This window comes from Saccharothrix luteola (assembly GCF_020859565.1).
GTDB classification, from domain to species: domain Bacteria; phylum Actinomycetota; class Actinomycetes; order Mycobacteriales; family Pseudonocardiaceae; genus Actinosynnema; species Actinosynnema luteola.
Genome location: NZ_JAJHUO010000008.1, coordinates 117,409 through 174,503, shown reverse-complemented (window position 1 = coordinate 174,503; position 57,095 = coordinate 117,409). Strand labels below are relative to the sequence as shown.

General features: G+C 71.4%; 56 protein-coding genes and 1 pseudogene (1 of these 57 running past the window's edge). 35 read left to right on the top strand and 22 right to left on the bottom strand.

Annotated elements, in window-relative coordinates:
- The 9 genes from LNK82_RS13595 to LNK82_RS13555 all read left to right on the top strand — a co-directional run.
- Positions 1-1,368: the 3' portion of an ABC transporter family substrate-binding protein gene (locus LNK82_RS13595; protein ID WP_230567457.1), read on the top strand. The gene continues 309 nt to the left of window position 1, outside the view; the window shows 1,368 of its 1,677 coding nt (coding positions 310-1,677); the start codon falls outside the window, past its left edge; it ends in the stop codon at positions 1,366-1,368.
- Positions 1,369-1,659: 291 nt separating this feature from the next.
- The gene (locus LNK82_RS13590) at positions 1,660-3,480 is read left to right on the top strand and encodes an ABC transporter family substrate-binding protein (protein ID WP_230567318.1); all 1,821 of its coding nucleotides are present in this window, start codon (positions 1,660-1,662) and stop codon (positions 3,478-3,480) included.
- A 154-nt stretch (positions 3,481-3,634) separates the two neighbouring features.
- A complete protein-coding gene (locus tag LNK82_RS13585) occupies positions 3,635-4,633 on the top strand; it encodes an ABC transporter permease (RefSeq protein WP_230567456.1) in 999 nt (332 codons plus the stop codon).
- Positions 4,626-5,579, top strand: a complete 954-nt coding sequence (locus LNK82_RS13580; RefSeq protein ID WP_230567317.1) for an ABC transporter permease — start codon at positions 4,626-4,628, stop codon at positions 5,577-5,579. The genes LNK82_RS13585 and LNK82_RS13580 overlap by 8 nt, the downstream gene beginning before the upstream one ends.
- Positions 5,576-6,763, top strand: a complete 1,188-nt coding sequence (locus LNK82_RS13575; protein ID WP_230567316.1) for an ABC transporter ATP-binding protein — start codon at positions 5,576-5,578, stop codon at positions 6,761-6,763. Before LNK82_RS13580 ends, LNK82_RS13575 begins: the two co-directional genes overlap by 4 nt.
- Positions 6,760-7,827 (top strand): ABC transporter ATP-binding protein, encoded by a 1,068-nt coding sequence (locus tag LNK82_RS13570; protein ID WP_230567315.1) that lies wholly within the window; start codon positions 6,760-6,762, stop codon positions 7,825-7,827. Before LNK82_RS13575 ends, LNK82_RS13570 begins: the two co-directional genes overlap by 4 nt.
- A gap of 72 nt (positions 7,828-7,899) precedes the next feature.
- A complete protein-coding gene (mshB, locus tag LNK82_RS13565) occupies positions 7,900-8,739 on the top strand; it encodes an N-acetyl-1-D-myo-inositol-2-amino-2-deoxy-alpha-D-glucopyranoside deacetylase (RefSeq protein ID WP_230567314.1) in 840 nt (279 codons plus the stop codon).
- Positions 8,736-9,128: a hypothetical protein gene (locus tag LNK82_RS13560; protein ID WP_230567313.1), complete on the top strand. Its 393-nt coding sequence runs from the start codon at positions 8,736-8,738 to the stop codon at positions 9,126-9,128. The genes mshB and LNK82_RS13560 overlap by 4 nt, the downstream gene beginning before the upstream one ends.
- Positions 9,109-9,837, top strand: a complete 729-nt coding sequence (locus LNK82_RS13555) for a hypothetical protein (protein WP_230567312.1) — start codon at positions 9,109-9,111, stop codon at positions 9,835-9,837. Before LNK82_RS13560 ends, LNK82_RS13555 begins: the two co-directional genes overlap by 20 nt.
- On the opposite strand, the gene LNK82_RS13550 is transcribed toward LNK82_RS13555, so the two are convergent.
- The gene (locus LNK82_RS13550) at positions 9,813-10,550 is read right to left on the bottom strand and encodes a GNAT family N-acetyltransferase (RefSeq protein ID WP_230567311.1); all 738 of its coding nucleotides are present in this window, start codon (positions 10,548-10,550) and stop codon (positions 9,813-9,815) included. The two genes, LNK82_RS13555 and LNK82_RS13550, sit on opposite strands and share 25 nt — an antisense overlap.
- 145 nt (positions 10,551-10,695) lie before the next feature.
- On the opposite strand from LNK82_RS13550, the gene fdxA reads away from it, so the two are divergent.
- On the top strand, positions 10,696-11,022 hold the full coding sequence (fdxA, locus tag LNK82_RS13545) for a ferredoxin (RefSeq protein WP_053716290.1): 327 nt from the start codon (positions 10,696-10,698) through the stop codon (positions 11,020-11,022).
- On the top strand, positions 11,019-12,113 hold the full coding sequence (gene dapC / locus LNK82_RS13540) for a succinyldiaminopimelate transaminase (RefSeq protein WP_230567310.1): 1,095 nt from the start codon (positions 11,019-11,021) through the stop codon (positions 12,111-12,113). Before fdxA ends, dapC begins: the two co-directional genes overlap by 4 nt.
- Before the next feature lie 149 nt (positions 12,114-12,262).
- Here dapC and dapD read toward each other — a convergent pair whose 3' ends face one another.
- Positions 12,263-13,234: a 2,3,4,5-tetrahydropyridine-2,6-dicarboxylate N-succinyltransferase gene (gene dapD, locus LNK82_RS13535; protein WP_230567309.1), complete on the bottom strand. Its 972-nt coding sequence runs from the start codon at positions 13,232-13,234 to the stop codon at positions 12,263-12,265.
- Between the two features lie 25 nt (positions 13,235-13,259).
- On the opposite strand from dapD, the gene dapE reads away from it, so the two are divergent.
- The gene (dapE, locus tag LNK82_RS13530) at positions 13,260-14,348 is read left to right on the top strand and encodes a succinyl-diaminopimelate desuccinylase (RefSeq protein WP_230567308.1); all 1,089 of its coding nucleotides are present in this window, start codon (positions 13,260-13,262) and stop codon (positions 14,346-14,348) included.
- The gene (locus tag LNK82_RS13525) at positions 14,345-15,109 is read left to right on the top strand and encodes an LOG family protein (protein WP_230567307.1); all 765 of its coding nucleotides are present in this window, start codon (positions 14,345-14,347) and stop codon (positions 15,107-15,109) included. The genes dapE and LNK82_RS13525 overlap by 4 nt, the downstream gene beginning before the upstream one ends.
- 49 nt (positions 15,110-15,158) lie before the next feature.
- On the opposite strand, the gene LNK82_RS13520 is transcribed toward LNK82_RS13525, so the two are convergent.
- From LNK82_RS13520 to LNK82_RS46715, 3 genes are all read right to left on the bottom strand, one after another.
- Entirely contained in the window at positions 15,159-16,202 is a 1,044-nt protein-coding gene (locus LNK82_RS13520) for a DNA glycosylase AlkZ-like family protein (protein ID WP_230567306.1), read from the bottom strand.
- Complete coding sequence (locus tag LNK82_RS13515; protein WP_230567305.1) at positions 16,195-16,566, bottom strand: DUF3224 domain-containing protein; 372 nt, start codon at positions 16,564-16,566, stop codon at positions 16,195-16,197. The genes LNK82_RS13520 and LNK82_RS13515 overlap by 8 nt, the downstream gene beginning before the upstream one ends.
- Positions 16,567-16,668: 102 nt before the next feature.
- On the bottom strand, positions 16,669-18,198 hold the full coding sequence (locus LNK82_RS46715) for a CocE/NonD family hydrolase (protein WP_308257205.1): 1,530 nt from the start codon (positions 18,196-18,198) through the stop codon (positions 16,669-16,671).
- A gap of 154 nt (positions 18,199-18,352) precedes the next feature.
- Between LNK82_RS46715 and folP the strand changes: the two genes are divergently transcribed.
- Complete coding sequence (folP, locus tag LNK82_RS13505) at positions 18,353-19,222, top strand: dihydropteroate synthase (protein ID WP_230567455.1); 870 nt, start codon at positions 18,353-18,355, stop codon at positions 19,220-19,222.
- Positions 19,222-20,124, top strand: coding sequence for a glucosyl-3-phosphoglycerate synthase (locus LNK82_RS13500; RefSeq protein WP_230567304.1), 903 nt, complete (start codon positions 19,222-19,224; stop codon positions 20,122-20,124). Before folP ends, LNK82_RS13500 begins: the two co-directional genes overlap by 1 nt.
- Before the next feature lie 194 nt (positions 20,125-20,318).
- Here LNK82_RS13500 and LNK82_RS13495 read toward each other — a convergent pair.
- From LNK82_RS13495 to LNK82_RS13480, 4 genes and pseudogenes are all read right to left on the bottom strand, one after another.
- A pseudogene (locus tag LNK82_RS13495) lies at positions 20,319-21,419 on the bottom strand (ATP-binding cassette domain-containing protein); the annotation flags it as partial.
- Between the two features lie 83 nt (positions 21,420-21,502).
- Positions 21,503-23,182, bottom strand: a complete 1,680-nt coding sequence (gene cydD / locus LNK82_RS13490) for a thiol reductant ABC exporter subunit CydD (protein WP_230567303.1) — start codon at positions 23,180-23,182, stop codon at positions 21,503-21,505.
- The gene (locus LNK82_RS13485; RefSeq protein WP_230567302.1) at positions 23,169-24,014 is read right to left on the bottom strand and encodes a cytochrome d ubiquinol oxidase subunit II; all 846 of its coding nucleotides are present in this window, start codon (positions 24,012-24,014) and stop codon (positions 23,169-23,171) included. Before LNK82_RS13485 ends, cydD begins: the two co-directional genes overlap by 14 nt.
- A 10-nt stretch (positions 24,015-24,024) precedes the next feature.
- Entirely contained in the window at positions 24,025-25,191 is a 1,167-nt protein-coding gene (locus tag LNK82_RS13480; RefSeq protein WP_230567301.1) for a cytochrome ubiquinol oxidase subunit I, read from the bottom strand.
- Positions 25,192-25,280: 89 nt separating this feature from the next.
- Between LNK82_RS13480 and LNK82_RS13475 the strand changes: the two genes are divergently transcribed.
- The 5 genes from LNK82_RS13475 to LNK82_RS13455 are packed head-to-tail and all read left to right on the top strand — an operon-like array spanning position 25,281 to position 27,620.
- A complete protein-coding gene (locus tag LNK82_RS13475) occupies positions 25,281-25,619 on the top strand; it encodes a PadR family transcriptional regulator (protein WP_230567300.1) in 339 nt (112 codons plus the stop codon).
- Positions 25,601-26,278: a permease prefix domain 1-containing protein gene (locus tag LNK82_RS13470; RefSeq protein WP_230567299.1), complete on the top strand. Its 678-nt coding sequence runs from the start codon at positions 25,601-25,603 to the stop codon at positions 26,276-26,278. Before LNK82_RS13475 ends, LNK82_RS13470 begins: the two co-directional genes overlap by 19 nt.
- 28 nt (positions 26,279-26,306) lie before the next feature.
- A complete protein-coding gene (locus LNK82_RS13465) occupies positions 26,307-26,675 on the top strand; it encodes a DivIVA domain-containing protein (protein WP_230567298.1) in 369 nt (122 codons plus the stop codon).
- Complete coding sequence (locus LNK82_RS13460) at positions 26,662-27,075, top strand: SRPBCC family protein (protein ID WP_230567297.1); 414 nt, start codon at positions 26,662-26,664, stop codon at positions 27,073-27,075. Before LNK82_RS13465 ends, LNK82_RS13460 begins: the two co-directional genes overlap by 14 nt.
- Positions 27,072-27,620 (top strand): DNA-3-methyladenine glycosylase I, encoded by a 549-nt coding sequence (locus LNK82_RS13455; RefSeq protein WP_230567296.1) that lies wholly within the window; start codon positions 27,072-27,074, stop codon positions 27,618-27,620. The genes LNK82_RS13460 and LNK82_RS13455 overlap by 4 nt, the downstream gene beginning before the upstream one ends.
- 51 nt (positions 27,621-27,671) lie before the next feature.
- Here LNK82_RS13455 and LNK82_RS13450 read toward each other — a convergent pair whose 3' ends face one another.
- Both LNK82_RS13450 and LNK82_RS13445 read right to left on the bottom strand, forming a co-directional pair.
- Positions 27,672-28,451 carry an enoyl-CoA hydratase-related protein gene (locus LNK82_RS13450; protein WP_230567295.1) on the bottom strand — a complete coding sequence of 260 codons (780 nt, stop codon included), beginning with the start codon at positions 28,449-28,451 and terminating at the stop codon, positions 27,672-27,674.
- Between the two features lie 14 nt (positions 28,452-28,465).
- Positions 28,466-29,245 carry a PaaX family transcriptional regulator gene (locus LNK82_RS13445; protein ID WP_230567294.1) on the bottom strand — a complete coding sequence of 260 codons (780 nt, stop codon included), beginning with the start codon at positions 29,243-29,245 and terminating at the stop codon, positions 28,466-28,468.
- A gap of 262 nt (positions 29,246-29,507) precedes the next feature.
- Between LNK82_RS13445 and LNK82_RS13440 the strand changes: the two genes are divergently transcribed.
- Both LNK82_RS13440 and LNK82_RS13435 read left to right on the top strand, forming a co-directional pair.
- A complete protein-coding gene (locus tag LNK82_RS13440) occupies positions 29,508-29,675 on the top strand; it encodes a DUF3117 domain-containing protein (protein ID WP_012783412.1) in 168 nt (55 codons plus the stop codon).
- A gap of 155 nt (positions 29,676-29,830) precedes the next feature.
- Positions 29,831-31,282: a leucyl aminopeptidase family protein gene (locus LNK82_RS13435; RefSeq protein ID WP_230567293.1), complete on the top strand. Its 1,452-nt coding sequence runs from the start codon at positions 29,831-29,833 to the stop codon at positions 31,280-31,282.
- 336 nt (positions 31,283-31,618) lie between these two features.
- Here the strand turns inward: LNK82_RS13435 and LNK82_RS13430 are convergent, their stop codons facing one another.
- Positions 31,619-32,485 (bottom strand): LysR family transcriptional regulator, encoded by an 867-nt coding sequence (locus LNK82_RS13430; protein ID WP_230567292.1) that lies wholly within the window; start codon positions 32,483-32,485, stop codon positions 31,619-31,621.
- Between the two features lie 56 nt (positions 32,486-32,541).
- Here LNK82_RS13430 and LNK82_RS13425 point away from each other — a divergent pair, with 56 nt between their 5' ends.
- Complete coding sequence (locus LNK82_RS13425; protein ID WP_230567291.1) at positions 32,542-33,852, top strand: MFS transporter; 1,311 nt, start codon at positions 32,542-32,544, stop codon at positions 33,850-33,852.
- Between the two features lie 1,292 nt (positions 33,853-35,144).
- On the opposite strand, the gene glgA is transcribed toward LNK82_RS13425, so the two are convergent.
- On the bottom strand, positions 35,145-36,308 hold the full coding sequence (glgA, locus tag LNK82_RS13420; RefSeq protein ID WP_230567290.1) for a glycogen synthase: 1,164 nt from the start codon (positions 36,306-36,308) through the stop codon (positions 35,145-35,147).
- Between the two features lie 104 nt (positions 36,309-36,412).
- Between glgA and glgC the strand changes: the two genes are divergently transcribed.
- On the top strand, positions 36,413-37,627 hold the full coding sequence (gene glgC / locus LNK82_RS13415; RefSeq protein WP_230567289.1) for a glucose-1-phosphate adenylyltransferase: 1,215 nt from the start codon (positions 36,413-36,415) through the stop codon (positions 37,625-37,627).
- Here the strand turns inward: glgC and LNK82_RS13410 are convergent.
- On the bottom strand, positions 37,614-37,994 hold the full coding sequence (locus LNK82_RS13410; RefSeq protein ID WP_230567288.1) for a cupin domain-containing protein: 381 nt from the start codon (positions 37,992-37,994) through the stop codon (positions 37,614-37,616). The two genes, glgC and LNK82_RS13410, sit on opposite strands and share 14 nt — an antisense overlap.
- Before the next feature lie 53 nt (positions 37,995-38,047).
- Between LNK82_RS13410 and LNK82_RS13405 the strand changes: the two genes are divergently transcribed.
- On the top strand, positions 38,048-39,040 hold the full coding sequence (locus LNK82_RS13405) for a helix-turn-helix domain-containing protein (protein WP_230567287.1): 993 nt from the start codon (positions 38,048-38,050) through the stop codon (positions 39,038-39,040).
- A gap of 172 nt (positions 39,041-39,212) precedes the next feature.
- Here the strand turns inward: LNK82_RS13405 and LNK82_RS13400 are convergent, their stop codons facing one another.
- Positions 39,213-39,839 carry an O-methyltransferase gene (locus tag LNK82_RS13400; protein ID WP_230567286.1) on the bottom strand — a complete coding sequence of 209 codons (627 nt, stop codon included), beginning with the start codon at positions 39,837-39,839 and terminating at the stop codon, positions 39,213-39,215.
- Between the two features lie 217 nt (positions 39,840-40,056).
- On the opposite strand from LNK82_RS13400, the gene sigE reads away from it, so the two are divergent.
- The 4 genes from sigE to tatB all read left to right on the top strand — a co-directional run bounded on the left by sigE (position 40,057) and on the right by tatB (position 43,290).
- The gene (gene sigE / locus LNK82_RS13395; RefSeq protein ID WP_230567285.1) at positions 40,057-40,632 is read left to right on the top strand and encodes an RNA polymerase sigma factor SigE; all 576 of its coding nucleotides are present in this window, start codon (positions 40,057-40,059) and stop codon (positions 40,630-40,632) included.
- Positions 40,629-41,252, top strand: a complete 624-nt coding sequence (locus LNK82_RS13390; protein WP_230567284.1) for an anti-sigma factor family protein — start codon at positions 40,629-40,631, stop codon at positions 41,250-41,252. Before sigE ends, LNK82_RS13390 begins: the two co-directional genes overlap by 4 nt.
- Positions 41,253-41,333: 81 nt before the next feature.
- The gene (locus LNK82_RS13385) at positions 41,334-42,860 is read left to right on the top strand and encodes a S1C family serine protease (RefSeq protein ID WP_230567283.1); all 1,527 of its coding nucleotides are present in this window, start codon (positions 41,334-41,336) and stop codon (positions 42,858-42,860) included.
- 49 nt (positions 42,861-42,909) lie between these two features.
- Entirely contained in the window at positions 42,910-43,290 is a 381-nt protein-coding gene (tatB, locus tag LNK82_RS13380) for a Sec-independent protein translocase protein TatB (RefSeq protein ID WP_230567282.1), read from the top strand.
- A 148-nt stretch (positions 43,291-43,438) separates the two neighbouring features.
- Here tatB and LNK82_RS13375 read toward each other — a convergent pair whose 3' ends face one another.
- Positions 43,439-47,116: a CARDB domain-containing protein gene (locus LNK82_RS13375; protein WP_230567281.1), complete on the bottom strand. Its 3,678-nt coding sequence runs from the start codon at positions 47,114-47,116 to the stop codon at positions 43,439-43,441.
- 220 nt (positions 47,117-47,336) lie between these two features.
- Entirely contained in the window at positions 47,337-48,506 is a 1,170-nt protein-coding gene (locus LNK82_RS13370; protein WP_230567280.1) for an Mrp/NBP35 family ATP-binding protein, read from the bottom strand.
- Between the two features lie 97 nt (positions 48,507-48,603).
- On the opposite strand from LNK82_RS13370, the gene LNK82_RS13365 reads away from it, so the two are divergent.
- The gene (locus tag LNK82_RS13365; protein WP_372470482.1) at positions 48,604-49,065 is read left to right on the top strand and encodes a MarR family winged helix-turn-helix transcriptional regulator; all 462 of its coding nucleotides are present in this window, start codon (positions 48,604-48,606) and stop codon (positions 49,063-49,065) included.
- A 3-nt stretch (positions 49,066-49,068) separates the two neighbouring features.
- Here the strand turns inward: LNK82_RS13365 and LNK82_RS13360 are convergent, their stop codons facing one another.
- The 4 genes from LNK82_RS13360 to LNK82_RS13345 all read right to left on the bottom strand — a co-directional run bounded on the left by LNK82_RS13360 (position 49,069) and on the right by LNK82_RS13345 (position 52,159).
- Positions 49,069-49,653 (bottom strand): DUF1003 domain-containing protein, encoded by a 585-nt coding sequence (locus LNK82_RS13360; protein ID WP_230567279.1) that lies wholly within the window; start codon positions 49,651-49,653, stop codon positions 49,069-49,071.
- A complete protein-coding gene (locus LNK82_RS13355) occupies positions 49,646-50,899 on the bottom strand; it encodes a magnesium transporter MgtE N-terminal domain-containing protein (RefSeq protein WP_230567278.1) in 1,254 nt (417 codons plus the stop codon). The genes LNK82_RS13360 and LNK82_RS13355 overlap by 8 nt, the downstream gene beginning before the upstream one ends.
- A gap of 70 nt (positions 50,900-50,969) precedes the next feature.
- The gene (locus LNK82_RS13350) at positions 50,970-51,827 is read right to left on the bottom strand and encodes an aminoglycoside phosphotransferase family protein (protein WP_230567277.1); all 858 of its coding nucleotides are present in this window, start codon (positions 51,825-51,827) and stop codon (positions 50,970-50,972) included.
- Positions 51,824-52,159 carry a hypothetical protein gene (locus LNK82_RS13345; RefSeq protein WP_230567276.1) on the bottom strand — a complete coding sequence of 112 codons (336 nt, stop codon included), beginning with the start codon at positions 52,157-52,159 and terminating at the stop codon, positions 51,824-51,826. Before LNK82_RS13345 ends, LNK82_RS13350 begins: the two co-directional genes overlap by 4 nt.
- Positions 52,160-52,274: 115 nt before the next feature.
- Here LNK82_RS13345 and LNK82_RS13340 point away from each other — a divergent pair, with 115 nt between their 5' ends.
- The 4 genes from LNK82_RS13340 (at position 52,275) to LNK82_RS13325 (ending at position 55,324) form a co-directional block, all read left to right on the top strand.
- Positions 52,275-53,234, top strand: coding sequence for an HpcH/HpaI aldolase/citrate lyase family protein (locus LNK82_RS13340; RefSeq protein ID WP_230567275.1), 960 nt, complete (start codon positions 52,275-52,277; stop codon positions 53,232-53,234).
- A 43-nt stretch (positions 53,235-53,277) separates the two neighbouring features.
- On the top strand, positions 53,278-54,405 hold the full coding sequence (locus LNK82_RS13335) for an AAA family ATPase (RefSeq protein ID WP_230567274.1): 1,128 nt from the start codon (positions 53,278-53,280) through the stop codon (positions 54,403-54,405).
- Positions 54,402-55,064: a DUF4276 family protein gene (locus LNK82_RS13330; protein WP_230567273.1), complete on the top strand. Its 663-nt coding sequence runs from the start codon at positions 54,402-54,404 to the stop codon at positions 55,062-55,064. The genes LNK82_RS13335 and LNK82_RS13330 overlap by 4 nt, the downstream gene beginning before the upstream one ends.
- A gap of 98 nt (positions 55,065-55,162) precedes the next feature.
- On the top strand, positions 55,163-55,324 hold the full coding sequence (locus LNK82_RS13325) for a hypothetical protein (RefSeq protein WP_230567272.1): 162 nt from the start codon (positions 55,163-55,165) through the stop codon (positions 55,322-55,324).
- Positions 55,325-55,331: 7 nt separating this feature from the next.
- Here LNK82_RS13325 and LNK82_RS13320 read toward each other — a convergent pair whose 3' ends face one another.
- A complete protein-coding gene (locus tag LNK82_RS13320) occupies positions 55,332-55,631 on the bottom strand; it encodes a DUF4190 domain-containing protein (RefSeq protein WP_230567271.1) in 300 nt (99 codons plus the stop codon).
- 142 nt (positions 55,632-55,773) lie between these two features.
- On the opposite strand from LNK82_RS13320, the gene LNK82_RS13315 reads away from it, so the two are divergent.
- A complete protein-coding gene (locus LNK82_RS13315; RefSeq protein ID WP_230567270.1) occupies positions 55,774-56,970 on the top strand; it encodes an acyl-CoA dehydrogenase family protein in 1,197 nt (398 codons plus the stop codon).
- The last annotated feature ends 125 nt before the right edge of the window (positions 56,971-57,095 follow it).

The window sequence follows — 57,095 nt, the reverse complement described above, 5'->3', positions numbered from 1 at the left end:
GCGGAGCCGTACACGGTCACGTACGCGTTGCGCCGAGATGCCAGCTGGTCCGACTCGGCGCCCATCGCGGCCGAGGACTTCGTCTACCTCTGGCAGCGCATGCGGGAGGAGCCGGGGGTGATCGACCCCGCCGGGTACCGGCTGATCGACGACATCGCCAGCCGCGAGGGCGGCAAGGTCGTCGAGGTCGTGTTCAGCAAGCCGTACCCCGGCTGGCGGAGTCTGTTCCGCGACCTGCTGCCCGCCCACCTGCTGAAAGACGCGCCCGGCGGGTGGAGCGCGGCGCTCGCGGACAGCTTCCCGGCCACCGCGGGGCCGTTCGCGGTCCGCACGCTGGACCAGCCGCGCGGCGAGATCATCCTCGAGCGCAGCGACCGCTTCTGGGAGGCGCCGCCCGCCCTCGACCGGGTGATCCTGCGCCGCGCGACCCCGCACGACACGGTCGAGGCGTTGAACACCGGCGACGACCAGGTCGCCCTCATCCGCGCCGACGCCATCGCGGTCAAGGACATCGACGAGCTGGCCAAGACCGCGTCACTCGCCAGCGTGGTCGTGCCGCGTCCGGAAGTCGTCCAACTCCTCCTCCGCCCCGCCTCGCCGCGAATGCAGGACCTCCGCGTCCGCACCGCGGTGATGAACCTGCTCGACCGCGACGACCTGATCGCCGCCGGCACCCGCAGCGGACCCAGTGCGGACCTCCGTGCGGACGCCCAGGTGATCCCCCCGAGCAAGCCCGGCTACACCCCGACCATGCCCGCCAAGGCCGGTGACCCGGCGCTACTGCTCACCGAAGCGGGTTACACCCGACCGGATGGTGGGCAGTGGGGGCGGGATGGCAAGCCGCTCGAGTTGACCATCGCCGCACCGGCCGGGGTCGAGCCGTACGTGACCGTCGCGAACCGCGTTCAGCGTCAACTGTCATTGTCCGGAATCGCCGCGCGCGTCCTGACAACGCCGCCCAATCAGTTGTTCGGCCAAGATCTGTCGGATACCGCCGCTTCCAATGAGCCCGTCGACATTGCCGTCGTGCCCCAGGTCGACACCGGCGATTCCGCGGCCGTTCTGGCATCCACATTCGGGTGCCGACCGTCACCCGAGGACGGCGGTACACCCATTCCGGCGAATCTGTCCGGTTTCTGCGACCAGGCGGTCCAGCCGGTGATCGAACAGGCCCTCAGCGGGCAGGTGCTGCTCGCCGACGCCCTCAAGACCATCGAGCCGGTGCTGTGGCAGCAAGCGGTCTCGATGCCGTTGTTCCAGGTAGCGGACCTGCTGGTGGTCCTACCGGAGGCCTACGGCGTCACCGCCGGTGCTCCGTTCGCCGGTCCGCTGAGCACCGCGCGCACCTGGCGGCGCGAAGATCGTTGACCGTTGACCCGGACGAAACACTGGCTTCAAGATGCGTTCGCGGTGCAGTATTGACAGTATTCTCGTCGTCCGGTTAACGAACGCTCCCGCCCGGTAACGACGGAGTCGCGTGCTGCGACCAACGTGTCACCCTTTGGTCACGATCGGCCGATGGGCAGTGACCGTGCCGCGCACTGGTTCTTATCGTGCTGCAACGGTGTGTCGGTTCGGGGCGCGTTTGGCACATCACGGTTATGGGTGGAAGTCGGCCCAAACGGTCGCTCCAACCCAGTGCTAGGAGGGCACGTGTCGATGAGGAGATCAAAGGCTGTCACGGCGTTCGCGCTGCTGACCTCGGCCACGCTCGTGTTGAGCGCGTGCGGCGGCGGCGGCACGAGCGGCGACCAGGGTGGCCAGCAGAACGCCGACCCAGGCAAGATCGGCGCGCAGGACGAGGTGTTCCAGCGTCCGAAGGTTGACGACATCGGCGAGATCGCCATCGCCGTCGAAGAGGGCTTCGACGACTACCAGAACTACATCGGTGCGTCGAACAGCTTCGCCAACACGATCGCGTTGTCGAATGTGATCCCCTCGCCCTACTTCACCGACTTCGTCGACGGCAAGCTGGTCATCAAGGTCGACGGCGACCTGATGGAGTCGATCAAGGTCGTCTCGAGCGACCCGCAGGTCATCGAGTGGAAGGTGCGGAAGGAGGCGGTCTGGTCCGACGGCGAGCAGATCGACTGCGACGACTTCTACCTGAAGTGGCTGGCCGCGACGAGCAAGGCCACCATCAAGGGCGACGACGGCACCGAGGTCTCGATCTGGGACGCCACGCCGACCGGGTACGAGAACATCGAGAAGATCGAGTGCTCGGACAACGACAAGACCGTCAAGACCTCCTTCTTCAAGGACAAGCCGTACGCCGACTACCGCGGCATCTTCTCCACCCCCGGTAGCGACGGGCTCCTCCCGGCGCACGTCCTGGAGAAGCAGACCGGCATCGCCGACATCATGAAGGTCACGCCGGAGCAGAACGACGACCAGGTCAAGAAGGCCGCCGAGTTCTTCACCAAGGGCTGGCGCGGCTACAACAAGGACCTGTCGCTGTCCGGCAGCGCCTACATGATCGAGTCGACGGACCTGAAGGACCAGACGGTCCTGGTCCGCAACCCGAAGTGGTGGGGCAACCCCGGTGGCCCGGCGCGGGTCATCCTGAAGACCAACACCGACTCGCAGTCGGCGACCCAGCAGCTGCAGAACAAGGAAGTCGCCGTGATCGCGCCGCAGGCCGACCCGGCGGTCGCCCAGCAGCTGCGCGGCGACAGCGCGTTCACCGTCTTCGCGGCCGGTGGCCAGACCTTCGAGCACGTCGACTTCAACATGTCGCTGCCCTTGTTCAAGAACAACAAGGAACTGCGGCTGGCGATCGGGCAGTGCTTCGACAACCAGGGTCTGGTCGACAAGCTGATCAAGGACGTCGACCCGAACGCCACCCCGCTGGGCAGCCTCGTGATGATGCCCAACGAGGTCGGCTACGAGGACCACTACAGCGACCTCGGCAAGGGTGACGTGGCCGCGGCCAAGAAGACCCTCGAGGACGCCGGCTGGAAGCAGGGCGCCGACGGCATCTACGCCAAGGGCGAGTTCCGCGCGTCGTTCAAGCTGGGCCACAAGATCGTCCAGCGTCGTGCCGACACGGTCCGCATCCTGCAGGACAAGTGCAAGCAGGCCGGTATCGAGATCATCCAGGACCAGGCTGACGACTTCAACTCCAAGCGGCTCACCGCGAGCGAGTTCGACGCGGCGCTGTTCGCGTGGGTCGGCCAGCCCCTGAAGGCCGGCGCCTACGGCAACTACGCGTCGAAGGACGCGGGCGGCTCGGGCAACTACAACCTCTACTCGAACAAGCAGGTCGACGAGAAGTGGAAGGCCGCCAACGGTGAGCTCGACTACCAGAAGCGCCTGACCATGATGAACGAGGTCGACAAGCTGATGCGGGACGACCTGCACAGCATCCCGCTGTTCCAGCTGCCGGACTTCGCGGCGAGTGACGCGAACATCGGCCCGATCGCCTACGTCGGCGTCGGCGGCGGTGTCACGTGGAACCTGTTCGCGTGGCAGAAGAAGTAGGTTCGGCGCGGTTCGCTTGAGTTGTAGAAGATGAGTCCGGCCCGGGGGGTCGGTGCCGACCGCACCGACCCCCCGGACGGTGTCCGCGTTCCGGTGGGTGGGATCGCCGGCTGTCGCAGGCGGCTGGCCTGCCTGGGAAGACAAGAGACTTGTCATGTTCCGTTACATAATCCGGCGGTTGTTGATCGCGATTCCGCTGCTGATCGCCGCCTCGTTCCTCTGCTTCGGACTCACCGCCGCGATGGGCGATCCCCTGGACGAGTGGAAGCTCCAGAAGCCGCGGACCCCGGCCGAGGTCGCCCTCGCCTACGAGCGCACGGGCTACAACAAGCCGTTCGTCGAGCGCTACGTCGACTGGGCGGGCAAGTTCGTCACCGGTGACTGGGGCGAGTCCGTCGTCCCCGGCAACGCGGGCAAGCCGGTCAAGGACGACCTGTTCAAGGCCTTCACCGTCACGCTGCGCCTGATCGTCGCGGCCGAGTTGATCGCGCTGATCCTCGGCATGGCGATCGGCGTGATCGGCGCGGTCAAACAGTACTCGATATTCGACTACACAGCGACCGGAATAGCGTTCGCGATGTTCTCGATGCCGCTCTTCTGCGTCGCCCTCATCCTGAAGGCGGGCGGCATCCAGCTCAACAACTGGCTGGAGTCAATCGGCGGGGACCGGTGGATCATCACCGCGGGACCGCCGGGTGACGGCTTCAAGGGCAGCTTCGGCGAGCAGGTGTTCCAGTACAGCGGCGCCTACATCCTGCCGACCATCTGCCTCGTGGTGATCCAGTTCGCGCTGTACAGCCGGTTCCAGCGCGCGTCCATGCTCGAGACGCTGAACGCCGACTACGTGCGCACGGCGCAGGCGAAGGGCATCTCGCAGGGGCGGTCCATCTTCCGGCACGCGTTCCGCAACGCCCTGATCCCGATCATCACCGTCTCGTCGTTGAACATCGGCGCCGGCTTCGGCGGCGCGGTGATCACCGAGACCGTGTTCGGCTGGTCCGGCATGGGCAAGTTCCTGATCGACGCGATCACGAAGAAAGAGCCATACCAGGTGCTCGGCTTCATGATGGTGACCGCGGTGTTCATCATCGTGTTCAACCTGATCGCGGATGTCCTTTACGCCTACCTGGACCCGAGGATTCGCCTTGACTGAGATCGGTTCGCCTGTGGCGCAGGCTCCAACGCCCAACTCAGCCGAGGCAAGTCAGTTCGACACCACCTCGGCCCGCAAGCAGTGGCAGGTCATCCTGCGCCGCTTCCTGCGGCACCGCGCCGCCGTCGTCGGCCTCGCGCTGTTCGTCGTGCTCGTGCTGTTCGCCTTCCTCGGCGGCCTGATCTGGAAGTACTCCTACACCGACCTGGGCTTCCAGCGGTACCTGCCGCCCAGCGGCGACCACCCGTTCGGCACCGACCGGCTCGGCGGCGACATGGTCGCGCTGATCATCCGCGGCTCGCAGTTCTCGTTGCAGATCGCGATCGTGGTCGCCCTGGTGTCCACGGTGATCGGCGTCGTGCTCGGCGCGCTCGCCGGGTACATGCGCGGCTGGGTCGACAGCCTGATCAGCCGGTTCATCGACCTGCTGCTGGTCATCCCCGCGTTCGTGATCGCGGCGGTGCTGGTCCGCAACAGCTTCGTGCTCTCCGTCGCCGGCGGCAGCGGCAGCAACTGGCTCATCGTGGCGCTGTACCTCGGCCTGATCGGTTGGCTGTCGATCGCCCGGGTCATCCGCGGCATGGTGCTGTCGCTGCGGGAGAAGGAGTTCGTGGAGGCGGCCCGCGCGCTGGGCGCGTCCACCACGCGGATCGTCTTCCGGCACATCCTGCCCAACACGGTCGACGTGATCATCGTGAACGCCACGCTGGCGGTCGCCCAGGCGGTGCTGCTGGAGGCCGCGCTGTCGTTCATCGGCCTCGGCGTGCAGCCGCCGGACACCTCGCTCGGGCTGATGATCAGCCTGAACAAGAACGAGCTGACGCTGCACCCGTGGTTGTTCTTCATCCCGTTCGCCTTCATCGTGCTCATCTCGCTGTCGGTGAACTTCATCGGCGACGGTCTCCGGGACGCCTTCGACCCGCGGCAGAAGAGGGTGAAGGCATGAGTGAGGTGGACGTGATGGGTGCGCCTGAGTCGTCGGCGTGGGAGAACACCGCCGGCAGCGGCGAGAAGCTGCTGCGGGTGGAGAACCTGTCGGTCGACTTCCCGACCGACGACGGCACCGTGCACGCCGTGCGCGACGTGTCGTTCACCCTCGGCCCCGGCGAGGTGCTGGGCATCGTGGGCGAGTCGGGTTCCGGCAAGTCGGTGTCGTCGATGGCGATCATGGGCCTGCTGCCCAAGACCGCGAAGGTCGGCGGGTCGATCAAGTTCAAGGACCGCGAGCTCGTCGGCCTGGACTACAAGCAGATGCAGCCGGTGCGCGGCAACGGCGTCTCGATGATCTTCCAGGACCCGATGACGTCGATGAACCCGGTCTACACGGTGGGCTGGCAGCTCGCCGAGGCGCACCGGGCGCACCACGACGTGTCGAAGAAGGCCGCGTGGGCCAAGGCCGTCGAGGCGCTGGAGCTCGTGGGCATCCCGCAGCCGGACCGCCGCGCCGCGCAGTACCCGCACGAGTTCTCCGGCGGCATGCGGCAGCGCGCGATGATCGCGATGGCGATCATCAACGACCCGGACGTGATCATCGCCGACGAGCCGACCACGGCGCTGGACGTGACCGTGCAGGCGCAGATCCTGGACACGTTGCTGCGCATCCGGGACGAGACGAGCGCGGGCATCATGGTCATCACGCACGACCTGGGCGTGGTGGCGGGCATGGTGGACCGCGTGCAGGTCATGTACGGCGGCACGGTCGTCGAGCAGGGCGCCGTGGACGAGGTCTTCGAGGCGCAGCGGATGCCGTACACCGTCGGCCTGCTGGGCTCGATCCCGAACCCGAACATGCTGGGCAAGCGGCTCACGCCGATCAAGGGCGCGCCGCCGTCGCTGATGAACCTGCCGCGCGGCTGCTCGTTCTCGCCGCGCTGCCCGTTGGCGATCGACGAGTGCCGCGAGACCGAGCCGCTGCTGCTGGAGACCGACCGGGCGGGCCACTTCGCGCGCTGCCACCGCTCCGCGCACCTGGCGACCATCGAGAACCCGCAGCGGCTGTTCGTCCACGACGAGATCGGCGTGGTCGAGAACCCCGCGTCGCTGACCATGGCGAACCCGGACATCCCGGTGAGCGAGGACCTCGACGTGGTCGAAGCTCGGTTGCACGAAGAGGAGAAGCCGACCTCATGACGTCGACTGACATCAACCCCCAGGCCGGTGGCCTCGCTTCGGGCGGACGTCCGGGCGAGACCCCGCTGCTGGAGGTCAAGGACCTGGTCAAGTCGTTCCCGGTGCGCGGCGGCGGCATCATCCCGCGCACGGTGGGGCAGGTCCAGGCGGTGTCCGGGGTGAGCTTCGACCTCTACCCGGGCGAGACGCTGGGCCTGGTCGGCGAGTCCGGCTGCGGCAAGTCCACCACCGGTCGGGCGATCCTGCAGCTGCACAAGCCGACGTCGGGCTCGGTGAAGTTCGAGGGTCGCGAGCTGACCACGTTGCGGGGCAAGGGCCTGCGGTCCGTGCGCCGGGACATGCAGATCGTGTTCCAGGACCCGTACGCGTCGCTGAACCCGCGCTGGCAGATCAACGAGCTGATCTCCGAGCCGTTCAAGATCCACGGCGTGCCGCAGGACGGTGGCTCGGACGTGCAGCACCGGGTCAACGAGCTCATGGAGCTGGTGGGCCTGAACCCGGAGCACCGCAACCGGTACGCGCACGAGTTCTCCGGCGGCCAGCGCCAGCGCATCGGCATCGCCCGGGCGCTCGCGCTCAACCCGAAGCTCGTGGTGCTGGACGAGCCGGTGTCCGCGCTGGACGTGTCGGTGCAGGCGGGCGTGGTGAACCTGCTGGAGGAGCTGCAGGAACGCCTGGGTCTGGCGTACCTGTTCGTGGCGCACGACCTGTCGGTCGTCCGGCACATCTCCGACCGGGTCGCCGTGATGTACCTCGGCAAGATCATCGAGATCGGCGACCGGGAGGACATCTACGCCCGGCCGATGCACCCGTACACGCAGGCGCTGCTGTCCGCGGTGCCCGTGCCCAACCCGAAGGTGGAACGCGGGCGTCAGCGGATCGTGCTCACCGGTGACGTCCCGTCGCCGGTGAACCCGCCGTCGGGCTGCCGCTTCCGCACCCGGTGCTGGAAGGCGCAGGACATCTGCGCCGTCGAGGAACCCAAGCTGGAACGGCGCGGCGACGGCGACGGCACGCTCTCCGCGTGCCACTTCGCCGAGGTGGTCCCCGCCCTCGTCGGCTGAGCTCGACGGCCGCCGCCGTGTGACGTGACCCTCGTGGCACTTCGCACGGCGGCGGCCGATTACTCTCTTCCGGTGACGCTCACCGCTCCACCACGGTTGCTGCTGGTACACGCACACCCCGACGACGAGAGCCTGTGGACGGGCGGCACCATCGCCCGCTACTCGGCGATGGGCGTGCACGTCACCGTGGTCACCTGCACCCTCGGCGAGGAGGGCGAGATCATCCCGCCCGCGCTCCAGGAGCTGACCGCGGACGCCGCCGATCAGCTCGGCGGGTACCGGGTCGCGGAACTGAGATCCGCCTGCGCGGCGCTCGGCGTGACCGACCACCGGTTCCTCGGCGGCATCGGCCGCTGGCGGGACTCCGGGATGGCGGGCGTCGAGGCGAACGGCCACCCGCGCGCGTTCGTCAACGGCTCGCCCGACGAGCAGACCGCCGCCCTGGCGGAGATCATCGCCTCGGTGAAGCCGCAGGTCGTGGTCACCTACGACGCCTTCGGCGGCTACGGGCACCCCGACCACATCCGGGCGCACGAGATCACCATGGCGGCGGCGACGGACGTCGACCGCGTCTTCCACGCCGTGACGTCCCGCGCCGCGACCGAGGCGGGCGCGGCGGCGTTGGCGGAGATCGGTGACCTGCCGTGGCGGCTGCCCGCCGAGGGCGAGCTGGCGGTCACCGACGACGCCGCGATCACCACCACGATCGACATCTCCGAGCACCTGGTCGCCAAGCTGAGGGCGCTGCGCGCGCACTCCACGCAGATCAGCGTGTGGCAGGACGGCTCGGGCCGGGCGGCCTACGCGCTGTCCAACGGCATCGCGCAGCCCGTCGTGCAGGCCGAGCACTACGTGCTGGCCAAGGGGCCCGCGGAGGGCGCGGAGACAGACCTGTTCGGAGGGCTCGATTGACCGATCGCCTGGCTCTCCTCGGGATCGCGCTCGCGGCGTTCGTGCTCGCGGTGCTCGAGCTGTTCTTCCTGCCGATGCGGCTGGACGGCACGCTCCTGCCGCGGGTGGACGACCTGCCGTTCCCGATCACGGTGGTGCTCGCGATCGTGACCACGCCGATGCTGGTCCTCGCCGCCTCACGGCACGCGCGCCGCACCATGGCCGCGGTGTCGCCGCTGCTGGTGTGGGTCGGCACGTTGCTGCTGTTCGGACTGTTCGGCCCGGGCGGTGACGTGGTACTCCTCAACGACTGGCGCACCCTGGTGCTGTTCGCCGGGGGCGCGTTGCCGGGCGCCATCGCGGTGGGCGCGCACATGGGGAGGACGGCCGGTGCCGGAGACGATCACTGACCGGGACGTGGTGCGGGCCCTGCGCCCGTTCGTGCGGGCGACCGGGCCGCTGCTGGACACCTTGCGCGACGCGAACCTGCTCGGCCTGCGCGACCGCGAGGTGGAGCGCGACGCCGACCGCAAGCTCGTGGACAAGCTCTGGGACCAGCTGGCCGCGGTGAAGGTGCCGGGCACGGCCGCGTGGACGCGGATGGACGTGCTCCAGCGCGACGAGTTCTGGCTCAACCGGGTCGGCCGGGTGGTGTCGCTGGTCGCCGCGCTGCCCGGCATCGGCGGCGTGCTGGCCGACCGGCTGCCGATCCAGTCGGCGCTCGGCGCGGCGGGGCAGGGGCTGCTGCTGTCGGCGATCGCGGGTGAGCACGGGTTCACCTCGACCGAGGACCGGGTGCGGCTGCTCGCGCACGTGCTGTTCCAGCGGGAGGTCGACGGGCTGCCGGTCGACCAGCGCAAGGAGGACGAGCAGACCGCGTTGCTGACCGAGGAGCTGCGGGAGCGGTCCACGTTCCGGGCGATCGGCGCGACGATCTGGAAGCTCGCCAAGGTCCTCTGGAAGCTGGAGGACGAGCTGGACAAGCGCCCGCAGGGCAGGCTGTACCACCAGGCGCTGGGCATGCTGCCCGTGGTCGGCGTGGTGGGCGACTACTTCGGCGAGCGCTCGGCGTTGAAACGGGTCCGCAAGGCCGCCTACGCGTGGTTCGACACCCAGTAGCGGTAGCGGTGGTGCTCGACGCAGCCCAGCGACTCGTAGAGCGTGATCGCGGGCTTGTTGTGCTCGGCCACCTGGAGCGCGCACGTCGTCGCGCCGCGGCCGACGCCCCACGTCGCCAGGGCGCCCATCAGCCGCCGGGCCAGGCCGAGCCGGCGTGCCTCGGGGCGCACGGCGAGCCGTGCCACGTGGAGCAGGTCGCCGACGACGGCGCCGCGCACGGCGGCGAGCACCCGACCGTCCCCGACGACCGTGCCGAAACCGACCTGCCCGCCGGACGCGAGCACGTGCCGTTGCGCGGGGGTGGGGTCGGATTGCGCGGCCAGCTCCCACCATCCGGGAGAGGGGACGTCCGAGATGTCCACACCGGCTTCCTTCGGGGTGGCGAACCCAGCCGTCCGGCCGGTCATCACCAGCGATTCCGAGCCGCCCGGGTGATCGACGTCGATCCGCCATCCGGCCGCTTCGACGCCCGCCTCGGCCGGTGCGCCGATCACCACGTGGGCGGCCGGCTTGATGCCGTTGGCGGTCGCGAAGTCGATCACCTCGGTGAGCGCGTCGGCGACCGGGATCCCGGGATCGCCCGTGGTCAGGGCGCTGTTGGCACGTCCGGTGAAGCCGCCCGCGGCGCGCAGCCGCCACTGCCCGAGCGGCCGGTCGACCAGCGCCGGCCACGCGTCGGCACACCGTTGCTCCAACTCGGTGACGTGCTCCACCGTGGCATCGTGCACCGCCCGGGTGAACGGTGGTCTGTGAGCTGGAGCACGGTACTGATAAGGCAAGCCTGCGCGTTGGACAATCGACTCCGCCGCGTACTCTCCGGCTTGCGCGGTGTGGACCAGAAAAGAGCAGGAGAGCGCAGTGACCTATGTGATCGCCCAGCCGTGCGTGGACGTGCTCGACAAGGCGTGCATCGAAGAGTGCCCCGTCGACTGCATCTACGAAGGCGACCGGATGCTCTACATCCACCCGGATGAGTGCGTCGACTGTGGTGCTTGCGAGCCGGTGTGCCCCGTCGAGGCCATCTACTACGAGGACGACGTGCCGGACGAGTGGAAGGAGTACACGAAGGCGAACGTGGACTTCTTCGACGAGCTGGGGTCCCCCGGCGGCGCCTCCAAGGTCGGCAAGGTCAGCGCCGACCCCGCGTTCATCAAGGCTCTCCCCCCGCAGGCGTCGCACGAGTGACGTTCAGCAGGAGGCTCCCGGACTTCCCCTGGGACTCGTTGGCCGACCACGCCGCCAAGGCGCGCACGCACCCCGGTGGCGTGGTCGACCTGTCCATCGGCACGCCGGTGGACCCGGTCCCGGAGCTGATCCGGCACGCCCTCGGCACGGTGGCCGACGAGCCGGGCTACCCGACCACGCACGGCACGCCCGCGTTGCGCGAGGCGGTCGTCGGGGCGTTGGCGCGGCGGCACGGTGTCGTCGGGCTCGACCCGGTGGCGGTGCTGCCGACCATCGGGTCGAAGGAGTTGGTGGCGTGGCTGCCGACGTTGCTGGGCCTGGGGCCGGGCGACGTGGTGGCCATCCCGGCGTTGGCGTACCCGACGTACGAGGTGGGCGCGCGGCTGGCGGGCGCTTCGGTGGTGCGGCTGGCCGACGGCGAGCCGCCGCCGGCCGGGACTTCGCTGGTGTGGCTGAACTCGCCGTCCAACCCGACCGGTCGGGTGCTGTCGGCTCCGCAGCTCGCGCAGGCCGTGGCCGACGCGCGGGCGGTCGGGGCCCTCGTCGCGTCCGACGAGTGCTACCTGGCGCTGGCGTGGGACGCGCAGCCGGTGTCCGTGCTGCTGCCGTCGGTCAACGGCGGTTCGCTGGACGGTGTGCTGGCCGTGCACTCGTTGTCGAAGTCGTCCAGCCTGGCCGGGTACCGGGCGGGGTTCGTGACGGGCGATCCGGCGCTGGTGGCGTCGTTGCTCGAGGTGCGCAAGCACGCGGGGATGATCGTGCCGCGGCCCGTGCAGGCGGCGATCACGGCGGCGCTGACCGACGACGCGCACGTGGCGGAGCAGCGCGAGCGGTACCGGGCGCGGCGTGACGTGCTGCTGCCCGCGTTGACGGCGGCCGGCTTCACCGTCGACCACTCGGAGGCCGGCCTCTACCTGTGGTCGACCCGTGACGGCGAGAACGCGTGGGACACGATCGGCTGGCTGGCGGACCGCGGCATCCTGGCCGCGCCGGGCACGTTCTACGGCCCGACGGGCGACCGGCACGTCCGCATCGCCCTGACCGCCACCGACTCCGCCATCACCACCGCCACCACCCGCCTGACCTCTTGACCCCCGCGAGAGTCCTACGTTCACGCGGCGAGAGTCCTACGTTCGCGACCCCCGAATTCAACGTTCGACCGACCAGCCGGTCTGTCGAGTGTTGAACTCAGGGCTCCTGAACGTAGGACTCTCGCGCTGCGAACGTAGGACTCTCGCGGTTAGTCGTTGGAGTGCAGGGCGGCGTTCAGTTCGACGCCCGTGCCCTTGCGGGGCAGGACCTTGACCACGCCGGTGGTCGAGTCGCGGAGGAACAGCAGGTTCGACATGCCGGACAGCTGGCCCGCCTTGACGACCGCGCCGTCCGCGCCCGTGACCTTCGTCCCCGCCGTGATGTAGAGGCCGGCCTCCACGACGCAGTCGTCGCCCAACGAGATGCCCACGCCGCCGTTCGCGCCGATCAGGCACCGTTCCCCGACCGAGATGACCTGCTTGCCGCCACCGGACAAGGTGCCCATGATCGACGCGCCGCCGCCGACGTCCGAGCCGTCACCGACGACCACACCGGCGGAGATGCGGCCCTCCACCATGGACGTGCCCAGCGTGCCCGCGTTGAAGTTCACGAAACCCTCGTGCATCACGGTCGTGCCCGACGCCAGGTGCGCGCCCAGCCGCACGCGGTCCGCGTCCGCGATCCGCACCCCGGACGGCACGACGTAGTCCACCATCCGGGGGAACTTGTCGATCCCGTACACGGTGACCGGACCACGCGCGCGCAGCCGCAGCCGGGTCTGCTCGAACCCCTCCACCGCGCACGGGCCGAAGTTCGTCCACACCACGTTGTTGAGCAGCCCGAACAGGCCGTCCAGGTTCGCGCCGTGCGGCCGCACGAGCCGCGACGACAGCAGGTGCAGCCGAAGCCACACGTCGTACGTCGAGGTGGGCGCGTCGGCCAGCGACCCGATGCCGACCCGGACGCCGACGACCTCGACGTCGCGTTCGGCGTCCGCGCCGAGCTGCTTGGCGGCGGCCTCACCGAGCGCTGCCGAGACCTCCGCGGACGACAGCAGCGCCACACCGGGCTCCGCGTCCCCGAGGGACGGCGACGGGAACCACGTGTCCAGCACAGCGCCGGTAGGGGTGACGGTGGCGAGTCCGACGCCGTACGCGCCGGTGGGGTTTGCGGTGCTCACGGGTGCCAACGGTAACGTGCGCCGAGTGGCCGACACCTTGCACCTCGCCGCCGATCCCGTCGAGCTGACCGCCGCGCTGGTCGACACGCCCAGCGTCTCCGAAGACGAAGCCCGAATCGCCGACCTCGTCGAACGGTCCCTCAAGGACCAGACCGCCCTCGAAGTCACGAGGTCCGGCAACGCCGTGCTGGCCCGCACGAACCTCGGCCGCCCGTCCCGCGTCGTGCTCGCCGGCCACCTCGACACCGTGCCGATCAACGACAACCTGCCGTCCCGCCTCGAGGACGGCGTCCTGCACGGCTGCGGCACCGTCGACATGAAGGGCGGCGACGCGGTGATGCTGCACCTCGCCGCCACGATCGCCGACCCGCGCCACGACCTCACCTTCATCTTCTACGACTGCGAGGAGATCGAGGCCGTCCGCAACGGCCTCGGCCGCATCGAGCGCGAGCTGCCCGAGTGGCTGCACGGCGACCTGGCGATCGTCTGCGAGCCGTCCAACGGCGTGATCGAGGCGGGCTGCCAGGGCACCATCCGCGTCGAGCTCCGCACCAAGGGCGTCCGCGCCCACACCGCGCGCGGCTGGATGGGCGTGAACGCCATCCACGCCATCGGCGACGCCCTGAACCGCCTGGCGGCCTACGAGCCGCGCCAGGTCGAGATCGACGGCTGCCTGTACCGGGAGGGCCTGCAGGCCGTGAAGATCAGCGGCGGCGTCGCGGGCAACGTCGTGCCGGACGAGGCCGTGCTCACGGTCAACCACCGCTTCGCCCCCGACCGCACGCCCGAGCAGGCCGAACAGCACCTGCGCGAGCTGTTCGAGGGCTACGCCGTCACGGTCACCGACAGCTCGCCGGGCGCGCTGCCCGGCCTGACCGCGCCGACCACGCGTGAGCTGGTCGACGCCGCCGGCGGCACCCCCGTCGCCAAGCTCGGCTGGACGGACGTGGCCCGCTTCGCCGCCCTCGGCATGCCGGCGGTGAACTTCGGGCCGGGCGACCCGACGCTCGCGCACACGCAGCAGGAGCACGTCCCGGTGCACCAGATCCGGCAGTGCGCCGACGTGCTGCGACGCTTCCTCGGCCACGACGCGCGGCTAGACTCCGGCCAATGACGGACAGCGTGGACGAGCACCCCAAGGAGAAGCAGCGCGGCCCGGTCGTCCTGCGCCGCGGGCGCCGAGACGAGCTGACCACCACGGACCAACGGCTGCTGGACTCGCGCGGCCCGAGCGACTGGGTGCACACCGACCCGTGGCGCGTGCTGCGGATCCAGGCGGAGTTCGTCGAGGGTTTCGGCGCGCTGGCCGAGGTGCCGAGCGCGGTGACCGTGTTCGGCTCCGCCCGCACCGGCCGCGACCACCCCGAGTACGAGACGGGCCGCAAGCTGGGCGGCGCGCTGGCCGAGGCCGGGTTCGCGGTGATCACCGGCGGCGGCCCGGGCGCGATGGAGGCGGTCAACCGGGGCTGTTCGGAGGCGGGCGGGTTCTCCGTCGGCCTCGGCATCGAGCTGCCGTTCGAGCAGGGCCTGAACCCGTGGGTCGACCTCGGCGTGAACTTCCGCTACTTCTTCGTGCGCAAGACCATGTTCATCAAGTACTCGCAGGCGTTCATCTGCCTGCCGGGCGGGTTCGGCACGCTCGACGAGCTGTTCGAGGCGTTGACGCTCGTGCAGACGAAGAAGGTCACCAAGTTCCCGGTGGTCCTGTTCGGCAAGGCCTACTGGCAGGGCCTGTACGACTGGGTGCGCGACTCCGTGCTGGCCAGCGGCAAGGTCAGCGAGAAGGACCTCGACCTGCTGCACCTGACCGACGACATCGACGACGCCGTGCGCGTGGTGAACGACGCGCACAAGGCGTGGGCCGACGCCCACTGAGCCGCGGACGAGGTCGCGTCGGTCCGCACCACCGACGCGACCTCGCGAGTCAGCCGACCTGAGCGCTGTCGAGCCCTCGTGCGACGGCGAGGCGCGTGGCCTCCTCGGCGAACATGTCCACGTCCAGCGGCACGAACGGCGACACCTTGACGTCCAGCCGCGAGCCCGTCGCCTTGGCCTGCCAGGTGCCCAGGACCTCGCCGTCCACGAGCAGCGCGCCACGTCGGCCCAGGATGCGCCACACCTGCTTCTGGTGCGCCTTGTCGGGCACGAGCAGGTCGCGGTCGCGGGCGTTCAGGTAGGGGTCCAACGGCGGCAGCAACCGCACCACCTCGGGCTCCGGCGGGTTCTCGAAGGCCGCCATCCGGTCGGCCGGCAACCACGCCCGCTTGGACACGGCGACCAGGTCGTCCGGCCACACGTCCTTCACCTCGCGCACCGGCGCGCCGAAGTAGTGCGCCACCTCGGATGGCCCGGCGGGCCCGTGCAGCCGCAGGTAGTCCGCGATCAACGCCTCGAAACCCCGGCTCGCCCGCGGCACCTCACGTCGGCCCTCCAGCGGCACGAACGTCACCGTCTTCTCCGCCGGGTCGAACCGCAGGCCGGCGGGCAGCACGGCGAGGCGGAAGATCGGGTCCAGCACGTGCGTGGCGTCGCAACCCCGGCACCAGGCGGTGACCTCCGGGCGCACCTTCGCCGTGAGCCGGGACGACGCCTCGCCCTTCGTCATCGGCCCGGTCACCACCTCGCGCAACGCCGACGCGACCTCGTGCAGCACCTCCAGCCCGTCCTCCACCGGCGGCCGGTTCATCCGGGCTACCGCGTCGGCGTCGCTCAACGGCCACAGCCGAGCCGCCAACGCCGGCACCTCGTCCGCCCGGTGCCAGTGCGGCGCACCCCGCACGCTCCACGTGAGGGTGAACTCGTCCAACTCGGGCACGGTCGCCAACCGCGCCGCCAACGCCGGCACCGCCGACCGTTCGGAGTCCTGCAACCCGAGGTCGAACACCCGCAGCCGGGACGCGTCGGTGACGGTCCGGTCGAACTGGTGCGCCGCGACCCGGTAGGCGATCACCCGTTCGCGATCAGCCAAGGTCGGCGTCCAGGGTGATCAGCTCGTGCTCCAGCCGGGCCGTGCCGGAGATGCCCGCGAGCTCACCGGTGCCCGACCCGGGCACGATGTGGCCCCAGAAGTGCGCCCCGTCCGGTGACATGACCGCGCCGTGCTGCAGGACGAACGTCCCGCTCTTCCCCTCGACCGTGCCGATGAACCTCTCGGTGCCCACGTACCCGGCGGCGCCGTCCGACGGCTGGCACATCGTCAACTCGGCGGTGCTGGTGCCCTCCATCGCGCCGCTGTACGCCTTGTCCACGAGCGCCCGGCCCAGCTGCGGCTCCGCCTCGTCGTAGACGGTCTGGTCCCATCGGGTGATCTTGAACGTCGCCTTCGCTTCCATGCGGGTGATACTCGCAGGAATTCCTGTCACCCGCTGTCAGCTACCTGCCCGTCCGGCGAGGACTCCTTTGATCTTCGAAGCTCCACCGAGCCCCCGGACCACTCACCCCCGCGGCACCTTCAACCACGAATCCGCACCGAACGCCACCGACGACCCGACCACACTGGACCCCTTGTACCGGGCGTCCACCGTGTCCACCACCAGCACCAACCGGTTCCCTGCCGCCACGTCCCACACCACCGGCTCCAGATCCGCCTCCACCACCCGCGCCCCGCTCCCCACCACCGTCACCGGCTTGTGCGTGACCAAAGCACCCAACCCCAACGCGTTCACCTCGTACAGGTACGCGTACAACGTCGTCCGAGCCGCACTGGGCGTCACCGTCAAGCGCACCCGAGGCGTCCCGCTCACCGTCGTGCCACCCCACTCCACCGGCCCCCGCCACACCGCCGCCGCACCCCGGTCGATCAACGGCGTGGCAACCCCGACCGGCAACCGCAAGAACCCCTGCAACGCCCCCGACACCAACACCACCCCGCTCTCCGCGACCGTCGGCCACCCAGCCGCGATCCGGTCACCACCCGAGATCCCGTCACCACCCCCGAACCGATCCGCCACCAACGGCACCGTGTCCGTCCGCGCCGTCACCGCCGCCCACGACGCGAACGACCGCCACCCACCACCGTTGTTCGGCTTCACCCGCACGGGCAACTCGCGCTCGATCCCGTTCGCCTCGCCCTTCACGTGGTGGTCGAACCACCGCCCCACCGACGTCCAGATCTCGTTCGGCAACCCGGCCGCCCCGAACAACTCCGCCGTCGCGTGATCACCCGGCGACAGCATCAACCGCTTCGGCCCGGTCAACGCGCCGAAGAAGTCCGTGAGCTGGCTCGGCGGGAACAGCCCGTCGTTCCACGCGTTGCCGATCATCACCGCCGCCTTGATCGACGACACGTGCGAAGCCGGTGACCGCGGCGGCGAGATCGGCAGCACGTCGGCGAACCGGTTCTCCCGATAGGCGGCTTCGGCCTCGCGCAGCACCGGCCCCGGCCGTCCGGTCAGCTTCCCCGCCGCCAGCAGCAGCTCCACCGCCTGCGCGCTCACCGTCTCGTTCGGGTACAGCGAGCGCCCCAGGTCGGTCCACGTGCTCAGCGCCGCCACCGCCTTGATCCGCGGGTCGCGCGCGGCGGCCAACAACGACTGCCCCGCCCCGTACGAGATCCCGCCGACACCGATCCGCGCCGGGTCGCCGCCCGCGTGCGCCAGGCCCCAGTCGATCACCCGGCTGACGTCGGCCACGGTGTCCGGCCCGGCCACGTCGATCTCACCGGCCGAGTCGTAGAAGCCCCGCGACGTGTAGCTGATCACCGAGTACCCGGACTCGTGGGCGAGCTTCGCCGCCGCGCCGACGTACTCGATGTTGTTCACGCCCCAGCTCGACGGCAGCACGAGCAGCGGGAACGGTCCGCTGCCCCGCCCGGTCGGCGTGACGACGAACGCCTTCAACGGCGTGCCGCCTTCACCCGGAACCGTCTCGTACGCGACCGCGAACCCGGGCACCACCGCCTGGACCGGCGGTGTCACCACGAGCGCCACCACAGCGGCGAGCAGCAGGGGGAGTGATCGGCGCACGAGGTCCTCCTTGACCATCACCGTCCACCGCGACCGGGATCACGCAAGACCGTGACCGGGATCACGCGGAACGCTACCGGCGAGTAAACACGAAACGTACTCGCCAGTAGCACCGACCTGTGACGCGGATCACGTGACCACCCGGCATGGCACGATGCCGCTCATGCGGTTCGGCTCCCGAGAAGTCCCCGGAGATCGCGCGCTGGTGATGGCGATCGTCAACCGGACGCGCGACTCGTTCTACGACCGCGGCGCGACGTTCTCCGACGACGCCGCGATGGCCGCGGTGGACCGGGTCGTCGCCGAGGGCGCGGACATCGTCGACATCGGCGGGGTCAAGGCGGGCTCCAAGGGCGAGGTGGTGGACGCCGCCGAGGAGGCGCGCCGGGTCGTGCCGTTCGTCGCGGCGGTCCGCGAGCGGCACCCCGACCTGGTCATCAGCGTCGACACGTGGCGGCACGAGGTGGGTCGCGCGGTGTGCGAGGTGGGCGCGGACCTGATCAACGACACGTGGGCGGGCGCGGACCCGGCGCTGGCCGAGGTGGCGGCGGAGTTCGGCGTCGGCATCGTCTGCTCCCACACCGGCGGCCTCGAACCGCGCACCGACCCGCACCGCGTCCGCTACGCCGACGTGGTGGCGTCCGTGGTGGCGGAACTGGTCGACCGGGCCGAGCGGATGGTGGCGCTGGGCGTGCCCGCCGAGGGCGTGCTGATCGACCCGACCCACGACTTCGGCAAGAACACGTGGCACGGCCTGGAGCTGCTCCGGCGGCTGGACGAGCTCGTGGCCACCGGCTGGCCGGTGCTGATGGCGTTGTCGAACAAGGACTTCGTCGGCGAGACGCTGGGCGCCGAACTCGACGACCGGGTCGACGGCACGCTGGCCGCCACCTCCGTGGCCGCGTGGACCGGCGCGAAGGTCTTCCGGGCGCACCAGGTGCGCCAGACCAGGCGGGTGGTCGAGATGGTGGCGAGCATCGCGGGCACGCGTCCGCCGGCGCGCGTGCTGAGGGCGTTGGCCTGATGACCGACTGGTTCGCGTCCAACACCTGGCAACGTCCACAGTGGACCGTCGAACAACTCCTCACCCACAAGGCGGACCGCACCATCAGCGTCGTCCTCCCCGCCCTCGACGAGGAGGCCACCGTCGCCGACGTCGTCTCCGTGGTGCGCCCCCTCCTCGGCACCCTCGTGGACGAACTCGTCGTGATCGACTCCGGCTCCACCGACAACACCGCCGAAGTCGCCGCCTCGGCCGGGGCGCGGGTCGTGCACCGGACCGACGTGCTGCCCGACCTGGCGCCCCGCCCCGGCAAGGGCGAGGTCCTCTGGCGCTCGTTGGCCGCCACCACCGGCGACCTGGTCGTGTTCCTCGACTCCGACCTGGTCGACCCCGATCCCGAATTCGTGCCCGCCCTGCTCGGCCCGCTGCTCACCCGTGACGACGTGCACCTGGTGAAGGGCTTCTACCGGCGACCGCTGCGGCTGGAGAGCACCGGCGGCGGCCGGGTCACCGAGCTGGCCGCACGGCCGCTGCTCAACGCCCTGCGGCCGGAACTGGCCGGCGTCGTGCAGCCGTTGGGCGGCGAGTACGCGGGCACGCGCGACTTCCTGGAGTCGGTGCCGTTCGCGCCCGGTTACGGCGTCGAGATCGGCCTGCTGCTCGACGCGCACACCCGCTACGGCCTGGACGGGATCGCGCAGGTCAACCTGGGTGTGCGCAAGCACCGCAACCGGGACCTGCGGCAGCTCGGGCCGATGGCGGCTCAGATCGCGGTCACCGCGTTGCGCCGCTGCGGCGTGCCGGTGGCGTCGTCGACGTTGACGCAGTTCGTGCCGTTCGACGGCGAGTGGCTGCCGTCGCCGGTGGACGTGCCCGCCGAGGACCGGCCCGCCATGCGCTCGGTGCTCCAGCGGTCGCGGTAGTACCCGTCGACGGCGACCAACTCCTCGTGCGAACCCTCCTGCACCACCCGACCACCCTCGAACACCACGATCCGGTCGAAGTCGACCAGCGGCGCCAGCCGGTGCGTGACCAGCACGACGGCACCGACACCATCGAGCACCCGACGCAGCACGGCGTCACCGTGGTCGACGGCCAGACCTTCGACGGGTTCGTCCAGCAGCAGCACGTCCGGCTCGGCCAACAGGGCCCGCGCCAACAACAGGCGTTGCCGCTGACCACCGGACAACGCGTCGCCGTCCTCACCGACAACCGTCTCCCACGGCACGTCCAGGTCCACCAGCCGGGCGACCCGGTCCAGCTCCTCCCGTGACGCCTCCGGCCGGGCGAGCCGCACGTTCGCCTCCACGGTGGCGTGGAAGACGTGCGCGTCGTCCAGCACGCCCTTGGCGACGCCGGGGTGCGCGGCGGCCAACGCCCGCAGGAACGTGCTCTTCCCGGCCCCGCTCGCACCCACCACGCCAACCTTCCCCACCGGCAACTCCACGTCCGGCACCGGCGCCTCCACCGCCCGCAACGCTTCCCGCACCCGCCCGACCGACCCCCGCACCTCGGCCCACCGCTGAGCCGCCGCCGCCAAGGGCACCGTCACCTCCAGCACCGCGACCGAACCGAGCACGACGTGCGCCGGCGCGCCGGACCGCAGGAACGCCAACGCCACCCCGAACTGCACGACCACGGCCACCGCCGCCAACGCCGCCGCGCCGAACCCGCCCCGCCGTTCCCGCTCGGCCAGCGCGTCGACCACCCGTCCGGTCGCCTCCAGCCCGCGGTCCAAGGCGCCGAAAGCCGTCAGCTCCGCGGCGCCGTCCAGCAGCACGACGGTCCGCTCCGCCAACTCCGAGCGCAACGGCGCGAGTGCCCTCGAGTGCCGCACCGCGAGCCCGTACGCAGCCCACGGCACGAGGAACACCGCCACCACCAACCCGGTCGCCAACGGCCACGCGAAGCCCGTCGCGACCAACGCCACCACACCCACCACGACCGCCACCGCGCCGGGCAACGCACATCGCAGCAAGGCGTCCTGCACACCGTCCACATCGGACACCAGTCGGGTGAGCGCGTCACCCTTGGCGAGCGGACGGCGCAGCAACGCGTCGTACACCCGGCCGCGCACCTCCGCCAAGTGCCGCAAGACGGCCGAGTGCCCGGCGAGCCGCTCGGCGTACCGCAGGCCGCCGCGCGCCAAAGCCAGCGTGCGCACCGCCACGATCGCCACCGCCAACGCCGACAGCGGCGGCTGCTCGGCGGCACGCATGACGAGCCACACGGCGGTGGTCATCAGCCCGATCCCGGCCAGTTCGGCGGCCACGCCGGCCACCACCGCGAGCACCAGTCGCCTCATCCGAACGCCACCACCCGGTCCACCTCGCCGAGCATCGCGGGCCGGTGCGCCACGACGATCGCCGTGCGCCCGGACGCGAGCCGCCGCGTCGCCCTCAGCACCGCTTCCTCCGTGCCGCCGTCCAGCCGGGAGGTCGGCTCGTCCAGCAGCAGCATCCGCGCGTCGTCGCGCACCAACGCCCGCGCCAGCGCGACCCGCTGCCGTTCACCGGAGGACAACGGGTGCTCGGCGTCGACCAGGTGGGCCAACCCCATCTCGGCCGCGGCGGCGCGCACGTCACCGGTCGAGCCGAGCGCGATGTTCTCGCCGACCGTGCCGGGGAACAGCGTCGGCCGCTGCGGCACCCACGCCACCTGTCGCAACCACCACTCGCGGTCGAGTTCGCGCAGGTCCACCCCACCGACCAGCACCCGCCCCGACGCAGGAGTCACGAAGCCCATCACCACGGCCAGCAATGTGCTCTTCCCGACCCCGCTGGGCCCCGCCAACCCGACCCGCTCACCGGCCGCGATCCGCAACGACATCGGGCCCAACGACTCCCTGCCCGGATACCGGACCACGACCCGTTCCACCACGATCTCGGCCGTCCGCAGGTCGGGCGCGAGCACCCCGCCGACCACCACGCGGGCCTCACCCGCGAGTTGTCCACAGGCTGCACCCGACGACGGCATTTCGTCGCCCCCCTCTGGCAGGATCAAAACCGGGGATCCCCCTGGCGAGGACCCCTGCGTAGCGACGACCTGCGGCGCGGCTGGTGCGGCGGCCTCTGCCGAGGGGATGGCCCGCGGCACGGCCTCCAGCACGGCCAGGCCCTCGGCGGAGGCGTGGAACTGCGAGCCCGCCGCCCGCAGCGGCAGGTAGGCCTCCGGCGCCAGCAGCAGCACCAGCAGCGCCACCTGCAACGTCACCCCGCCGTGCAGCAGCCGCAACCCCACCGGCACGGCCACCAGCGCCACCGACAACGTCGCCACCAACTCCAGCACCAACGCCGACAGGAACGCCACCCGCAGCGTCCGCATCGTCGCCGCCGCGTGCGCACCCGCCATCGCCCGCACGGTCGCCGCCTGCGCCGCCGCCCGCCCGAACACCTTCAACGTCCCCAGCCCGCGCACCACGTCCAGGAAATGCCCACCCACCACCGCCAACCCGGCCCACTGCGCCCGCGTCCGATCACGGGTGTGCACGCCGACCAGCGCGGCGAACACCGGCACCAGCGGCAAGGTCACCAGCACCACCACCGCCGACGCCAGGTCCGCGAACGACAACCGCACCACCACCGCGACCGGCACCACCGCCGCCACCACCACCTGCGGCAGGTACCCGGCGAAGTACGGCTCCACCGCGTCCACCCCCTTCACCACCAGCGTGGTGACCGACCCCGAAGACCCCGAAGACCCGGAAGACCCGGAAGACCCGGAAGAACCGCAAGACCCCGAAGACTCGCGCAACACCCGCTTCCGCAACGCGGCCTTCACCGAGATCGCGAAGCGCTGCGTCACCACCCGCCCGCCCCACACCAGACCCCCGCGCACCAAGACCACCGCCACCACCCACCACGCCGACAACCCGCCCGCCACCACCGCCGCCAACACCTCGGCCTGCGCCAGCACCACCGCCGCCGTCACCACCGCCAACACCACCAGGACGACGACGTACCCCCGGTCAACGTGCCGCACGGGACATCCGCCAAGTCGCCCACTGGAACACCAGCACCAACGGCACCACCACGACCGCCGCCCACGTCAACACCCGCAACGTCGGGAGGTCCGCCATCACCGACACCGTCACCACCGACCTCGCCCCGAACACCCCCACCACCGGCACCGCGCACAGCACCGCGCTGCACGCGAAAGCCACCCGGTGCCGCCCCGCCCGCAACGCCACCCACACCCCGCCCAACAAGCCCGACGCGACCACCCCCGTAACCCCGAACGCGGGCACCGGCACCGACCCGGCCGTCACCACCGCCGCCACCACGAAACCAACACCCGGCAGCACCAGGACACCAGCGATCCGCGACGCCCGCGCCCGCAGCTCACCCGACAACCGCCAAGCCAGGAAAACCGCCCCGTGCAACGAGAACAGCACCAGCATCCCCGCACCCCACAACCACACCGGCCCGCCGAGCACCCGCCCCAGCAGCACACCCCACCCCGCGGCGACCACCAGCGCGCCACCCACCAGCGGGAAATCCCACCCGGGCGACCGCAACTGCACCGCCACCGTGAAGCACACCAACCCGGCCAGCAGCACCGCGAACACCGTGTGCTGCGACGACAGCAACTCGCCCTCCAACCGGGGGAACGCGCCGAACAGCACGCCCACCGCCGCGACCAGCCACACCTCGTTGCCGAGGAAGAACGGCGTCACCGCGCGCAACACCGCCCGCCGCGACCGCTCGTCCCGCCCGACCAGCCGCAACAACACCCCGACCCCGTAGTCGAACCCGGCCAGCGCGAAGTAACCGCAGGTCAGGAACGCCAGTAGGACAACCCAGACACCTTCCACGACACACCCCTCACAGAGCCGGGACGAGCGGCGACACCGGCGCCTCGTCCGAGGAAACGGGCCCACGCCGGGCCAGCCGGGCGATCAGCACCCAGTCGGCGACCGCCAGCACCGCGAACACGGACGTGAACGCGATGAACGACACGAGCATCTGCCCCGCGCTCACGTGCGACATCGCGTCCTGCGTGGTCAGCACGCCCTGGATCAGCCACGGCTGCCGCCCGACCTCGCGGAACAGCCACCCGCCGATCGCCGCCACGAACGGCAGCGGGATGCCGAGCACCATCAGGTACAGCGGGAACCGCAGCCGCACCACCCAGTCGCGGAACAGCAGCGGCACGGTCGCCCAGCTCACCAGCAGCAGCACGAACCCGATCTGGATCATGAACCCGAGGCCGATCCCGTCCGGCGCCCCGACCGTGTCGAGCTTCTCCGGCTGGTAGCGCTCCACGATCGGGAACTGCCCGAACCCGAACCCGATCAGCACCGGCGTGGCGAGCGCCGTCAGCACCACGCCCAGCCGCAGCGACCGGCGGAAGAAGTCGACCTCCGCCGTGCGGCGGATGAAGTGGTAGGCGCTCACGCCGGTCAGGAACACGCCGCCGACGGTCAGCGACGCGAAGCACACGTGCAGGAACGCCGTGCCGAACGTCGGGTTGGCCACCAGCGCCGAGAAGTCGACCAGCCGCAGCACGCCGTCACGCGCTTCGTGCCCCGCCGGGTTCTGCAGGAACGCGTTCGCCATCATGATCCAGAACGCGGAGGCGAACGCGGTCAGCGCGACCAGCCAGATCAGCGCCAGGTGGACCCACTTGTTCAGCCGGTCCCAGCCGAAGATCCACAGGCCGAGGAACGTCGACTCCAGGAAGAACGCCACCAGCGTCTCCAGCGCCAGCGGCGCGCCGAACACGTCGCCCGCGACCGTCGACAGGCCCGACCAGTTCAGCCCGAACTGGAACTCCATGACGATGCCGGTCGCGATGCCGAGCGCGTAGTTCACCACGTAGAGCCGACCCCAGAAGCGCGTCATCCGGGCGTGCACGGGGTCGGCGGACAGCGTGGCCCGGGTCTGCATCACCGCCACCGACGTCACCAGTCCGAGCGTCAGCAGCACGAACAGGAAGTGGAACGACGTCGTGGTGGCGAACTGGAGCCGGGCCAGTCCGAGAGCATCCATGGGTAGTGACGGTATATGTAGGCAGACAACCCAACATCGGGGATGTCCCCGATTCCCACCCCGGTCCCGGATCAGTAGAGTGCCTACCCATGAAGTCCGACGCGTTGCGGGGGCATCTGGACGCGCTCCTGCTGGCCACGCTCGACGGCGGCAAGCTGCACGGCTACGCCATCATCGAGGCGTTGCAGCGGCGCAGCGGCGGCGCCCTCGACCTGCCCACCGGCACCGTCTACCCGGCCCTGCGCCGGCTGGAGACCGCCGGCCTGGTGACCAGCGAGTGGAGCACCGTCGGCGGCCGGCAGCGCCGCACGTACCGGCTCACGAAGGCGGGCCAGCGCGCCCTGGCCGCCGAGCGCACCGCGTGGCGCGAGTTCACCACCGCCATCGAGGGCGTGCTGGGAGGTGGGCCGTGGCCGGCTCAGGCGTGATCGACGACTACGTAACCGCCCTGGACCGGCGGCTGCGCGGACCGGACCCGGTCAAGGACGACCTGCTCGCCGAGGCCAGGGACAGCCTCCACGACGCCGCCGCCGCGCACCGCGACCGGGGGCTGGCGGAGGAGGACGCGCAACGCCGCGCCGTCGCCGAGTTCGGCCCGGTCACCGCCATCGCCCGCGAGTACCAGGGCCTGCTCGGCCTCGCCTACGGCGCCCGCACGCTGCGGTCGGTGATGCTGGTGATCCCCCTCGCGTACGTGATGTGGGAGCTCAACCGCCGGTTCTGGATCGGGGCCTGGAACGACTTCGACGCCCCGCCGCCCGACTGGTACCTCCTCATCGCCCGGTTCAACGACACGTCGGCGTGGCTCGTGGCGGGCGTGGCGGTGCTCGCGCTGCTCGTCGGACGGCGGCTGGCCCGCACGACGGTCAGCACGGTCACCCTGGCCAAGCTCGCCGGTGTCGTGGCCGTCGTCGCGGTCGGCGTGTCCCTGCTCGGCAACGTGGCGATCCTGGCCGCGACCGCCTACCTGGACGCGACGAGGCTGCTCCTGTCACCCCCGGTGGCCGCCGCGACCGTCGTCTCGTTCGTCATCGCGCTGCGGCTGGCCGTGCTCGCCCGGCGCTGTGTGGTGTTCTCCTCGGTCTGACCGGCGGGGCATGTGTCACGATCGTCACGTGACCTCAGCGCTCATCTACATCGTCGTCATGGCGCTCGTCGCGGCCGTGGTCTTCCTGCTGGCCGCGTTGGTGTTCGGGCGAGGCGAGGAACTGGCGCCGCTGCCGCCGGGCGCGTCGCCGACCCGCCTGCCGTCCGACGACGTGACCCCGGACGACGTGCGCGACCTGAAGTTCCAGCAGGTCCTGCGCGGCTACAAGATGACCGAGGTGGACTGGGCGCTGGACCGCCTGGCCGGCGAGGTCGAACGGCTGCGCGACCGCGTCGCGGAACTGGAGGCCGAGCTGGGCGTCGACCGCCCGGCGGCCACCGAACCCGACCAGGTGACGCCCGACCCCGAGCGGGAGCCGGAGCATGACCCGGCTTGACCTGCGCGTCGAGGTCGAGGCGCCGGCCGCGACCACCTGGGCGGCGCTGACCGACTGGGCGCGGCAGGGCGAGTGGATGCTCGGCACCACCGTCCGCGTGACCAGCGGCGACGGCGCGAGCGAGGGCAGCGGCCTGACCGCGTTCACCGGCCTCGGCCCGCTCGGGTTCACCGACACCATGCGCATCACCGCGTGGGAGCCGCCGGTGCGCTGCGCCGTCGAGCACACCGGCCGGCTGGTGCGCGGGACCGGCGAGTTCGTCGTCGTGCCCCGCGGGGAGGCGCGCAGCGAACTCGTCTGGTCCGAGGACATCGCACTACCGCTGAACCTGGCCTTCGCGCCGGGTGTGAGATGGTCGCTGCGCCGCTTCGCCGCCTTCGCCCGGGAGTACCACGCATGACCGACCTCGTCCGCTGCCCGTGGGGCGACAGCACGCCCGACTACGTCGACTACCACGACACCGAGTGGGGCGTCGAGCTGCGCGGCGAGGCGGCCATGTTCGAGCGGATGTCGCTCGAATCGTTCCAGTCGGGCCTGTCCTGGATCACCATCCTGCGCAAGCGCGAGAACTTCCGGACGGCCTTCGCGGGCTTCAAGCCCGAGCTGGTCGCCGAGTTCGGCGCCGACGACTTCGACCGGCTCATGGCCGACGCGGGCATCGTCCGCAACCGCGCCAAGATCAACGCCACGATCGCCAACGCCCGCGCCGTCGCCGAGCTGGACGTGCCGCTGGACGACCTGCTGTGGTCGTTCGCCCCCGAGCGCCACGAGCGCCCCGCCACGAGCGCCGACGTGCCCGCCGTCACGCCCGAGTCGAAGGCGATGGCCAAGGAGCTCAAGCGCCGCGGCTTCGCGTTCCTCGGCCCCACCACCTGCTACGCGCTGATGCAGGCCACCGGCATGGTCGACGACCACATCGCGGCCTGCTTCCGCGCCTCGTCCTAGCCACGTCCGGGCTACCTCGTCCCGGCCTCGAGGGCCCGGCCGCCTCAGCCGTCAGCGCCCCGTGAACGCCGGCTTCCGCTTCGCCACGAACGCGGCCACCGCCTCGCGGTGGTCGGCCGTCGCGCCCGCCTCCGCCTGCGTGCGCGCCTCCACGTCCAGCGCCGCCGCCAGCTCGCCGGAGAACGCCATCGCCTCCTTGATCTTGGCGTACGCCGTGGTCGGCCCGGCCGCCAGCTGACGGGCCAACGCCTGCGCCGTCGACAGCACCTCGCCGTCCGGCACGACCTGGCCCACCATGCCGATCCGCAACGCCTCCTCCGCGCCGACCGGCTGCGCGAGCAGCATCATCTCCATCGCCCGACCGTGCCCGATCAGCCTCGGCAACGTCCACGACGCGCCCGAGTCCGCGGTCAGCCCCACGTTCGCGAACGCCATCAGGAACTTCGCCCCCGCCCCGGCCACCCGCAGGTCGCACGCGTACGCCAGCGACGCCCCCGCGCCCGCCGCCATCCCGTTCACCGCGGCGATGACCGGCTTCGGCATACCCACGATCGCCTTGATCAGCGGGTTGTAGTGCCGCTCCACCGTCTCCAACGGCGCCGGGTCGCCCGCCTCCAGCAGCGCGACGTGCTCCTTGAGGTCCTGACCGGCGCAGAACGCCTTCCCCGCGCCGGTCACGACCACCGCGCGCACGGCGTCGTCCGCGGCGGTCTCGACCACGGCCTGGAGGAACCGCTCCTTCAACGCCACCGTGAACGAGTTGAACGACTCGGGCCGGTTCAGCGTGAAGGTGCGAACGCCGTCAGCGTCCTCGATGAGGAGTTCGGACACGGGGTGACCTCCGGTTAGTGGTGTGCGAGGCAGTCGTCGACGAACTTGGCCACCGCCGGCGCGAGGCGGTTGGTGTGCCGGTCGAAGAACTCGGCCGCCCCCGCGCCCGGCCAGTCGGCGGGCAGCAGCTCGCGCGGCAGGCCGGGGTCGCGGAACAGGAACTTGCGCCAGGCGTGCAGGAACCGCTGCGAAGCCGCGAACGCCGCCGCGGGCGCCGTACCGTCCACAGCGGACATCACCGGCTCCCACTCGGCCACGAACCGCGCGTAGTCGCGCCCCAGCGTGGCCAGGTCCCACGCGCGGACCGCCAGCTCGGCCGGGTCGCCCTCGTGCTCGCCGTGGAACGTGCTGCCGCGCACGTTCTCGGTGGTGAGCACGTCCGCCAGCTCCGGTGACGGGCGCGGTGCGATCCACGTCACGGGGCCGAGCGCGCCGTAGCCGAGCAACTGCAGCGAGGAAGCGAGCCGGTCGCGCGCCTCCCGGGCAGGCAGCTCCTCCAGCACCACCACGTGCCAGCGACCGTCCCAGGTGGACGGCCGGGTGCGGTAGATGCGGGCCGCCGCCTCGTCCAGCCGCCGTTCCGCGCGAGGTGTCATCGCGTAGCCGGGGCCGTCCGGCAGGCGGACCGGTTCCAACCAGCCCTGCCGCACGGTGCGCGAGACGGCCGTGCGCACGGCGGGCGCGGCGAAGTCCAGCGGCTCCAGCAACCGGACCAGCGCGGCGATCGTCGCCGCGCCACCCCGCTCGCGGAGGTGGCCGCCGTAGACGTCGAAGAGCGCGGAACGGGCTCGCACGAGAGCCGAGTCTGTCAGGGCGACCCCGCGACACGCCACAACGCGGTGCACGGTCACGACCAGGTGACGGTCGGCGGTCGGCGCGGAAGTCGTTGGCGCACGGTGATCCTGGCCGTGATCTGCGGCTTGGTGAAGATCGCCCGACCGCCGCCGGCGGGCCGGAAAGATCGGTTCGGTTTCGCTGCCGAGTCCGCATAGGGGAGAATGGGCGGAGTATCCGGCCCTGGTCGGACGGGGAAGATGTTGACGGAGGGAGCACGCGATGGCGGCCATGAAGCCCCGGACCGGCGACGGTCCCCTCGAGGTGACCAAGGAGGGGCGCGGCATCGTGATGCGCGTTCCGCTCGAGGGTGGTGGGCGCCTCGTCGTCGAGATGTCGGCGGACGAGGCCAACGCCCTGGGCGACGCCCTCAAGGCAGCCGCCGGCTGACCGGCCGGACAAGAGAACGCGTCGACGCCCCGGTTTCCACTGTGGAACCGGGGCATCGCTACGTCGTGCCGCGCCGGTGACGTGACCGTGCGCCCGCGGCGCTGATCTGCGGTTTCACCAGCTCCACCCCCTGTTGGTCCCTTCGGAGGTCCCCCGTGCGAGCACCCCTGCCCACCCCGCTGGTCACCGTCGAGGTGGCCGACACCCTCCGGCGAGGTGTGCCCGCGGTGCTCGTCGCGTTCCCCGGCGACCCGGTGCGGCTGGGGCCCGGTGCGGAGGACGTGGACGACCTCGGTGACGTGAGCGGCGCGGCCGGTGCGACGAGCAAGCAGGGCCGGACGTGGGTCGTCGGCGTCGGCGACGGCGGGTCGGGCGACTGGCGCAAGGCGGGCGCGTCGCTGGTGCGGGCGCTGCACGCGGACGCGGAGAAGTCGGGCGGGACCACGTTCGACGTGCGGCTGCCCGCCGACGTGACGGCGGAGGCGGTGGCGGCGTTCACCCTGGGTGCGGCGGTCGGCGGCTACCGGTTCAAGGTGACCGCCGAGGAGCCGCCGCCGCGGGTGAAGTCGTTGCGCCTGGTCACCGGGGGTGCCGGGGTGGCGGACGCGGTGCGGAAGGCGAACACGCTGGCCGCCGCGACGTCGTTGGGGCGCGACCTGGCGAACACGCCGTCAAATGTGAAGGATCCGTCCTGGCTGGCCGCTGCGGCGGTGAAGGCGGCGCGGGCCGTGCCGGGGCTGCGCGTCGACGTCCGCGACGAGAAGTGGCTGGCCGAGCAGCGGTTCGGCGGTGTGCTGGCGGTCGGCGGCGGGTCGGCTCGGCCGCCGAGGTTCATCGAGCTGACGTGGCCGGGCACCGGCGACGGGCAGCCGCACCTGGTCCTGGTCGGCAAGGGGATCACGTTCGACACCGGTGGCATCTCGATCAAACCGGCTGAGGGCATGCACCTCATGCGCACGGACATGTCCGGCGGTGCGGCGGTGGTGGCCGCGCTGGTGGGGATCGCGCGGCAGAGCCTGCCCGTCCGGGTGACGGGGTTGGTGCCGGCGGCGGAGAACCACGTGTCGGGCTCGGCGTACCGGCCGGGTGACGTGATCACCCAGTACGGGGGCACGACGACCGAGGTGACGAACACGGACGCGGAGGGCAGGCTCGTGCTCGCCGACGCGCTGGCCTATGCGGTGCGCAACCTGCGGCCGGACGTGCTCGTGGACGTGGCGACCCTGACCGGTGCGATGAAGGTCAGCCTGGGGGTGCGCACCGGTGGGCTCTTCGCCACCGACGACGACCTCGCGGCGCGCGTGGCCGAGGCGGGCGCCCGCGTCGGCGAGTCGTGGTGGCGCATGCCACTGCTGGAGGACTTGGCGGAGGACGTCCGCAGCGACATCGCCGACGTCCGCCAGTGCCCGCCGGGACCCGGTGGAATCACCGCGGCGCTGTTCCTCAAGGAGTTCACGGGTGGTGTGCCGTGGGCCCACCTGGACATCGCCGGCCCCGCGCGCGCCGACAAGGTCTACGACGAGGTGGTGGCGGGGGCAACCGGCTTCGCCGCAAGGACCCTGATCGAACTGGCCGAGACCTACGTGCCGTCGAACACGATCGGGTGATCATGGCCTGAAAATGTACGGAAACACCGTTACCGCACCTCGGTTGAATCGAGGAACCGCAACCACCCCCAACCACGGCCTCACACGGATGGCGGGGCTGGAGCGGCGGACACGGAAGGCGGGTGCGGCGAGGTGGACGCGGCGGACATGGCCGGACGCCAGGTGCGAAGCGCCGGGGCGGGGAACGCCGGGCGCGGACTCCGGTGGGCACGGACGTCCGGCAGGGACGCGGGGCGCGGGCACGGACGGGGTCACGGGCGCGGACTCCGGCGGGCGTGAGCGTTGAAGCCGGATGGGAGCAATGGGCACGGAAGTCGGCTTGGGCCGGGAACGTGATCAGGTCGCCAGCGCGTGGTCCCGGAAGGCTCGGACGGCCGGCGGGAGCGGGGCGTCGGCCGGCCAGACCAGCGCGATCTCCCGCGCGGCACGCGGGTTGAGCGGGATCTCCGGCAGCCCCGACGGCGAGTCGGCGTGCGGCAGCAGGGCCACCCCCAGGCCCGCCGCGACCAGGCCCCGGACGGTCTCGGTCTCCTGGCCCTCGAACGCCGGCGTGGGCACGAAGCCGGCCGCCGCGCACAGGTCGTCGGTGATCTGCCGCAGGCCGTAGCCCGGTTCGAGGCCGACGAACTCCTCGCCCGCCAGCTCGGCCACCCGCACCGACGACCGACCGGCCAGGCGGTGGCCCGGTGGGACGACGAGGATCAGCTCCTCCTCCCGGACGACGGCGTGCGCGAACGCGGGGTCGGTCGGCGGCGGGGAGACGAGGGCCAGGTCGACGATGCCGTCGGCCAGGTGGGCGAGGATGTCCTGCCGCGAGTTCTGGACCAGGCGGAATCGCACGGACGGGTGATGTTCGCGGAAGCTGCTGACCAGGGCCGGGACCACCGACCTGCCCAGGAGGTGGAGGAAGCCCAGCGCCACCTGGCCACGTTCGGGTGACACCTCCTCCGCCGCGGCGCGGTGGCCCGCTTCCAGGACCGTCAGGGCGCGGTCGGCGGCCTCGCACAGCAGGCGGCCCGCCCTGGTCAGGCGGACGCGTCGCCCCGATCGGACGACCACCGGCGCGCCCAGCGACGTCCCGAGGGCGGCCAGCCAGCGGCTCACGGTCGGCTGCGGCACGCCGACCGCTTCGGCGGCGTGGGTCACGTGCTCGTCCGCGGCCAGCGCGCGGAGGACGGCCAGGCGCGGGACCAATTCATCCATCACCGCATGGATTGTCGCAAACCGGCGCATTGGACGCATCGATTAGCGTCGAAGACGTGCCCAGCCGCCTCACCACCGCCGTCGCCGCCACCGGCCTGGCCACGTTCGCGCTGCTCTACGCGCCGCAGTCGGTCCTGCCCGACATCGCCCGCGACTTCCGCCTCACGCCGGCCGAAGCGTCCCTCGCCATCAGCGCCGCGACCGGCGCGCTGGCCCTCGCGATCATCCCGATGGCCGCCCTCGCCGACCGCCTCGGCCGACGCCGCGTCATCGTCTGGTCCGTCCTCACCGCCGCCGCCCTCGGCCTGCTCCTCCCGCTCACCCCGACCTACGAAACCCTCATCGCCGCCCGAGCCCTGCAAGGCGTCGCCACGGCGGGCGTCCCGGCGACCGCCATGGCGTTCCTCGCCCAGGAAGCACGCAAGGCGCACGTCGGCGCGGCCATCGGCGCGCTGGTCGCGGGCAACAGCGCGGGTGGCATGCTCGGCCGCCTCATCACCGGCTTCACCACCGACGGCACGTCGTGGCGCACCGCCCTGGCCCTCGCCGGCGCGTTCGGCGCGGCCTGCGCGATCACCGCCGCCCTCCTGCTGCCCAAGGGCCACCCCGCCGAACGCCGCCCGAGCGCCCTCAAAGACGCCCTCACCGACCGCGTCCTGCTCTGCCAGTACGCGATCGCGATCCTGGCGGTGGCGGCGTTCATCTCGGTCTTCAACGTCATCGGCTTCCGCCTCACCACCGACCTGGGCCTGCCCACCGGCGTGGCCACCCTGGTCTACCTCGCCTACGCGGCGGGCGGCGGCACGTCCGCCGCCGCGGGCCGCCTGGCCGACCGCCACGGCCGCGCCCGCGTCGCCCTCGCCGGCCTGGCGCTCGCCGCCGCCGGAGCCGCCATCACCCTCCCCGACCACGTGGCCGCGATCGCGGTCGGCCTCACCCTGTTCACCGGCGGCTTCTTCGCCGCCCACGCGGTGGCGAGCGGCTGGGTCGGCGCCCACGCGCCCGAGCACGTCCGAGGCCAGGCCTCGGGCGTCTACCTGTTCGCGTTCTACGTCGGCAGCAGCACCGGCGGCACGGCGGGCAGCGCCGCCTACCAGGCCCACGGCTGGCCGGGCCTGACCGCCCTGGTCACGCTGTGGCTGGCGCTGGCGGCCGTCGCGGTCGTCGCCGCGCGCAATGCCGGGACAACCCGGACAACCCAGGCCGGTCAGAAGTCCAGCGGCACCTCGACCCCCGGCCCACCGGTCACCGCCACCTCGCCCAACTGCGGCAACGTCACCTCCCCCGACGCCACCGAGAACGTCGCCGACCGCACGTCCTCCGGCACCTCGTACACGACCGCCACCGGCACCGTGTCGCCGCCGTAACGCGCCCCGACCTGCCGCGCCGCCTGCCCGCCCGGCACCGTCAAGGTCAACAGCGGCGACGTCTGCCCCGCGCCGACCACGCTCGGCAGGTCGTGCCCGACCATGCGCAGCTCCACCAGCGCCATCCCGGCGCCCGCCGTCGCCAGCTCGTACTGCCCGCCCGCCGCCACCGGCCGCTGCCGACCCACCTTCGCCCGCACGACCTCCACCGACCCGGTGGCGCCGCCCACCGTCACGGGGGTCGACACCGAGATCGACTCCGGCCCCGGCGCACGCCGCAGCGCCTTCGTCGCCTCGCCGACGACCACCCCGGTCGGCACCTCGACCCGCTGCTGCAGCGACTTCGCCCCCACGGTGTCGAGCACCAGCGACTCCTGCCCGCCCGCGACCGGCACCGTGTAGACGATCAGCGCCGACCCGTTGTCCGGTAACCGGTCGGCCGGCAGCAGGTGCCGCCGACCCGGCACGTCCAGCGACAGCTCCGGCGGCTGCGGCAGCCACCCGCGCCACGGCGTCTGCCCGAACGCCGAGTCGACCTCGCTGTGCCGCGTCACCCGCACCCGCAGCACCCGCAGCGCCACCCCGTGCTCGGCTCTCAGGTCACCCTCCGCCGTCGGCCACACCGACGGCGACGAGTACCCCGTCACCTGCACTTCGAGCTGGTCGTCGCGCACCATCGCGGACGCCGCGTCGAGCACCTGCCCGTCGTCGGGCAGCACGGCCAGGAAGTCCGGCCCCGCCTGCCCGACGCCCTGGTCGGCGTCGGTCTCCCGCCCGTCGGTGCGCACCAGCTTCCCCACCGGTGTGCTCCGGGCGCCCTGCGCGGGCACCTGCGGCGGCTGGACCTCGAGCCGGATCCCGGACGCGCTGCGGTCCACCTGCTTCAACGGCACCGGCACCCAGTCGGTGGTCGCGGCCGTGCCGGGCACCTGCACGGGACCGCACCACAACCGCGTGTCGACCTCGAACGCCTCACCGGTGCGCGCGAACCAGCAGCTCACCGCGTCCCGGCCGGTCCGGGCCACGTACCCGAACGACAGCGTGTAGCTCAGCTCCGCCTCGGCCCGCGCCTGCAGGCCGGGCGCGTCCAGCACCGCCTCACCCTCGATCGTCAACCTGACCTGCTCCGCGCTGAACGCGGGCGTGGCGCACCCACCGGCCACCAGCGCGAGCAGGAGCACAAGCCACCGCATACCGCCCCCAGTAGTCGCCCCTACTGGTTAAAGGCGGTCGGGCCCCCATACCGTTGCATCGCGATCGAGTGGCGCACGTCACACTGCGGGGTCAGGTGATCACTGAGCGCCGTTCAGCGCCGCCGAGTACACCGCCACGGTCTGCTCGGCCACCGTCGCCCACGAGAACTCCTCGATCGCCCGCGCGCGCCCGGCCTGGCCGAACGCCGCCGCCCGCGCCGGGTCGCCGAGCACCTCGTTCACCGCGTCGGCCAACGCCACCCGGTACGCCTCGACGTCCTTCTCGTCGTAGTGCACCAGCAGCCCGGTCCGCCCGTGGTCCACGACCTCCGGGATGCCGCCCACGTCGGACGCCACCACCGCCGTGCCGCACGCCATCGCCTCCAGGTTCACGATGCCCAGCGGCTCGTACACCGACGGGCACACGAACACCGTCGAACGGCTCAGGATCTGCCGCACCTCGGCCGGCTGGAGCATCTGCTGGATCCAGAACACCCCCGGCCGCGCCGCCGCCAGCTCCGCCACCGCCAGGCGCGTCTCCTCGGCGATCTCCGGCGTGTCCGGCGCGCCCGCGCACAGCACGACCTGGGCGTCCGGCGAGATCCGGTGCGCGGCGGCGACCAGGTGCCCGACGCCCTTCTGCCGGGTGATCCGCCCGACGAACGTCACGATCGGCCGCGCCGGGTCGATGCCGTGCCTGACCAGGGCGTCGGTTTCGGAAACAGGGTGGTAGGCCGACGTGTCGATCCCGTTGCGCACGACGTGCACGCGTGCCGGGTCCAACGACGGGTAGCAGTCCAGCACGTCGGCGCGCATGCCCTCGCTGACCGCGATCACCGCGTCCGCCGCCTCGTACGCGGTCCGCTCCACCCAGGAGGACACCCGGTAGCCGCCGCCGAGCTGCTCGGCCTTCCACGGCCGGCGCGGCTCCAGCGAGTGCGCGGTCACCACGTGCGGGATGCCGTGCAGCAGTTTCGCCAGGTGACCGGCCATGTTGGCGTACCAGGTGTGCGAGTGCGCCAGCTGCACGTCGCCCAGCGCGGCGGCCATCTCCAGGTCGACCGACAATGTGGCCAGCGCGGCGTTCGCCTGCTCCAGGCCGTGCGCCGGGTTGTGCGCCCTGGCGTCCGCGCGCGGCCCGCCGAAGGCGTGCACGTCCACGTCCACCAGTTCGCGCAGCCTCGGCACGAGGAAGCCGACGTGCACCCCAGCGCCGCCGTAGACCTCCGGCGGGTACTCCCGTGTGAGCAGTCCAATTCGCACGACGCTCACCGTAACCCGCTCGCCGGGGGCAGCCGGGTGAACGAGCGGAGTTTGCGTTACTTCGCCGTTGGTGGGTCGGTGCTCACCCGGTTAGGGTCGTTGCTGTGAAAGGGCAACCGCACGTTCTAGGAATTGTCCTCGCCGGTGGCGAAGGCAAACGGTTGTGGCCGTTGACCGCCGACCGGGCAAAGCCGGCGGTGCCCTTCGGCGGTAACTACCGGCTGGTGGACTTCGTCCTGTCCAACCTGGTGAACGCGGGTTTCGTCAAGCTCTGCGTGCTCACCCAGTACAAATCCCATTCCCTGGACCGGCACATCTCCACCACGTGGCGACTGTCCAATGTGCTCGGCCAGTACGTCACGCCGGTGCCGGCACAGCAGCGGCTCGGGCCGCGCTGGTACACCGGCAGCGCCGACGCCATCTTCCAGTCGCTGAACCTCGTCAACGACGAGAAACCCGAGCACGTGATCATCTTCGGCGCGGACCACGTCTACCGGATGGACCCCGGTCAGATGGTGCAGCAGCACGTGGAGACCGGCGCGGGCGTCACCGTGGCGGGCATCCGGGTGCCGCGCGCGGAGGCCAAGGCGTTCGGCTGCATCGACTCCGACGCGACCGGGCTGATCACCCGTTTCCTGGAGAAACCGGCGGAGCCGCCGCACGTGCCGGACGACCCGGAGGTCACCTTCGCGTCGATGGGCAACTACGTGTTCACCACCGAGGCGCTGATCGACGCGTTGCGGGCGGACGCGTCCAACCCCGACTCCGACCACGACATGGGCGGCGACATCATCCCGATGCTCGTCGACCAGGGGCAGGCGCACGTCTACGACTTCGCCGACAACAAGGTGCCGGGCGAGACCGACCGCGACCGGGGCTACTGGCGCGACGTGGGGACCATCGACGCCTACTACGAGGCGCACATGGACCTGGTGTCGGTGCGGCCGGTGTTCAACCTCTACAACCAGGCGTGGCCGATCCGGACGGCGACCCCGCCGCTGCCGCCCGCGAAGTTCATCGCGGGAGGCAGCGCCGAGGACTCGATGGTGGGGCCGGGTTCGATCATCTCCGGCACCGTGCACGGGTCCGTGATCAGCTCGGACGTGGTCGTGGAGTCCGGGTCGGTGGTGCAGGGGAGCGTGCTGCTGCCGGGCGTGCGGATCGGGCGTGGCGCGGTGGTGCGGCGGGCGATCCTGGACAAGAACGTCGTCGTGCCCGACGGGGCGTTGATCGGGGTGGACCCGGCGACGGACCGGCAGCGCTACACCGTGTCGTCCGGTGGGGTGACGGTGCTCGGGAAGGGCGTCACGGCGCACTGAGCGGGTGGCCCGTGGTCGCGTCGACGTGGTCGGGGACCTCCTCGTGGCGGTCCCCGACGGTCGACGTGCCGCTGGGTTCGATCATCAGGATGCGCGCGCCGGTGGGTGACGAGGGCTTGTGGCGTGCGCCCTTCGGGACGACGAACACGTCGTTGGTCTTGAGGTGCACCGTGCGGTCGTCGAGGGCGATGTCGAGTTCGCCTTCGAGGACGAGGAAGAACTCGTCGGTGTCGTCGTGGGCGTGCCAGAGGTGCTCGCCGCGGACCTTGGCGACGCGGACGTCGTAGTCGTTGACCGTGGTGACGACGCGCGGGCTCCACAGGGCGTCGAACGTGGTGAGCGCCTCGGCCAGGTTGATCGGATCCATGGCGGCGATGCTGCCCGGCGACGTCGGGCGGGTGTGAGTGCTAGGAATCGCACATGCCGCCAGGATCCTCGCACCGCGTCGTGATGATCGTCGACTCCGGCTCGAACCCGTTCGAGCTGGGCGTCGGGACGGAGCTGTTCGGTCTGCGCCGACCCGAGCTCGGTGGGCGGCCGTGGTACTCGTTCACCCTGAGCGCGCTCGGTCCGGTGCGGATGAACCACGGGTTTTTCACCCTCACGGGTGTCCCCTCTTTGGGGGAGGTGGAGCACGCGGACACGGTGATCGTGTCCAACCGGCCGGACAGCTGGGTCCGGCCGCCGGAGCCGTTGCTGGAGGCCGTGCGGCGGGCGCACGAGCGGGGCGCGCGGCTGGTGAGCTTCTGCACGGGGGCGTTCACGCTGGCGCACGCGGGGCTGTTGGACGGCCGTCGCGCCACCACGCACTGGCAGTGGGCGCGGCTGTTCCGGGAGACGTTTCCGCAGGTCACGTTGGTTCCGGATGTCTTGTACGCGCGGGACGGCCAGATCTACACGGCGGCCGGGAGCGCGGCGGCGCTCGACCTGGGGCTGCACCTGATCCGGGAGGACCACGGCACGGAGGTGGCCAACGTGGTGTCCCGGCGGCTGGTGTTCGCTGCCCACCGGGACGGCGGGCAGCGCCAGTTCGTGGTCCGGCCCGTGCCGGAGGTGCCGGACCAGTCCCTGGCGGAGGTCTTGACCTGGGCTCGGGCGCGGCTGGACGAGCCCCTGACGGTCGCCGCGCTGGCCGGCCGCGCGGCCGTCAGCCAGGCCACCCTGCACCGCCGGTTCCAGGCCGAACTGGGCACCACACCCCTCGCCTGGCTGACCGCCCAACGGGTGGACCTGGCGCGCAGCCTCATCGAGCGTGGCGAGTCACGCCTGGACGTCGTGGCGCGCCGCTGCGGCCTGGGCTCACCGTCGAACCTGAGAGCCCACTTCCACCGCCGCACGGGCCTGACCCCGAGCGCCTACCGCGACCGCTTCGGCCCCGGCCGGGACGATCCGCCGGCCTCGCGCGCCGGATGACCACGACCTCGGGCGAGTTGTCCACAGCCTGCCTCTGACCACACGAAATCGTCGGACCTCGCCGGCAGGATAAAAGCAGGGGTCCCCTTGGCGAGGACCCCTGCGAAGCGAACAAGCCGAACCGCGTGACAACCGCCGGGCGTGTCGGCGGCCGGCCGGGTTCGGCCCGGGCTCAGCCGACCTTCGCCGCGACCAGCAGGCCGTCGCCGAGCGGCAGGATCACCGGCACCAGGCGGTCGTCCTCGCGGACCGACCGCGCCACCTCCCGCATCGCCACCGTGTCCGGGTCGCGGTGGGACGGGTCGACCACCCGGCCGTGCCACAGGACGTTGTCGAACGCGATCACGCCACCCGGCCGCAGCAGCCGCACGCCCTCCGCCAGGTACTTCGGGTACTCCGACTTGGCCGCGTCCACGAACACCAGGTCGTACGCGCCGTCGGTGAGCCTCGGCAGCACGTCCAGCGCCCGACCCATGATCAACCGGGTCCGCGACACCGCGACCCCCGCCTCCGCGAACGCCACCCGGGCCGCGCGCTGGTGCTCCGGCTCCACGTCGATCGACGTCAGCACCCCCGCCGCGGGCATGCCGCCGAGCAGGTACAACGCACCCACACCGGCCCCGGTGCCGATCTCCACCACGGCCTTGGCCTGCAACGCCGCCGCGAGGAACCGCAACGCCGCCCCGCCGCCGGACCCGATCGGCACGCACCCCAACTCGGCGCCACGAGCCCTGGCGGCCGTGATGACGGCGTCCTCGGGCACGTAGCGCTCCACGTACTCGCGCGTCGGCGCATCCACAGCACGAAGGCTAACGCCGCCGGCGGCGGTTCGGGCGAATCTCGCGGACAACCCGGATTCTCAGCGTGCTCTCAGCCGCCTCTCACGATGGTTATAAGGGAGAACGCCACACTGACCTCAACGCATGACGAGCAGGACCAACGGGAACACGTCAGGGGAGCCGAGCGTTGACCCGTGCAGCAGGGCAGCCAGCCCAGTGGAGGTGCTTAACCGCCCGATGCCAAAGCAGCCGACCGCCGCACTGACCGCGCCCATCGAGGACGCGGACTGGATCGCGCCCTCGTGGGACCAAGTTGTGCGCGACCACGCCGACCGGGTGTACCGGCTGGCCTACCGCCTGTCCGGCAACCAGCACGACGCCGAGGACCTCACCCAGGAGACCTTCATCCGGGTGTTCCGCTCCCTCGCGTCGTACAAGCCCGGCACGTTCGAGGGCTGGCTGCACCGCATCACCACGAACCTCTTCCTCGACATGGCCCGCCGCCGCTCGCGCGTGCGCATGGAGGCCCTGCCCGAGGAGACCGACCGCATCCCCGGCGACGACCCGACGCCCGAGGAGATCTACGACGACACGCACCTCGACCCGGAGCTGCAGGCCGCGCTGGACGAGTTGCCGCCCGAGTTCCGCGCCGCCGTCGTGCTGTGTGACGTGGAAGGGCTCTCCTACGAGGAGATCGGCGCCACCCTCGGCGTCAAACTCGGTACCGTGAGGAGCAGGATCCACCGGGGCCGCCAGGCCCTGCGGGTCGCACTGGAACGCCGTCGGGGTCTCGTCCAGGAGGACTCTGCATGACCGACCTGCGAGGTTGGCAACTGCCCGAGCAGCACCTGCTGCCCGACGCGGTCGTCGCCTTCGTCGACGGCGAGCTGTCCGCCTCGGCGCACAACAGGGCGTCCGCGCACCTGCAGCGCTGCCCGTTCTGCGCGGCCGAGGCGTACTCGCAGCAGCAGGCCCGCTCCGCGGTGCGCGCCGCCGACGCGCCGTGCGCGCCCGCGAGCCTGCTGGCCAGGCTGGGCGCGATCCCGCAGGAAGTGGAGCTGCCCAGCGCGCCGGACGGCCTCGCGGTCAGCGAGGACGGCCAGCTCGTCACGGTCCAGCGGCCCGACCGGGTCGCGTTCGGCAGCGGTCCCGTGCTGGGGTCCGGCCGCCCTTTCGGGACCGGCGGCGGTAGCCGCTTCGGAGCCGGTCTCTTCGGGGGGCGACGTGCCCGCCAAGGCGCCGGCGTCGTCGTCTCCGGTCTCATGCTCGGCGCGCTCGCCCTGGTCGCACCGGGCAGCGAGGACAACGCGCCGCCGCCCGCCCAGGGCAACTCGCCGCAGCCCTCGCCCGTGGTCGCGCCGGCGTTGACCGACGACCGCGAGCCCGTCGGCGTGCTGCGCCCGGCCGCGCAGGCCGGCCTGCTGGACCGCTGACCGGCCCGCTGACGGCAACTTCACCGGTCACCCGGCACGATTGCCCCGCGACAACCATGGTGTGACGACGTGCGGGGAGCGATGAGCGAGCCAGAACAGGGCAACGGGACCCCCAGGTCGGGCGTCGACGACGGGGCGCACCGCAGGCTCGCACCCCGTCCGCTGAACCGCCCGGCCGTGGACCCCGGTCACCAGGCCGTGTTCGGCCGGCCGCCGGGCGTGGCGGGCGCGTTCTCCGCCGACCGCCCGAGCCCGAACGGCAACTCGTCCGTCCGACTCGCGCCACCCCCGCCGGAAGCGCTGACCACGGCGTTCGGCCGGCCGCACGGTGACGACGACACGCTCCTGCAACGCCCGCCGGTCGACCTGAACGGCGAGCCCGAGGTGGAGCCCGTCTTCTGGGAGGGCAAGCCGGCCGGCGACTCGTGGCGCGACCCGGGCGCGTCGGCCGTCATCGGCCCGCCCGCCGTCACCGAGCAGCCCGACACCGAACCCAAGCCGGAGCCGCCGGCCGGACCGCAGCTCAGCGTGCCCGAACTGCTGTTCGGGCGGCGCGTCAAGCCGATGGCCCTGGCACTGCTGATGGTGGCGGCGCTGGTGATCGGCGCGGGCGGCGGCGTGGTCGGCTGGCTGCTGGGCCGCGTCGGCAACCCGCTCACCGACGGCGGCGTCACGCTCGCCGAGGTCAAGCCGGGCAAGGAACGGCCGGTCGGTTCCGTCGCCGAGATCGCCCAGCGGGTCACGCCCAGCGTCGTGTCGATCGAGTTCAAGGGCGCGAACGTGGCCGGCGTCGGCTCCGGCGTGGTCATCGACGGCGAGGGCTACGTGCTGACCAACGACCACGTGGTCGCCCCGGCGGTGCAGGACACGTCGGCGAAGCTGACCGTGGTCTTCACCGACGGCAAGCGGGCCGTGGCGCAGGTCGTCGGCCGCGACTCCAAGACCGACCTCGCGGTGATCAAGGTCGAGGTGGACAACCCGACCGTGCTGCAGTTCGGCGACTCCGACGAGCTCGCGGTGGGCGACACCGTGCTCGCGATCGGCTCGCCGCTGTCGCTGTCGAACACCGTGACCGAGGGCATCGTCAGCGCCCTGCACCGGCCCGTGACGGCGGCGGGCGAGAACGGCGGGCCGCAGGTCACCTACGACGCGATCCAGACCGACGCGGCCATCAACCCCGGCAACTCCGGCGGCGCGCTGGTCGACTCCTCCGGCGCGCTGGTCGGCATCAACTCGTCGATCCGCACCGAGACCGGCGGCTCGGTCGGCCTCGGGTTCGCGATCTCCGGCAACTACGCGCGCAAGGTGTCGCAGGCGTTGATCCGCGACGGCGAGGTCAAGCACGCGGACATGAACATCAACGTGCGGTCGGCGTCGGCGGAGACGGCGGAGGGCGCGCAGGTGCAGAACGTGCCCGAGGGCGGTGCGGCCGACGCGGCGGGCATCGAGGAGGGCGACGTGATCACGCGGGTCGGCGACCGGATGGTGCGCAACGCCGCGGAGCTGACCGTTGCGGTAAGGGACCATGAAATCGGCGAGACGGTGCCGGTCGTGCTGGCCAGGCAGGGTCGTGAGCTGACCGTGCAGGTGACTCTGCGGTCCGACTGACGGCTACGCTGGCAGCCAGGGCTTGGGGCGCGGAAGGTGGGGCACGAGGGTGTTCGACAGCATCGGGTGGCTTGAGATCCTCGTCATCGTCGTGGCGGGTCTGTTCATCCTGGGCCCGGAACGACTGCCCGACGCCGCCGCGTGGGTCGGCAAGACGGTCCGCCGGGTCCGCGACTACGCGACCGGCGCGCGCGAGCAGTTGAAGCAGGAGATGGGGCCGGAGTTCGAGCAGCTGCGCAAGCCCCTCGAGGACCTCCGGGAACTGCGCAACTTCGACCCCAAGCGCGCGATCACCAAGCACTTGTGGGACGACGAGCCGAGCGAGAAGCCGAACGGCCACCCGACCGTGCCGCCGGTCCGCGACACGACCAGCCGGGACCGTCCCCTGGACCGCGGCGAGCGTCCCCCGTACGACCCGGACGCCACCTGACACGCACCCCGGGCCGCCGCTGACCGCGGTGTGCCGAACGGGCTGTCCGCAACGTCACGGCCCGGAATTGTCGTACCTGGCCGGCAGAATCAAAGCAGGGGTCCCCTTGGCGGGGACCCCTGCGATGCGTTCGGGTGTTGCCGGTCGGTCAGGCGACGCCTCGGCCGCGGTGGGTGGTGGTGGTCGGGGTGCCGGTGATGGTGAACTGCGAGCCCGGTTCGACGACGATCGCGCCGGCGGCCGAGTTGGTGATCCGCACGTTGGTCAGGGTCGCGCTGCCGCGGGCGCCGCCCATGGCCAGGATCCCCGCCCCGTTGTTCGAGCGGTCGATGAGGACGTTGCTGACGACGACCCCCGGGACGTTGCCGCCGCCCGACTTGAACTGGATGCCGTCGTAGGTCGAGTCGTGGATCTCGGTGTCGCGGATCGTCACGCCGGTGATGTCGCGGCTCTGCGCGAACAAGGTGATCGCGCCGAACTCCTGCGCCTCGCCCCAGAACGCGCCACCCGTCCGGAACAGGGCGTTGTCGGCGATCAGCGTCTGCCCGGAGAACGGCAACGGGTCGTGGTCGGTCGCCAGCATGATCCCCGGGTAGTTCATGGTGTCGTAGATGAGGTTGTTCTCGACCTTGTTGCCGTGACCGCCGTAGATCGCGACGCCGTTGGCCCGCCACGGCAACTGGATCGTGTTGTTCACGAACGCGTTGTCGTGCGCGACGTCGACCGCCTGGTCCTTGACGTACCGGTTCGCCCACACCGCCAGCGAGTCGTCGCCGGTCGTCCGGAACGACGAGTTGAACACCCGCGAGTCGCGCGTGCCGTTGGTGAAGTTGATGCCGTCGGCGTACGTGTCGCGGATCCTCATGCCGCTGAACTCGACCCCGTCGGCGGGTCCCCACAGCTCCGGGATGTTGTCGTAGTCCCGACCGACCCACACGCCGACGTTGGCGTGCTCGATCCACACGTTCGTGATCTTCGTCCCGGCGCCGAACCGCCCGTTGAGGCCCACGCCGCCCTCGGCGCCGCCCGCGCCGCCGCGGATCCGGCCCGAGCCGAAGATCGCGATGTCCGAGATCCTCGTGTTCGCGTCGATGTCGAACCCGAAGTTGCCCTCGTGCGGGTGGTTGATGCCGCCCTGGGCCAGGTGCGGCTCGGTGAGGGTGTAGAGCTGCGAGTGCCACATGCCCGCACCGCGGATCGTCACGTCGCGGATGCCCACCTGGTTGTGCTGCCCCCGGTTGAGCGGGTCGTCGGTCAGGATCTTCTTCTCCTGCCGCCACTGTCCGGCCGGGATCCACACGCAGCCGATCACGCCGTTCTGGTCGTCGGTCACGGCGCGCTGGATCGCGTCCGTGTCGTCGCCGCCATCTCCGGGCACGGCGCCGTAAGCGGTGATGGACGTGCACCCGGCGGGCTGCGAGGTCGGCGGCGCCACCTGCTCCAGGTCGATCAGGTCGATGACGTAGAACGCCGCGGTGTCACCCGCGTCGCGTTGCAGCCTGAACCGGGTGCCGGGCGGGTAGGTCCGCGCCAGCAGGGCGTTCGCCTCGTCGAACAGCCGCCGCGCGTCGGCCTGCGGCGTGTTCGTCAACCCCTCGGGGTCGTCCGTGGTGCCGTAGAGCCAGCTGTGCTTGGACGACAACGTCAACTTCCTCACGAACACGTCGTCGGCGTAGAGGCTGATGGTGGCCTCGATGCCGCCGCCTCCGGGCGCGTCCGGGATCGAGTTGCGCACCACGATCGAGTTCGACGCGGTGGTCGACGTGAACTCCACGAACTGGCCCGTGCCGTCGAGCCGCACGGACTTGCGGCCCGACGACTCCGTGGCGAAGTTGGTGTGCCCGAACCGCCGCAACGGGTCGGCTGCCAGCAGGGTGCCCTGGTACCGGCCGGCTTCCGCCTCGTGCTCGACGTACGGCACCGCCGCGCCGCGACCGACCACGATCGGCTGCGACAGCGCGTTGTTGGTCTCGTCGGTCTCGGTGACGACGCCGGTCGCGTCGGCGGTGGCGGTGATCGTGGCACCGCCGGCGGTGGCCGTCCAGGTGCCGCCGACCGGCACGGTCACCGTCGCACCCGCCGCGACGGCCGGGCTCTGCCCGGTGAGCGTGACGCCGCCGACCGCCACCCGCGTGACGGTGCCCGCGCCGACCGCCACCGTGCCGCGGTTGCGCACCGAGACGGTGAACGAGACGGGCGCGCCGACGGCCGGGTTCGGCGGGGTGGGCGTGATGCCGACGACGGTCAGGTCCGGGCCGGGCGCCTGCGTCACGACCAGCGGTGACGGCGCGGTGTGCGCGTTGTTGCCGTTGTCCTGCTCGGCGACGGCGTCGGTCGGGTCGACCACCGCCTTCACCGGGTAGCTGCCCGTCGCCCGCCGGCCCGCGTTCACCGACACGGCGGCCGACGCGCCGGCGGCCAGCCCCGCGACCGGGGCGCTGCCGACGACCGTGCCGCCGAGGCTGAAGTCGACCGAAGTCGCGCCCGCCGCGGCCGAGCCCGTGTTGCGGACCGTGGCGGAGAGGGTGACGGCGTCGACCTCCGAGGGACTGGCGGGCGTCCACGACACCGCCGCCACGGTCAGGTCCGGGTTCGGCGCGGGCGTGCCGACGACCTGGAACTCGGCCACCTGCCCGCCGGGCGCACCGGTGTTGCCGAAGAACTCCAGCCGCACGTCCGCCGCCCGCCCGGTGACCGGCACGGTCACCGCGTTCTGGTTGCCGCCCGGGCTGAACGCGTGCTCGGCGCGGGCCGCCAGCGACGTGAAGCCCGTCGCGCCCTGCTCACGGCCCAGCACCTGGAAGGTCTGCGTCCGCGGCCCCCAGATCGGGTCCGGGTTGAGCTTGACCACCACGGCGGCCACGTCGGCGTCCGCGCCGAGCTTCACGGTCAGCGTCGCCGACTGGCCGCCCGCCTCCCAATACGTGGTGACGTTGCCGTCGTTGGCGTTGGTCGCGACGAACCCGAGCGTCGACGACGACGCCTCGATCGGCTTGCCGACCGCGAGGTTCGTGCCGCCGCCCTGGCCGACGCGCGTCACCGCGTTGCTGTCGCCGGACACGTTGCCCGCCGCGTCACGCGCCCGCACGGTGTAGGTCACGGTGGCGGTCGCCGGTTGGCTGTCGGTGTACGTCAGCGTCGTGCCCGGCACGGTGGCGCGCGGCGCGCCGTTGGCGAGGACGGTGTACCCGGTCACGCCGGTGTCGTCGGTGGACGCGGTCCAGCTCAGCCGGACCTGCCCGGCGGCGGGCTCGGTCAGCGACAGCCCGCCCGGCGCGGTCGGGGCCCGCCCGTCGCCGGTCGTGGCGCCGTAGACCTCGAACTCCGCGACCTGGGCGGCGGGCCAGCCGGTGTTGCCGGTGACGTGCAGCCGCACGTGCCGGGCGGCCCTGGCGGTGAAGTCGATGGTGGCGGTGTTGCCGCTCGCCGGCGCGAACACCCGTGCGGCGGAGGGCGAGAGGTCGGTGAACGTGGCGCCGTCCGTGCTGCCCTGGACGGCGAGCGTCTGCGTGCGCTCGCCCCAGCCGGTCGGCAGTGCCAGCACGACCCGGCTCACGGCGGCGGTCGCGCCGAGGTCGACCTGGAGCCACTGCGGGAACGCGTGGTTCGCGCTCTCCCAGTAGGAGGCCCGGTTGCCGTCGGTGGCGTTGGCCGCGGGGTAGCCGGCCTGCGAGCCGCTCGCGGACGTGCTCTTGCCCGCAGCCAGGTTGACCGCGGTGACGCCCACGTCGCCAGGCGCTCCGGAGGCGGGGGAAAGGCCGAGCGCGGTCAAGCCGACCGCGAGGATGCCGCCGACCAGTCGCCGGCTGCGCTGCTTCCGTTTCATGGGTGTCCTCTTCGTCGGGGACGACGGTGGGCAGACCGCGGCGGAGCGCCTGCCGCCAAGTTGCGGAACGATATGAAGATTTTGAGCTCTACTTGTCAACTTCTTGCGGAGTTGCGTACAAAGGTTTCAGACCGGCGGCGGTTCGTCAACGGCCGACCGGCTGCGGGCAGCACGAAACAGGGGCCCCCGGATCGGGAGCCCCTGTCGTGGTTTCAGGCCGTCAGCGGCCGGCCGGCGAGACGTTCAGCAGGCGGCCGGCGAGCCCGCGCGAGCGCGTCGACAACTTGCCCGCCACGGTCGTCAGCACCTGGCCGGCGGCCGACTCCGGCTGCGCCAGCACGATCGGCGTGCCCGAGTCGCCCTGCTCGCGCAGGCGCGGGTCGAGCGGGACCTGGCCCAGCAGCGGCACGTCCGCGCCGACCGCCTGGGTCAGCGAGTCGGCCACGGCCTGCCCGCCGCCCGAGCCGAACACGTCCATCCGGGTGCCGTCCGGCAGCTCCAGCCACGACATGTTCTCGATCACGCCGGCGATCCGCTGCCGCGTCTGCAGCGCGATCGACCCGGCCCGCTCCGCCACCTCGGCCGCCGCCTGCTGCGGCGTCGTCACGACCAGGATCTCGGCGTTCGGCACGAGCTGCGCCACCGAGATGGCGATGTCGCCGGTGCCCGGCGGCAGGTCGAGCAGCAGCACGTCCAGGTCGCCCCAGAACACGTCGGCCAGGAACTGCTGCAACGCGCGGTGCAGCATCGGGCCGCGCCACACGACCGGCGTGTTGCCCGGCGTGAACATGCCGATCGAGATGAGCTTCACGCCGTGCGACTGCGGCGGCATGATCATCTTCTCGACCTGGGTCGGCTTCGCGTCCGTGCCCAGCATGCGGGGGATGGAGTGGCCGTAGATGTCGGCGTCCACCACGCCGACGGACAGCCCGCGCGCGGCCATCGCGACGGCCAGGTTCACCGTCACCGACGACTTGCCGACACCGCCCTTGCCCGACGCGACGCAGTACACCCGCGTCAGCGAACCGGGCTGGGCGAACGGGATCACCGGCTCCTCGACGCCGCCGCGCAGCGTCTTGCGCAGCTCGGTGCGCTGCGCGTCGCTCATCACGTCCAGCTCGACGCGGACGCCGGTCACGTCGTCGAGCGCGGACACGGCGGCGGTCACGTCGGCGGTGATCTTGTCGCGCAGCGGGCAGCCGGACACCGTCAGGAAGACCGCCACGTCCACGACACCGTCGTCACCGACCACGACGCCCTTGACCATGCCGAGGTCGGTGATCGGACGCCGGATCTCCGGGTCCTGGACACCGGCCAACGCCTTCTGCACGTCGTCAACGGTAGGAAGAGTCACGGGAACGCCTTCGCCAAGAGGTGGTGGGACCGCCATGCTACGGCGGGCCGTGCACCTCCAAGCTACCGGTTGGTCACCTCGGATCCGGGGGCAGCGCGCAGCCGGTTGCGTGCTTTCCGTAACATTGGTATCCGTGCCGGAAACCGGATCTGCCCGGTTGCCCACCCGTACCGAGCTGGGGGTGTGGCGATCCTTCCTCCGGGCGCACGCGAGGCTCACACGGATCCTGGAAACCGAACTGATCGCCGAGCAACGCCTGTCGCTCGCGGCCTACGACGTCCTGGTCCAGCTCGCCGAGGCGCCGCAGTACCGCTTGCGGATGACGGAGCTGGCCGAGGCCGTGCTGCTGTCCCGCTCCGGCGTGACCAGACTCGTCGACCGGCTGGAACGCGCGGGCCTGGTGCTGCGGGAACGCGCCGACGGCGACGGCCGGGGCGTGGTGGCGGTGCTCACCTCGCAGGGCCTCGACCGGCTGCGCGCGGCGTCGGGCACCCACCTCACGGGTGTGGCGCGCCACTTCGCGGAGACGTTCGACCACGCCGAGCTCGAGGCGTTCGGCCGCACGTGCGACCGGCTGGGCGCCGACGAGCCCTGACCGTCACGACGACACGTCGTCCTTGACGTCCGCGGCGTCCTTGAGCGGGCCGTCCTTGAGCGGGCCGTCTTTGGCCGCCCCGTCTTTGCCCGCGCCGCCCTTGGGAGGGCCGTCCTTGGCGGGCCGCTTGCGCTCGCGGAACACGCGTTCCAGCTCGGTGCGCAGGTAGTCGCGGGTCACCACCTCGCCGACGGCGAGCCGCAGCGCGGCCAGCTCGCGGGCCAGGTACTCGGTGTCGGCCTTGGTCTGCGCGGCGCGGGCCCGGTCCTCCTCCAGCGACACCCGGTCGCGGTCGTCCTGCCGGTTCTGCGCCAGCAGGATCAAGGGCGCGGCGTACGCGGCCTGCGTGGAGAACGCCAGGTTGAGCAGGATGAACGGGTACGGGTCCCAGCGCAGCGTCACCGCGAACAGGTTCAGCGTGATCCACACGATCACCAGCAGCGTCTGCCAGAACAGGAACTTGCCGGTGCCGAGGAACCGGGCCAGGCGCTCGGAGAACCGGCCGAACGCCTCCGGGTCCAGCGACAGCCGGAACCGGCCCTCCGTGCGCGGCTGGTCGAGCCGTCGACGCGGCAGCAGCTCAGGCATGGGACAGCCCCGTTTCGCGCCAGTTGGCCGGCAGCAGGTGGTCGAGCACGTCGTCCACGGTGACCGCGCCGAGCAGGTGGTCGCTCTCGTCCACCACCGGCCCGCACACCAGGTTGTAGGCGGCGAAGTAGCGGGTCACGTCGCTGAGCGACGCGGTCGGCGACAACGTCGCCAGGTCCGTGTCCAGCACGCCCGCGACCAGGTCGGACGGCGGCTCGCGCAGCAGCCGCTGGATGTGCACGCAGCCCAGGTAGCGGCCGGTCGGCGTGGCCGTCGGCGGCCGGCACACGAACACCATGCTGGCCAGCGCGGGCGTCAGGTCGGGGTTGCGCACGTGCGCCAGCGCCTCGGCCACGGTCGCGTCCGGCGCGAGCACCACCGGCTCCGGCGTCATCAGGCCGCCCGCGGTGTCGAAGCTGTACTCCAGCAGCCGCCGCACCGGCTCGGACTCCTCCGGCTCCATCAGCTCGAGCAGCCGGTCCTTCTCGCCCTCGGGCAGCTCCGCCAGCAGGTCGGCCGCGTCGTCGGGGTCCATCGCCTCCAGGATGTCCGCCGCGCGCTCCTCGTCCAGGTAGGCCAGCAGGTCCTTCTGGTCCTCCTCGGCCATCTCCTCGATCACGTCGGCGAGCCGTTCGTCGTCCAACGCCTCGGCGACCTCGTAGCGCCGCTTGAACGGCAGGCTGTGCAGGGCCAGCGCCACGTCCGCCGCGCGCATCGTCTCGAAGATCGAGACCAGGTGCTGCGCGCCCTGCGGCTGGCCCGCCAGCTCCGTCACCGACAGCCCGGTCAGGTCCTCCCAGTGCAAGACCTGCACCGGCCCGCGCCGGGCCAGCCGGCCGGTGCGCTCCCGCACCGCGACCCGCGTCATCCGCCAGTCCCGGGTGCGGCTGGGCTCCATCGCGGCGTCGACCAGCACCGCCGCCGCGCCGGAGGCGAGCGTGACGCGCGCGTCGAGCAGCTCGCCGACGACCAGCACCTCGTTGGTGCGCTGGTGGAACTGGCGCAGGTTGACCGACCCGGTGGCGAGCGTCACGGCGTTCGGCTCGATCGAGGTGACCCGCAGCATCGGCACGAAGATGCGCCGCCGGGTCGCCAGCTCCAGCACCAGGCCGAGCACGCGGGGCGGCTGGCGGTCCACCCGCAGGCCGATGACCAGGTCGCGGACCTTGCCGATCGACTCGCCGTCCGGGCCGAACACGGGCAGTCCGGCGAGTTGAGCGGCGAAGACCCGGTTCACGGCAGGCACGTGATCAGGCTAGTCCGCCGGGTGCCCCGCCGCTGCGTTCCACTGTGGACGTCGTGGTCCGGTGTCCCGGTCAGGGCCGCAGCGCGTGGGTGATCGCCTCGACCGCGACGGCCATCTCGGGCAGCTCCTCCTCCAGGCACCACAGCCAGGTGTCGACGGCGCGGCAGAACGTCCAGGCGCGGGCGCGTTCGACGTCCAGCTCGCCGATGTCGCACAGCGCGGCGAACCGGTCGCGCAGGCCGCGTTCGCCATCGAGCTCCCCGAACCTGTTCCAGAGCAACGGGATCACGCCGAACTCGCGGTCGCCGGCCAGCGGCTTCGGGTCGATCATCAGCCACGGCTCGCGGTCGCCGCGCAGCACGTTCTCGTAGTGCAGGTCCTGGTTGACCAGCGTGTTCCCGGCGTGCTCGACGAGGTCTCGGCCCAGCTCGCCCGCCTGCTCGACGACGGCGGCGGGCAGCGGGTCGCCCAGGTCGGCGTTGCGCGTGCGCGGGTCGGCGAACTCGTGGCGGCGGAACTCCGGGCCGGCCGGGCCGTTCAGCCGGCGCAGCAGCCCGCCGGTGACGGCCAGCGCCTCCTCGATCGGCACGTCGAGCAGCGACGAGGTGTGGTCGAGGCGTTCCAGGAGCAGCGCACCGTGCCGGTCGTCGTGGTCGAGCAGCGCCACCACGCCCTGACCGGCCCACACCTTGAGCGCGGTCGGCTCGTGCCGCGTCTCCTCGTCCATCCACGTGAGCTTGAGCACGGCGGGGTGGCCGTCGGCGCGGCGCACCGGGAGGACGACGGCGATGTTGCCGTGCAGCAGCGGGCCGTCCGGGGTGAGGCGCCAGCGGGCGCAGAACTTCGTGGCCAGCGAGGGGAGTGAAGCCCGCCACTCCAGCGCCTCCTCGCCCAGGATGACGCCGAAGCCCTCGGGGACGGTGATCACGCGAACTCCAATCGGTAGACCGACTCCCACTCCGGCCGGCCGTTCAGCCGGGCCGCTCGCAGCGCCGCTCGCGCGTCGTCGTCCAGGTCCGCGAGGCGGGCGGTCGCCGCGGCGTCGACGAGGTGGGAGTGGGTGGTGGGGGAGCGGACGGTGACCGTGCACGTGACGCCGTCGGCCAGGCCCGGCACCTGCTGCTCCGTGCCGCCGACGGCGACGAGGAGGCCGCCGTCGCGCCACAGCGCCCACACCAGTCGCGGCTCGCGGCCGTCCGGTCGGATCCACACCGCCGCGGCCTTGCGCAGCGCGTTGTCCAGCACCTGCTCGATCTCCACCGGTTCAGCCTGCCACGGGCCTGTGAGCCGTGACTCACGAAATAGCGGGCGGCACGCGTGCGTGCCACCCTTCGCACAACAGGAGTTACCGGCCGGTACGAGGAGGTACCCCACAGTGGTCGACCAGCAGCGTCCCCGTCGCTCGTGCCTGGCCGTGCCCGGCTCGAGCCAGAAGATGATCGACAAGGCTCGCACGCTGCCCGCGGACCAGGTGTTCCTCGACCTGGAGGACGCGTGCGCGCCGCTGGCCAAGCCGGACGCGCGCAAGACCATCGTGGCCTCGTTGAACGAGGGCGGCTGGGGCTCCCGCGCGCGGGTGGTGCGGGTGAACGACTGGACCACCGAGTGGACGTACCGCGACGTCACCGAGGTCGTCGAGGGCGCGGGCGCGAACCTGGACTGCATCATGCTGCCCAAGGTGCAGACCGCGGAGCAGGTGCACGCGCTCGACCTGCTGCTCACGCAGATCGAGAAGACCATGGGCTACGAGGTCGGGCGGATCGGCATCGAGGCGCAGATCGAGAACGCGCTCGGCCTGATCAACGTCAACGCGATCGCCACCGCGTCGCCGCGGGTGGAGACGATCATCTTCGGGCCGGCCGACTTCATGGCGTCGATCAACATGAAGTCGCTGGTCGTCGGCGAGCAACCGCCCGGCTACGACGTCGGCGACGCCTACCACTACATCCTGATGCAGATCCTGATGGCCGCCCGCGCGCACGACAAGCAGGCGATCGACGGGCCGTACCTGCAGATCCGCGACGTCGAGGGCTTCAAGCGCGTGGCAGGCCGCTCGGCCGCCCTCGGGTTCGACGGCAAGTGGGTGCTGCACCCGGGCCAGATCGACGCGGCGAACGAGGTGTACAGCCCGAAGCAGGACGATTACAACCACGCCGAGAACATCCTCGACGCCTACGACTACTTCACGTCCGAGCAGGGCGGCAAGCGCGGCGCGGTGATGCTCGGCGACGAGATGATCGACGAGGCGTCGCGCAAGATGGCGCTGGTCATCTCGTCCAAGGGCCGTGCCGCGGGCATGGCGCGCACGAACGTGTGGTCGCCGCCGGAGGACTGACTTCTCCCGGCTCCCGGTCGGCGGGGGGTCGTAGAGTGATCGCGTGGCCGACCGGGAGCTGAAGTCGATCGAGATCGAGGGCTACGCCTCGATCCGTTCAGCGCGGGTGGAGCTCGGCCGGCTGAACGTCCTGATCGGCGCGAACGGCGCGGGCAAGAGCAACTTCGTCCGCGTGTTCGAGCTGCTGGGCCGCCTGGTCGAGGAAGACCTGGGCTACTTCGTCGGCCTGAACGGCGGTGCGTCGGCACTGCTCAACAGCGACCCGGCGACGTCCAGGTTGCGGATCCGCCTCGATGCGCCACCCAACACCTACGAAGCCGCGCTGGTCCCGGCGAGCAATGACGAGCTCATCTTCGAACACGAAGAAGTCGTGCACCAGACCTCGTCTCAAGGACCACAGCCCTTCGCCCGGGTCGGCCGTGGCACCAGGGAGACACGACTGCACCACTTCCTCGGGAACGACGCAACCAGGGACCTGGCCGCAGTCACTGGCGTGGCCGAGATGGTGGATCTGCTGCGCGGCTGCCGGGTCTACCACTTCCACGACACGAGCCGGAACGCGCCGGTCAAGCAGTTGGTGCCCACCGCGGACAACCTGGCGCTGCGCGACGACGCCGGCAACCTCGCGGCCGTCCTGCTGGCGCTCTCGGACAGCGACGACCGGGCCGACCACGCCGCCTACCGGCGGATCGTCGGGGTGATCCGCCAGGTCGCGCCGTTCTTCCGGGACTTCGTGCTGCGCGCGGAGAAGGGCGATCGACTGCGCTTCCGGTGGCGACAGGCCGACTCCGACGCCGTGTTCTCGGCCGACCAGATGTCGGACGGCACTCTGCGTTTCATCTGCCTCGCGACGCTCCTCCTGCACCCGCGGCTGCCCTCGCTGGTGGTGTTGGACGAGCCGGAACTGGGGCTGCACCCCTACGCCGTCGTCCAGTTGGCCGGACTGCTGCGGCAGGCGTCGACGCGCAACCAGGTGCTCATCGCCACGCAGTCGGTCACCCTGATGAACCAGTTCGAACTCGATGACCTGATCGTGGTGGAGCGGGTCGACGGAGCCTCGGAGTTCGTCCGCCCGGACCGCGAACGGCTCGCCGCGTGGTTGGACGAGTACTCGCTTGGCGAGTTGTGGGAGAAGAACCTGATCGGGGGCAGGCCGGGCGGGCACACGTGACGGGTGCCATCCGGCGGGTCCACCTGCTGGTCGAGGGGCAGACCGAGGAGGTCGTGGCCGATTCCGTCCTGCGCCCCCACCTCGAAGGGCTCGGTTGGATCACCACGTTGTCGCTGGTGAAGACCAAGCGACCGGCGGCCGGGCCGTCGCACAAGGGCGGCATCACCGGGTGGGCGCAGGTCCATCGGGACATCCGGCTGCTGCTGAACGACACGAGCGTCGACGTGCTCACCACGCTGTTCGACTACTACGCGTTCCCTGCCGACTGTCCCGGCATGGCCGACCGGCCGTCCGGTGACGTCTACGAACGGGTCGGGCACGTCGAGCGCTGCCTCGCCGACGCGGTCGGCGACCGGCGGTTCCGGCCGAACCTGGTCGTCCACGAGTTGGAAGCCTTGGTGTTCGCCGCCGCCGACGAGTTGGGCCAGTTCCTCGGTCCGGAACTCGCCGAACGGCTCCGAGCCGACGTCAGTGCCGCAGGTGGGCCCGAGCTGGTCAACGACGGGCCCACGACCGCGCCTTCGAAGCGGCTGCTCGACTACTGCCCGGGTTACGTCAAGACGGTCGACGGGCCGCTGGCGATCCAGGACCTCGGCCTGGCACGCCTGCGCGCGGCCTGCCCGCACCTCGACGGCTGGCTGCGCACGTTCGAACAGTGACGGGTCGGGTACGCGCCGCTGATCCCGACGGTGAGCATTCCCACAGGTCGGGTGCTGGATTGGCGATCATGGGGGGCCGCCTGTGCATGGTGGTGGGCGTGGCCAGACATCGCACCCCGCGCAGACCGCTGTTCCGGCGTCGCCGTGACGACCTGCTCGAGCGCAGCTTCAGGCCCTGCCCCGCCTGCTCGCACGACGTCCACGTGTTCGCCGACGTGTGCCGCCACTGCGGTGGCGGGTTGGAGCTGCGCGCCTCCTGACCGGAGGTCAGCGCGGCGGCGGCAGGTTGCCGACCTCGCGGTACAGCCACACCACGAGCACGACCCACAGCACGACGGCCAGCACCCACAGCACGGTGAGCACCACACCGATGATCAGCCCGGCGGTCGCCATGCCCCAGCCCTGCTCACCGGTCCGCCGGATCTGCTTGCGCGCCACGATGCCCAGCACGATGCCCGCCGGTGAGAACAGGAACGCCGTGATCAGCGCCGCGATCGCCATCCCGTTGGTCTGGGTGGTCGGCGGCGGCGGGTAGTAGGCCGGCTGCGGCTGGTACGGCTGCGACATTGCGGTCCCCCTGCGAATCGTGCGGGCGCACAGGCTACCCGCTGTTTCGGTTCAGCGCGTGGCGATGAGCACCTTTGTCGCGCGAACGGGCGTTAACCGGGCCATACTCGCCGGTAACCCGAGAGCTACGAAGGGAAACGCGATGGCGCGCCTGGCCCGGACCGCAGGACTGACCGACGTCCAGGAGGAGATCCTGTCGACGGTCCGCACCTTCGTGGACAAGGAGATCATCCCGCACGCCCAGGCGCTGGAGCACGGCGACACCTACCCCGCCGACATCGTCGAGGGCATGAAGGAGATGGGCCTGTTCGGGCTCACCATCCCGGAGGAGTTCGGCGGGCTCGGCGAGTCGCTGCTGACCTACGCCCTGGTCGTCGAGCAGATCGCGCGCGGCTGGATGTCCGTGTCGGGTGTGATCAACACGCACTTCATCGTGGCGCACATGCTCAAGCAGCACGGCACGCCCGAGCAGCAGGCGAAGTACCTGCCTCGGATGGCGACCGGCGAGGTGCGCGGCTCCTTCTCCATGTCCGAGCCGGAGTTGGGCTCGGACGTCGCGGCGATCCGCACGCGGGCCGTGCGCGAGGGCGACGACTTCGTCGTGAACGGCCAGAAGATGTGGCTGACCAACGGCGGCACGTCCAACCTCACCGCCGTGCTGGTGAAGACCGACGAGGGCGCGGAGAAGGCGCACCAGAACCTGACCACGTTCCTGGTGGAGAAGCCCGAGGGCTACGGCGAGGTCGTGCCCGGACTCACCATCCCCGGCAAGATCGACAAGATGGGCTACAAGGGCGTCGACACGACCGAGATGGTCTTCGACGGCTTCCGGATCCCGGCCGAGCAGGTGCTCGGCGGGCAGACCGGTCGCGGGTTCCGGCACATGATGGACGGCGTCGAGGTCGGTCGGGTGAACGTGGCCGCGCGGGCGTGCGGCATCGCGTTGCGGTCGTTCGAGTTGGCGATCGAGTACGCGCAGCAGCGCAAGACGTTCGGCAAGCCGATCGTGGAGCACCAGGCCATCGCGTTCAAGCTGGCCGAGATGGCGACCAAGGTCGAGGCCGCCCACCTCATGATGGTGAACGCGGCGCGGCTGAAGGACTCGGGCGCGCGCAACGACGTCGAGGCCGGCATGGCCAAGCTCATCGCGTCGGAGTACTGCGCCGAGGTGACCCAGGAGGCGTTCCGCATCCACGGTGGTTACGGGTACTCCAAGGAGTACGAGATCGAGCGCCTGATGCGCGAGGCGCCGTTCCTGCTCATCGGCGAGGGCACCAGCGAGATCCAGAAGACCATCATCAGCCGGGGCCTGCTGCGCGACTACCAGTCCCGGGGTTGACGCGCGGTTGACGCGCGGCTTGCACTAGGGGTCGGTGGTGTGCCTTCTCGGGCCCTTAAAAGATCAAAAGCGTCCTCGCCGGACGGGCAGATCAGCAGGATGACCCCAAGTACCGCTGGATGTTC

What these genes read in the sequence shown, in the direction of transcription:
- LNK82_RS13500 (WP_230567304.1), top strand. Translation starts at nt 19,222, where the DNA reads ATGACCGACTGGTTCGCGTCCAACACCTGGCAACGTCCACAGTGGACC.
- LNK82_RS13585 (WP_230567456.1), top strand. Translation starts at nt 3,635, where the DNA reads ATGTTCCGTTACATAATCCGGCGGTTGTTGATCGCGATTCCGCTGCTG.
- LNK82_RS13590 (WP_230567318.1), top strand. Translation starts at nt 1,660, where the DNA reads ATGAGGAGATCAAAGGCTGTCACGGCGTTCGCGCTGCTGACCTCGGCC.
- LNK82_RS13375 (WP_230567281.1), bottom strand. Translation starts at nt 47,116, where the DNA reads ATGAAACGGAAGCAGCGCAGCCGGCGACTGGTCGGCGGCATCCTCGCG.
- LNK82_RS13430 (WP_230567292.1), bottom strand. Translation starts at nt 32,485, where the DNA reads ATGGATGAATTGGTCCCGCGCCTGGCCGTCCTCCGCGCGCTGGCCGCG.
- sigE (WP_230567285.1), top strand. Translation starts at nt 40,057, where the DNA reads ATGCCAAAGCAGCCGACCGCCGCACTGACCGCGCCCATCGAGGACGCG.
- LNK82_RS13320 (WP_230567271.1), bottom strand. Translation starts at nt 55,631, where the DNA reads ATGTCGCAGCCGTACCAGCCGCAGCCGGCCTACTACCCGCCGCCGCCG.
- folP (WP_230567455.1), top strand. Translation starts at nt 18,353, where the DNA reads ATGCCGCTCATGCGGTTCGGCTCCCGAGAAGTCCCCGGAGATCGCGCG.
- LNK82_RS13390 (WP_230567284.1), top strand. Translation starts at nt 40,629, where the DNA reads ATGACCGACCTGCGAGGTTGGCAACTGCCCGAGCAGCACCTGCTGCCC.
- LNK82_RS13480 (WP_230567301.1), bottom strand. Translation starts at nt 25,191, where the DNA reads ATGGATGCTCTCGGACTGGCCCGGCTCCAGTTCGCCACCACGACGTCG.
- LNK82_RS13455 (WP_230567296.1), top strand. Translation starts at nt 27,072, where the DNA reads ATGACCGACCTCGTCCGCTGCCCGTGGGGCGACAGCACGCCCGACTAC.
- LNK82_RS13570 (WP_230567315.1), top strand. Translation starts at nt 6,760, where the DNA reads ATGACGTCGACTGACATCAACCCCCAGGCCGGTGGCCTCGCTTCGGGC.
- LNK82_RS13315 (WP_230567270.1), top strand. Translation starts at nt 55,774, where the DNA reads ATGGCGCGCCTGGCCCGGACCGCAGGACTGACCGACGTCCAGGAGGAG.
- LNK82_RS13515 (WP_230567305.1), bottom strand. Translation starts at nt 16,566, where the DNA reads ATGGAAGCGAAGGCGACGTTCAAGATCACCCGATGGGACCAGACCGTC.
- LNK82_RS13405 (WP_230567287.1), top strand. Translation starts at nt 38,048, where the DNA reads ATGCCGCCAGGATCCTCGCACCGCGTCGTGATGATCGTCGACTCCGGC.
- LNK82_RS13440 (WP_012783412.1), top strand. Translation starts at nt 29,508, where the DNA reads ATGGCGGCCATGAAGCCCCGGACCGGCGACGGTCCCCTCGAGGTGACC.
- LNK82_RS13370 (WP_230567280.1), bottom strand. Translation starts at nt 48,506, where the DNA reads ATGGCGGTCCCACCACCTCTTGGCGAAGGCGTTCCCGTGACTCTTCCT.
- LNK82_RS13525 (WP_230567307.1), top strand. Translation starts at nt 14,345, where the DNA reads ATGACGGACAGCGTGGACGAGCACCCCAAGGAGAAGCAGCGCGGCCCG.
- LNK82_RS13575 (WP_230567316.1), top strand. Translation starts at nt 5,576, where the DNA reads ATGAGTGAGGTGGACGTGATGGGTGCGCCTGAGTCGTCGGCGTGGGAG.
- LNK82_RS13475 (WP_230567300.1), top strand. Translation starts at nt 25,281, where the DNA reads ATGAAGTCCGACGCGTTGCGGGGGCATCTGGACGCGCTCCTGCTGGCC.
- LNK82_RS13410 (WP_230567288.1), bottom strand. Translation starts at nt 37,994, where the DNA reads ATGGATCCGATCAACCTGGCCGAGGCGCTCACCACGTTCGACGCCCTG.
- LNK82_RS13360 (WP_230567279.1), bottom strand. Translation starts at nt 49,653, where the DNA reads ATGCCTGAGCTGCTGCCGCGTCGACGGCTCGACCAGCCGCGCACGGAG.
- LNK82_RS13385 (WP_230567283.1), top strand. Translation starts at nt 41,334, where the DNA reads ATGAGCGAGCCAGAACAGGGCAACGGGACCCCCAGGTCGGGCGTCGAC.
- LNK82_RS13460 (WP_230567297.1), top strand. Translation starts at nt 26,662, where the DNA reads ATGACCCGGCTTGACCTGCGCGTCGAGGTCGAGGCGCCGGCCGCGACC.